The 57,671-nt window shown below is 36.3% G+C and carries 48 protein-coding genes and 2 pseudogenes; 29 read left to right on the top strand and 21 right to left on the bottom strand.

Annotated elements, in window-relative coordinates; translation table 11 throughout:
• The first annotated feature begins 62 nt into the window (after positions 1-62).
• Positions 63-407, top strand: coding sequence for a shikimate dehydrogenase (locus VB715_RS19550; protein ID WP_323302877.1), 345 nt, complete (start codon positions 63-65; stop codon positions 405-407).
• Between the two features lie 93 nt (positions 408-500).
• A complete protein-coding gene (locus VB715_RS19545; protein WP_323302876.1) occupies positions 501-1,457 on the top strand; it encodes a tyrosine-type recombinase/integrase in 957 nt (318 codons plus the stop codon).
• A gap of 134 nt (positions 1,458-1,591) precedes the next feature.
• Here VB715_RS19545 and VB715_RS19540 read toward each other — a convergent pair whose 3' ends face one another.
• From VB715_RS19540 to VB715_RS19510, 7 genes are all read right to left on the bottom strand, one after another.
• Positions 1,592-4,651, bottom strand: a complete 3,060-nt coding sequence (locus VB715_RS19540) for a DEAD/DEAH box helicase family protein (protein ID WP_323302875.1) — start codon at positions 4,649-4,651, stop codon at positions 1,592-1,594.
• Positions 4,652-4,735: 84 nt separating this feature from the next.
• Positions 4,736-4,990, bottom strand: coding sequence for a type II toxin-antitoxin system HicB family antitoxin (locus tag VB715_RS19535; RefSeq protein ID WP_323302874.1), 255 nt, complete (start codon positions 4,988-4,990; stop codon positions 4,736-4,738).
• Position 4,991: 1 nt separating this feature from the next.
• Entirely contained in the window at positions 4,992-5,231 is a 240-nt protein-coding gene (locus tag VB715_RS19530) for a type II toxin-antitoxin system HicA family toxin (protein ID WP_323302873.1), read from the bottom strand.
• Positions 5,232-5,326: 95 nt separating this feature from the next.
• Positions 5,327-7,408, bottom strand: coding sequence for a site-specific DNA-methyltransferase (locus VB715_RS19525; protein WP_323302872.1), 2,082 nt, complete (start codon positions 7,406-7,408; stop codon positions 5,327-5,329).
• Positions 7,409-7,424: 16 nt separating this feature from the next.
• Positions 7,425-7,829, bottom strand: coding sequence for a type II toxin-antitoxin system VapC family toxin (locus VB715_RS19520; RefSeq protein WP_323302871.1), 405 nt, complete (start codon positions 7,827-7,829; stop codon positions 7,425-7,427).
• Positions 7,826-8,056 carry a DUF2281 domain-containing protein gene (locus tag VB715_RS19515; protein ID WP_323302870.1) on the bottom strand — a complete coding sequence of 77 codons (231 nt, stop codon included), beginning with the start codon at positions 8,054-8,056 and terminating at the stop codon, positions 7,826-7,828. The genes VB715_RS19520 and VB715_RS19515 overlap by 4 nt, the downstream gene beginning before the upstream one ends.
• A 38-nt stretch (positions 8,057-8,094) precedes the next feature.
• On the bottom strand, positions 8,095-10,989 hold the full coding sequence (locus tag VB715_RS19510) for an SNF2-related protein (protein WP_323302869.1): 2,895 nt from the start codon (positions 10,987-10,989) through the stop codon (positions 8,095-8,097).
• 823 nt (positions 10,990-11,812) lie between these two features.
• On the opposite strand from VB715_RS19510, the gene VB715_RS19505 reads away from it, so the two are divergent.
• From VB715_RS19505 to VB715_RS19495, 3 genes are all read left to right on the top strand, one after another.
• A complete protein-coding gene (locus VB715_RS19505) occupies positions 11,813-13,609 on the top strand; it encodes a hypothetical protein (RefSeq protein ID WP_323302868.1) in 1,797 nt (598 codons plus the stop codon).
• Between the two features lie 211 nt (positions 13,610-13,820).
• On the top strand, positions 13,821-14,450 hold the full coding sequence (locus VB715_RS19500; RefSeq protein ID WP_323302867.1) for a hypothetical protein: 630 nt from the start codon (positions 13,821-13,823) through the stop codon (positions 14,448-14,450).
• On the top strand, positions 14,377-14,643 hold the full coding sequence (locus VB715_RS19495) for a hypothetical protein (protein ID WP_323293665.1): 267 nt from the start codon (positions 14,377-14,379) through the stop codon (positions 14,641-14,643). Before VB715_RS19500 ends, VB715_RS19495 begins: the two co-directional genes overlap by 74 nt.
• A 45-nt stretch (positions 14,644-14,688) precedes the next feature.
• Here VB715_RS19495 and VB715_RS19490 read toward each other — a convergent pair whose 3' ends face one another.
• On the bottom strand, positions 14,689-14,961 hold the full coding sequence (locus VB715_RS19490) for a hypothetical protein (RefSeq protein ID WP_323293666.1): 273 nt from the start codon (positions 14,959-14,961) through the stop codon (positions 14,689-14,691).
• Between the two features lie 35 nt (positions 14,962-14,996).
• On the opposite strand from VB715_RS19490, the gene VB715_RS19485 reads away from it, so the two are divergent.
• From VB715_RS19485 to VB715_RS19440, 10 genes are all read left to right on the top strand, one after another.
• Positions 14,997-15,422, top strand: a complete 426-nt coding sequence (locus tag VB715_RS19485) for a DUF4007 family protein (protein WP_323302866.1) — start codon at positions 14,997-14,999, stop codon at positions 15,420-15,422.
• Positions 15,423-15,985: 563 nt separating this feature from the next.
• Entirely contained in the window at positions 15,986-18,187 is a 2,202-nt protein-coding gene (dpdA, locus tag VB715_RS19480) for a tRNA-guanine transglycosylase DpdA (RefSeq protein WP_323302865.1), read from the top strand.
• Between the two features lie 268 nt (positions 18,188-18,455).
• Positions 18,456-19,325 carry a hypothetical protein gene (locus VB715_RS19475; RefSeq protein WP_323302864.1) on the top strand — a complete coding sequence of 290 codons (870 nt, stop codon included), beginning with the start codon at positions 18,456-18,458 and terminating at the stop codon, positions 19,323-19,325.
• A gap of 48 nt (positions 19,326-19,373) precedes the next feature.
• Positions 19,374-22,820 (top strand): protein DpdE, encoded by a 3,447-nt coding sequence (dpdE, locus tag VB715_RS19470; RefSeq protein WP_323302863.1) that lies wholly within the window; start codon positions 19,374-19,376, stop codon positions 22,818-22,820.
• 441 nt (positions 22,821-23,261) lie between these two features.
• Positions 23,262-26,021 carry a protein DpdF gene (gene dpdF / locus VB715_RS19465; protein ID WP_323293674.1) on the top strand — a complete coding sequence of 920 codons (2,760 nt, stop codon included), beginning with the start codon at positions 23,262-23,264 and terminating at the stop codon, positions 26,019-26,021.
• A 294-nt stretch (positions 26,022-26,315) separates the two neighbouring features.
• Positions 26,316-27,242 (top strand): protein DpdG, encoded by a 927-nt coding sequence (gene dpdG / locus VB715_RS19460; RefSeq protein WP_323293675.1) that lies wholly within the window; start codon positions 26,316-26,318, stop codon positions 27,240-27,242.
• A gap of 189 nt (positions 27,243-27,431) precedes the next feature.
• Positions 27,432-30,545 (top strand): protein DpdH, encoded by a 3,114-nt coding sequence (gene dpdH, locus VB715_RS19455; protein ID WP_323302862.1) that lies wholly within the window; start codon positions 27,432-27,434, stop codon positions 30,543-30,545.
• Positions 30,546-30,813: 268 nt separating this feature from the next.
• A complete protein-coding gene (locus VB715_RS19450) occupies positions 30,814-31,521 on the top strand; it encodes a hypothetical protein (RefSeq protein WP_323293677.1) in 708 nt (235 codons plus the stop codon).
• A gap of 11 nt (positions 31,522-31,532) precedes the next feature.
• On the top strand, positions 31,533-31,967 hold the full coding sequence (locus tag VB715_RS19445; protein WP_323293678.1) for a hypothetical protein: 435 nt from the start codon (positions 31,533-31,535) through the stop codon (positions 31,965-31,967).
• Positions 31,968-32,137: 170 nt separating this feature from the next.
• Entirely contained in the window at positions 32,138-32,563 is a 426-nt protein-coding gene (locus tag VB715_RS19440; RefSeq protein WP_323293679.1) for an HNH endonuclease, read from the top strand.
• Positions 32,564-32,960: 397 nt separating this feature from the next.
• Here the strand turns inward: VB715_RS19440 and VB715_RS19435 are convergent, their stop codons facing one another.
• Entirely contained in the window at positions 32,961-34,049 is a 1,089-nt protein-coding gene (locus VB715_RS19435; protein ID WP_323293680.1) for a DNA sulfur modification protein DndB, read from the bottom strand.
• A gap of 212 nt (positions 34,050-34,261) precedes the next feature.
• Here VB715_RS19435 and VB715_RS19430 point away from each other — a divergent pair, with 212 nt between their 5' ends.
• The 4 genes from VB715_RS19430 to VB715_RS19415 are packed head-to-tail and all read left to right on the top strand — an operon-like array spanning position 34,262 to position 41,911.
• Complete coding sequence (locus VB715_RS19430; RefSeq protein WP_323302861.1) at positions 34,262-34,420, top strand: hypothetical protein; 159 nt, start codon at positions 34,262-34,264, stop codon at positions 34,418-34,420.
• Entirely contained in the window at positions 34,420-36,630 is a 2,211-nt protein-coding gene (locus tag VB715_RS19425; RefSeq protein ID WP_323293682.1) for an ATP-dependent helicase, read from the top strand. Before VB715_RS19430 ends, VB715_RS19425 begins: the two co-directional genes overlap by 1 nt.
• Positions 36,631-36,641: 11 nt before the next feature.
• Complete coding sequence (locus VB715_RS19420; protein ID WP_323302860.1) at positions 36,642-37,661, top strand: PD-(D/E)XK nuclease family protein; 1,020 nt, start codon at positions 36,642-36,644, stop codon at positions 37,659-37,661.
• Positions 37,662-37,714: 53 nt separating this feature from the next.
• Complete coding sequence (locus tag VB715_RS19415) at positions 37,715-41,911, top strand: DEAD/DEAH box helicase (RefSeq protein WP_323302859.1); 4,197 nt, start codon at positions 37,715-37,717, stop codon at positions 41,909-41,911.
• Between the two features lie 480 nt (positions 41,912-42,391).
• Here the strand turns inward: VB715_RS19415 and VB715_RS19410 are convergent.
• The 4 genes and pseudogenes from VB715_RS19410 to VB715_RS19395 all read right to left on the bottom strand — a co-directional run.
• Positions 42,392-43,444, bottom strand: a pseudogene (locus VB715_RS19410) (ISNCY family transposase); the annotation flags it as partial.
• A gap of 160 nt (positions 43,445-43,604) precedes the next feature.
• Positions 43,605-43,889, bottom strand: a pseudogene (locus tag VB715_RS19405) (ISNCY family transposase); the annotation flags it as partial.
• Between the two features lie 327 nt (positions 43,890-44,216).
• Positions 44,217-44,594, bottom strand: coding sequence for a hypothetical protein (locus VB715_RS19400; RefSeq protein ID WP_323293644.1), 378 nt, complete (start codon positions 44,592-44,594; stop codon positions 44,217-44,219).
• A 76-nt stretch (positions 44,595-44,670) separates the two neighbouring features.
• A complete protein-coding gene (locus tag VB715_RS19395; RefSeq protein ID WP_323293645.1) occupies positions 44,671-45,099 on the bottom strand; it encodes a restriction endonuclease fold toxin-2 domain-containing protein in 429 nt (142 codons plus the stop codon).
• A gap of 224 nt (positions 45,100-45,323) precedes the next feature.
• On the opposite strand from VB715_RS19395, the gene VB715_RS19390 reads away from it, so the two are divergent.
• Positions 45,324-45,773 (top strand): hypothetical protein, encoded by a 450-nt coding sequence (locus VB715_RS19390; protein WP_323293646.1) that lies wholly within the window; start codon positions 45,324-45,326, stop codon positions 45,771-45,773.
• Positions 45,774-45,878: 105 nt separating this feature from the next.
• On the opposite strand, the gene VB715_RS19385 is transcribed toward VB715_RS19390, so the two are convergent.
• Complete coding sequence (locus tag VB715_RS19385) at positions 45,879-46,823, bottom strand: tyrosine-type recombinase/integrase (RefSeq protein ID WP_323293647.1); 945 nt, start codon at positions 46,821-46,823, stop codon at positions 45,879-45,881.
• 296 nt (positions 46,824-47,119) lie between these two features.
• Here VB715_RS19385 and VB715_RS19380 point away from each other — a divergent pair, with 296 nt between their 5' ends.
• On the top strand, positions 47,120-48,187 hold the full coding sequence (locus VB715_RS19380; protein ID WP_323293648.1) for a hypothetical protein: 1,068 nt from the start codon (positions 47,120-47,122) through the stop codon (positions 48,185-48,187).
• A gap of 177 nt (positions 48,188-48,364) precedes the next feature.
• Entirely contained in the window at positions 48,365-48,526 is a 162-nt protein-coding gene (locus VB715_RS19375; RefSeq protein WP_323293649.1) for a hypothetical protein, read from the top strand.
• 379 nt (positions 48,527-48,905) lie between these two features.
• Here the strand turns inward: VB715_RS19375 and VB715_RS19370 are convergent, their stop codons facing one another.
• Together VB715_RS19370 and VB715_RS19365 are read right to left on the bottom strand one after the other, a co-directional pair.
• Positions 48,906-49,067: a PCP reductase family protein gene (locus tag VB715_RS19370; RefSeq protein ID WP_323293650.1), complete on the bottom strand. Its 162-nt coding sequence runs from the start codon at positions 49,065-49,067 to the stop codon at positions 48,906-48,908.
• A gap of 93 nt (positions 49,068-49,160) precedes the next feature.
• The gene (locus tag VB715_RS19365) at positions 49,161-49,358 is read right to left on the bottom strand and encodes a hypothetical protein (RefSeq protein WP_323293651.1); all 198 of its coding nucleotides are present in this window, start codon (positions 49,356-49,358) and stop codon (positions 49,161-49,163) included.
• A gap of 267 nt (positions 49,359-49,625) precedes the next feature.
• Between VB715_RS19365 and psb34 the strand changes: the two genes are divergently transcribed.
• Positions 49,626-49,799 (top strand): photosystem II assembly protein Psb34, encoded by a 174-nt coding sequence (psb34, locus tag VB715_RS19360; RefSeq protein ID WP_323293652.1) that lies wholly within the window; start codon positions 49,626-49,628, stop codon positions 49,797-49,799.
• 348 nt (positions 49,800-50,147) lie between these two features.
• Here psb34 and VB715_RS19355 read toward each other — a convergent pair whose 3' ends face one another.
• Together VB715_RS19355 and VB715_RS19350 are read right to left on the bottom strand one after the other, a co-directional pair.
• The gene (locus VB715_RS19355) at positions 50,148-50,462 is read right to left on the bottom strand and encodes a hypothetical protein (protein ID WP_323293653.1); all 315 of its coding nucleotides are present in this window, start codon (positions 50,460-50,462) and stop codon (positions 50,148-50,150) included.
• Positions 50,455-51,099: an AAA family ATPase gene (locus VB715_RS19350; protein ID WP_323293654.1), complete on the bottom strand. Its 645-nt coding sequence runs from the start codon at positions 51,097-51,099 to the stop codon at positions 50,455-50,457. The genes VB715_RS19355 and VB715_RS19350 overlap by 8 nt, the downstream gene beginning before the upstream one ends.
• 131 nt (positions 51,100-51,230) lie before the next feature.
• Between VB715_RS19350 and VB715_RS19345 the strand changes: the two genes are divergently transcribed.
• A complete protein-coding gene (locus VB715_RS19345) occupies positions 51,231-51,521 on the top strand; it encodes an HNH endonuclease (protein WP_323293655.1) in 291 nt (96 codons plus the stop codon).
• Between the two features lie 132 nt (positions 51,522-51,653).
• On the opposite strand, the gene VB715_RS19340 is transcribed toward VB715_RS19345, so the two are convergent.
• On the bottom strand, positions 51,654-52,121 hold the full coding sequence (locus tag VB715_RS19340) for a type II toxin-antitoxin system VapC family toxin (protein WP_323293656.1): 468 nt from the start codon (positions 52,119-52,121) through the stop codon (positions 51,654-51,656).
• Between the two features lie 3 nt (positions 52,122-52,124).
• Positions 52,125-52,343, bottom strand: coding sequence for a hypothetical protein (locus VB715_RS19335; protein WP_323293657.1), 219 nt, complete (start codon positions 52,341-52,343; stop codon positions 52,125-52,127).
• Positions 52,344-52,562: 219 nt separating this feature from the next.
• On the opposite strand from VB715_RS19335, the gene VB715_RS19330 reads away from it, so the two are divergent.
• From VB715_RS19330 to VB715_RS19320, 3 genes are all read left to right on the top strand, one after another.
• Positions 52,563-52,799: a hypothetical protein gene (locus VB715_RS19330; RefSeq protein WP_323293658.1), complete on the top strand. Its 237-nt coding sequence runs from the start codon at positions 52,563-52,565 to the stop codon at positions 52,797-52,799.
• Between the two features lie 127 nt (positions 52,800-52,926).
• The gene (locus VB715_RS19325) at positions 52,927-53,403 is read left to right on the top strand and encodes a hypothetical protein (protein ID WP_323293659.1); all 477 of its coding nucleotides are present in this window, start codon (positions 52,927-52,929) and stop codon (positions 53,401-53,403) included.
• 361 nt (positions 53,404-53,764) lie between these two features.
• A complete protein-coding gene (locus VB715_RS19320) occupies positions 53,765-53,965 on the top strand; it encodes a hypothetical protein (protein ID WP_323302858.1) in 201 nt (66 codons plus the stop codon).
• A 51-nt stretch (positions 53,966-54,016) separates the two neighbouring features.
• Here VB715_RS19320 and VB715_RS19315 read toward each other — a convergent pair whose 3' ends face one another.
• Positions 54,017-54,214 carry a hypothetical protein gene (locus VB715_RS19315; protein ID WP_323293660.1) on the bottom strand — a complete coding sequence of 66 codons (198 nt, stop codon included), beginning with the start codon at positions 54,212-54,214 and terminating at the stop codon, positions 54,017-54,019.
• Positions 54,215-54,235: 21 nt separating this feature from the next.
• Here VB715_RS19315 and VB715_RS19310 point away from each other — a divergent pair, with 21 nt between their 5' ends.
• Positions 54,236-55,876, top strand: coding sequence for a helix-turn-helix transcriptional regulator (locus tag VB715_RS19310; RefSeq protein WP_323293661.1), 1,641 nt, complete (start codon positions 54,236-54,238; stop codon positions 55,874-55,876).
• A gap of 801 nt (positions 55,877-56,677) precedes the next feature.
• Positions 56,678-57,671, top strand: a 994-nt coding sequence (locus tag VB715_RS19305) for a PriCT-2 domain-containing protein (RefSeq protein ID WP_323302857.1), incomplete at its 3' end; no start/stop codon positions are given.

The raw sequence follows: 57,671 nt of genomic DNA, 5'->3' as shown, positions 1-57,671 counted from the left end.
CAGTCCCCTGGCGGCAACCAAGGGGACATCAGAAAAAAACTAATCTATTAGGAGTTTAACTCATGAATGAACCCGTTACCGTTACTTATTCCCTAGAAGATGTCCTGAAGCGCATTGAGGACAAGCTAGACAGCAACCAAAAGGAGCTATCCCAAAAGATTGATAAACAATCAGAAGAAATAGGGGACATCAAGGTTAAATTGACGGCGGTTGAAACAGAACTAAAAGGAATGAATAAACGGTTAGAGAGGGTAGAAAACACCCAGGACACCCTAGTTAAAGAAGTATCTGACCTCAAAGGTTTTCGTTCTCTGATCCTCCCCATCATTGTTGGTGGCATTAGTGCCGTAATCGGGGCGATCGTCACGGTAGTGGCTAGATTGGCTTTCTTTACCAATAATCCTTAACCATTTTTAGGGTGGCCCGGCCACCCCCGATCAAGTATTGATAATGAATGTTTTCACTACTTCACCAATACATAACAACTGAAATGAGTACAAATGAGTAATTTAGTACCCTTAAATCCCAACCTAACCCATCTAACCCCCCTAACCAGCAAGACTGATTGGGATGTAGTTCTAAACGACTGGTTATCAACCAAGCGATCGCCACATACTCAACGGGTGTACCGGAAAGATATAGACAACTTCTTAACCGATGTCGGTATGAGTTTAGGAAAGTTTCTATCCGGTGACAGGTTTCAAGGTCATGAACTCGTTACCCGTTATAAGGGACAGATGATGACCAATAACTTAACCCCATCGACCATCAACCGACGGCTGGCCGCTATCAAAAGTTTAGTGTCCCATGCTTACCAATGTGGCCATACAGAGTTTACCCTAGAAACGGTTAAGAGTGAGAAAATGACCCAATACAGAGACACTTCAGGGATTGACATTGATCGGTTTAAGGATGTCCTCAATGGAATTGAAAGGTCTAATATCATTGGGGTGAGGGATTATGCTTTGTTGGTTCTACTTTGGTCGAATGCCCTAAGACGTTCGGAAGTGGCTAAGGCTAACGTCCGTGACTTTGACCCCGATGGCATGACCTTAAGGATATTTGGTAAAGGTCGAGGGACTGAGGCTGAGACGGTTTCTTTGGGTAAGGGGACGGCGATCGCCATAACTTCTTACCTTGAGATGAGGGGAGATGTTAAGCCCAATGACCCGTTATTCATTGCCCATAAACCTGGATACATTGGCCATCGTCTTCATACCAACTCCATATATAAGGTAGTCCAGAAACGATGTGAAGCTGCGGGCATTAAGAAGGTTATGAGTCCCCATCGGATCAGACATTCGGCTATTACTACGGCATTGGATAAGACTGATGGGGATGTTCGGAAAGTTCAGAAGTTAAGCCGTCATGCTAATCTCAACACTCTGATGATTTATGACGATAACCGTTTAAATGCCCAAAAAGATATGACTGAGTTGTTAGATAGCTTAATCTAACCATAAAAAACCATAATAAGGGTAAGGTACTGTATTAATTATCATTTACTCTTCCATAATTTTTATAACTCTGAGTGGCTTGACTTTTATATGAAACATCATCCTTAACTAAGCCCTTGTTATCCTATCTTAAGTTAGGTTTTAATAGATTTTGATAATACCTCTTGAATATTGGTTGCTACCTTATAATCAACGCCAAGTGCATCAAAATGGACTTTTCCACAATCACTTTTTAAGTTTTCGTCATTTCGACGTTTATCCCGATCTTGGGTACTTTTAGTTTCTCGCACAAGATAAAGTTTTTCATCATCTTCTAAGACAATCGCCCAATCAGGATTATAATCACCCAAAGGGGTAGGAACAACAAACCAACGGGGCAATTTACAAAAGAATTTAACGTTTTCGTTGGTGTCTAGCTTCTGGGCGATGTCTTTCTCGACTGAATACTGAAATGGGACGTAATCATAAGGAGTACGGTTATCTTGGCTTTGAACCTCATATAAATTCGATAAGTAACTCTGAATTTCTTGCTGTTCAAAAAGTCTCATTTCATACACTTGTCCTTGAAGTTGTTCATATTTGATACCGTCAACAACCATTTCTCGTAAGGCTCGATTAATGAGTTTAGCGGTTTCTGTCATAAAAACTTGAGGGTTTTGGGTAAATTCTTTAAGGCGTTTTGATTGTTTTAGAATTTCAACAAGGGTCGAACGAGTTAATTCGGTTTCTTGTTGCAGAGATTCTAAGATATCAGGTAAAGCATTAAAAGGTCGGACAGTTCTTGATTGAGTTGCTAAAGTTTCCCCTTTTTCTACACCTGCTTCTCTAATATGCACTTTACTTTTTTCACTGGTAATTTGTATGGCTTCAATCGTTGCCATTTTACTGATCTTTTCTACTGCTCTTTTAATCAGTTCTTCTGTTTTAAATTCAACAGAATAACGGGTTTTTTGTTTTATTTTATCCCAGAGGGTTTTAAAGTCTTCATTCAGTTCAATGCGTTTATTATAAGTTAGAGTTCTTCTTTCTCTGGCGTTAACCACACGATTCTTAAAGAGATAACGTTGAATTTTATCAGTAATAGCCCCTTGCATGGGTTCTAGTTCTGGGGGTAATTCAAGTTTAAATCCTGTTTCTTCAGGGTTAAATTTATCGGTTACATTGCCTTCATTATCAAGATAATCATAACTCACTAAGGTTTGCCATATTTCTTGTGATTTTTCTTGTCCAATTACATTGTCAGTATTTTCATCAATTAATCCGGCAAAAGCTATCTTATCAATTTGTCCAAATTTGAAGCCATCGCCTAATGCTTGTTCAATATCTGCTTGTAAACCTTCAGCATAGTCTTCAAAAGATTCATTTGCTATTACTGTTAATTTATTAATATTCTCATCATAGATTCTAACACCTTCTTGATTAACAGGAAGTCTTAAACCCCGTCCTAATGTTTGGCGACGTTCTCTCTCTGTGCCAATTTCTCTGAGGGTACAAATTTGAAAAACGTTGGGGTTATCCCATCCTTCTTTGAGGGCAGAATGGCTAAAAATAAAGCGTAAGGGTTCATCTATTGATAATAACCGTTCTTTATCCCTCATAATTAATTCGTAGGTTTCTTCATCTGGTTTAGTATTGCCTTTCGTATCTTTTAAACTAACAATTTTTCCTTGTTTCTTATCAACGGAAAAGTAACCATCATGAAGTTGTTCAACGGGATAAGAAATTAATCCTTTATAAAGTGGTTTTTGAATTAATTCTTGATAGGATTCTTCAAACCATTGGGCTAATTTACCTTTTTGGGGATTACCTTCATCATCATAATAACGATAATTGGCAACGGTATCAATAAAAAATAGGGAGAGAACTTTAATTCCTTGACTTTTAAATCGCTTCTCTTTCTTTAAATGTTCTTGTATCGTTTGATAAATTTGGGTTTTTAGGATTTCTTCTCCCATTCCTCCTATTTCTTGCTTTAGTTCGAGAAATTTTCCATTACTAAATTCTATATATTCAGCCCCTTTATCTGCACAAATATTACTAACAATATAGCCATCATAACCGCTTCGATTTGTATTTTGACTAATATCTATTCCTTGTTTTACTTTAATTTTTTTCTCTTTCGGTTTCCCTCTATTATCATCATGAATCGTAATAGTTGCTTGAGGGGTTTTAGAGTTTTTAGGATAACTAATAGCGTCTAAACGAATAAATCCTTGATTAAAGTTTGTTTCTGATTGAATAGAACTGACTTCAATTTGTTTGACCAATTTTAGGTCATAAGCTCGAATGGGGTCAAGTTTATAAAGTAAACGATAGGGATTAATATGAGTTGCAGAATATCGTAAACAAAATAGAGGATTAAGGTTACTAATGGCTCGTTTTGATTTAGAGGTATTATCTACACTTTGAGGCTCATCGATAATAACAATAGGACGGGATGCTTGAATAAACTCAATGGGTCTTCTTCCCGACATTTTATCCTGTTCTTGGTGAATAACATTTAGTTTTTTGCGGTCTTCTTCACTCAGTTGGTTATAATCTTCAATATCTCCTTTATCTTTTTGAAAGGCTTGGATATTAATAATCATAATCTGAATTTGATTATTAACAGCAAATTGGCGCACTTTAGAGAGGTCTTTAGAATTATATACAAAGTGGTCAAAGGGAACGTTATCATAGAGTCCATTAAAGTGTTCTCTCATAAGCTTAATAGACGATAAAACCCCTTCTCGAATAGCAACAGAAGGAACAACAATAATAAACTTTTTTAACCCATATTTTCGATTAAGTTCAAAAATTGTTCTTAAATACACATAAGTTTTGCCTGTTCCTGTTTCCATTTCAACGGAAAAATTAGGAAAGAAATAACCGTCATCAGGTTCAATAATGAAGTTAGATTTTTTGATAAAGTTTTCTTCTTGAATTTTGTGAAGATTGGTTAATAGTTGTTCGCGGTTATTCCAATCAAGAAATGATGGATTACTAATAACTAGGTCTTTTAATTCTTCTAAATTAAAAGAAAGTTGTTTCGTTTTGGGTTGAGCTTCTGGGATATCAAGGGTTAATTGTTCCGCATTATTAAAGATATCAAAACCATTTTGCTTTGAAAGTTGTGGAAAGCCTTCAAATAAGTCAATGACGGCATTTATAGCATCTCGTTGATAGTCTAGGTTTGATTCAAATTGGAGTTTCATCGGTGATGAGGATTCCTTTATTATTTTGTCATTGTAAACGATGGTGAAGCAATCTTAAAGGGATTAAGATGGTTACTATTCCATTTATAATTCAGTGTGACTTGGTAAGGGAATTTGATCTCCTTCATCATAAGCGGTTTCTAACCATAATGCTTTAGCTTCATTAATATTGTTAATGGTTTCTTCTAAGGTTTCACCTTGGGTTAGACATCCCTGTAAATCTTTAATTTCTGCAACATATCCCCCTTCGGATGCGGGATATAGGGTAATGGGATAGGGTAAATTGAGATAATAATCCAAAGATTGACTGTTAACTGATGAGTTGGTTATGGGTGTCATTTTAACTATTCTCTAAGTTTAATAAATCAAGAATTTTTTGGACATAAATGCCTTTGACTTTTTGGCCTCCCTTGAGAGGAATGGTAATTTGTCTTTTGTCAGGATGTCGAAAAATATGATGACTTCCTTTTACTCGTTTTTCTTCAAACCCAAAGGCTTCTAGTAAATAGCGTACCTCATCAAATTTGACTTCGGGAGGTTTTCTAAGGAATAATTCAATTAATTTTTCGAGCTTACCCATTGTAATATTATTATTATGTCATTGCGAGCCTTTTTTATTCTGTCATTGCGAACGATAATTAAGCAATCTTAGATAGCTTTGTACCTCGCAATGACTTAAACAGTACGGAATAGAATTTGTTGATGGGTATCTTTGCCTTGGTTATGTGCATTAAAGGTTTGCACTGCATTGGCTTTTAGTTGGTCATTTCTTTGAAATCCCTGGTCAAGACAGATAAATTGTAAGGGTTCTTTTTGGGCGATCGCATCAATTAAGTTACGGGTAATTTCATCTTCTAAGCAAATAAGTAATGCACCGTCTGAGATGGAATAAACGGTTTTATTAGCAAGGGTTAGGGTTTCTACTTTTTCGGTAGGCATAAAGCCAGATTTAAGCAATAATTCATATAAAATATCTTCTTGGGTAGCGGTAGGTTTAATATAGTCTATATGTAATTCGAGTTGTTTAATGAGTTCTCCTTCTTCAATTTCTGGGTCATTTCCTTGCCAAGTATTGAAGTTAGAGGCGTTGAGTTTGAGGACTTTAAACCCTAAGTCTAGTTGCGGTATTTCGTCTCTTAATTCAGGGATTTTACTTTGATTTTCTTGTTCTTTTTGGTCAAGTTCGCTTTGAATTTTTTGGATGACTCTACGGATTCTTTCTTTGCCAATATCGGCAATGGTATCATAACCTGCTTTTTTTGCTTCTGAGGTTTCTTCACAGGGTTCGGGAAGTTGTACCATAATAAATTTACGGTTGCCTCCGTCTTCTTTATTGAGGTCTAAAACGGCGTGTGCAGTGCTACATGAACCTGAGAAGAAGTCTAAAATAATATCTTGACTGTTACAAACAAGAGAAATTAATTCTATTAAAATTTCCTTATTTTTAGGAAAGCTAAAAACTCCTTTCCCTACCAAACTTTCAACTTCAAGTGTTGCTGAACGGCCATCTGCATAAAATACTGAAGAAAATGGCTCAAAACTTGTTTCATCTAAATAAACTTTACGATTAGGGATGGTCGTTTCATCAACTCCAAAATGAATTCTTGGCGGATTTTGCTCTAACGCCCATTTAGTTTTTTCTTCATCCCATCTCCATCCAGTTGAAGGTTTTTTGCAAGATTTTCCAGTGACGGGATGAAAAATATCATATCTTGGTCGGTTTTTTCTACCATCATCTGGCCCTGCAAAATCGGCTGCAAAGTATAATCCTCTATCATCTGAAAAATTATAGTGTTTGTGTGTGTTTCTAGGATCATTTTCGTTTAGATTAGAATACCAGTCTCTCATATATTTTCTAATGGTTTCATGTTCATTATTGAATTTGTTTTTAAGATTTTTATAATAAGATAGAACTTGATCTACACCTTCTTTCCGTTTCCTCCAGACACCTTTTTCTAATACTGATTGATAATTTTTAACATAAACTAAAATATATTCATGTATATTCGCTATTAATTTTGCATCTCCCTTTTTTGAACGTTGCCAAATAATTTGAGATACAAAGTTTTCTTCCCCAAATACTTGATTTAATAATAATTTTAACGATGAGACTTCAGCCTCGTTAATACTAATAAAAATAACCCCATCTTCCCGTAATAAATTCCTTGCTAAATAAAGGCGAGGATACATCATATTGAGCCATTTCGTATGAAAGCGTCCCTCATTTGCGGTATTCGTTGAAAACTTTTTCCCCTCATCATCAATTAACCCTGCATAAGCCAAATAATTCTCTAAACTATCCTTATAATCATCTGGATAAATAAACTCCTTCCCCGTATTATAAGGAGGGTCAATATAAATCATTTTCACCTTGCCATAATAGGACTTTTGTAGAAGTTTTAAAACCTCTAAATTATCCCCTTCAATAAATAAATTCTCTGTAGAATCAAAATTAACCGACTCATCCCGACAAGGTTTTAAAGTGGCATAACTAGGCTGTTGAATTAACCGTAAAGCCTCCTTTTTCCCCGGCCATTCCATGCCATAACGTTCTTTCCGACTCTCAAAAATATCACTAAACGTTCCTAATTCTGCCTTTAACTTTTCAAAATCAATAGACTCAATTAACTCCTCATTTTTATTATAAGTTTCTGTAAAAACAGAAGGAAATAATGCCTTTAACTTAGCACGATTAGCTTCCGCCATATCCATACTCGATAAATCGAATGCTTCAGGGGTTTTCGGGTTAGTTGTCATAGATGTTTCTCTTAGTTTACCAAATCACTTGAATATTAGATAAAGCCTGGATTTTTAAATCACGAGTAATCAAGGGTAACTGTAAATATAAAGCAGTAGCAGCAATAATTCTATCAGGCATTTCAGGGACAATAATTCTATCGATTTCTTGAAGGGTTAGAGCAATATTTTTATCCAAAGGAACAAGAAAAAGATTGCTCTTAGAACTTTCAATCGCTTTCAACACTCTAGTTAACACTTCATCAGCAATCCTTCCTTTTTCTACTAGATAAATAATCTCAATTAAAGAAATAGCAGAAAGATACATCAACTCATTATTATTAACAGCATTATCTAACCGAGTTAAAGCCTTATCCGATAGCCGATTTATGTCAAATACATACCAAATCAAAACATGGGTATCAATGACAATACCTGTCATGATAATAACTCCTCTCTCGGAAAATTAGACCACATTTCCTGTCGAGTTTCCTGTATTTCTTCTTCAGTAATATCAACTTTTAAGTCAGCACAAAGTCCCCTAATACTGGTTAAAGTAGGTTGACCTCTTGATTTTTCCGATAAAAAGTCAGCAAAATCTAATAATTCTTGTTGTTTATCTATTGGCAATTGCTTTAGTTTATCTAATAGTAATTGTTCTAGGGTCATCCTGTCACCTCTGATAAAAATTATATACAGTTATTGTGTCAAATTAGCCTCCAACGGATAGTAAAAAGTAGTTCTTCCTCAATTTTCTGCTCTAAACGACCTTCTACCTCCTCAATTAGCCTGTCCTTTTGCCGTTCTACCTCACGGGATGCCTCATCATATTCTCGCCATGCCTCATCCCGTTTTTTATCTAAATTACGGATTTTCTTCTGAATCCCTAACTTTTCAGGTAAATTAGGCGCGATTCGGGCTTGTTTTTTGAGAATAGCAATCTCATCATCATAATCTTTCAGGGTACTTTTTAGGGTTTTACGCCTGTCTTCTGCCCAACGATTGAGCTTTTCCATCTCCTCCTCAAAGAAAATGGCATTTCGCTCGGAAATATCAGCTAAGATAGCTTTTTTCTGCCGTTCTAAAGCAATCTCTACCCCCTCCTTTAAAATTTCATCTGTGGGTATCACCTCTGCCGAAAGATTAAATAATCGCCTAGCTTGTTCAGGCTCTAATTCTTGTCCATTTTGAGTGATTGCAGCCACAATTAAATGATCTTCAGCGTCCATTGACTCAATCGAAAAACGACTGGCCATGAGGGTTCCTGATTGACCAACCAATGGCTCAAGAACAGCAATATTACCCCGATAACTAGAATAATCAAAAACCAGTTCTGCCGGAGGTAAACTTTTGTTTCGGGACTGTGCTAGTACCCACTGAGCCAAAGGATGCTGGAGACGATAGTGATGTCCTGTGTCTGCCTGACGATTAAGGGTATAAAGTCCCGTTGAAATCTGCGTATTAGGAGAATTATGGAGATAAAAACTCAGATTTTCTAGATTAAATTCGGCTCTTTCTGCCAAAATGTGACAAGTGGTATCCCATAATAACGCTTCATAGCGATTAAGAGATTTAGTAGCTTCTAGTTTATAGACATTGAGTTTTTCTGCTACCTCTGCATCAAAATTTTCAAAGAGTTTTTGACGGGTTTTTTGTAATTTTTCGTCAATTTCCCCACTGAGTTCGGCTTGTAATTCATCAAAAGATTGTTGAATCTCCTCTGGAGTCCGACAGGTTTGGTAAATATCAACAATACGCTTCTCAAAATCTACCCCAGACTCAATTGTGCCTAAAACCTCATCACTTACCCCGAAAACTCCATTAAATAGCTTAAATTTTTCTGATAATAACTCATATACCCGTTGGTCGGCTGCATTATTGCGGTTAAGAAAGTTCACCACCACTACATCATGCTGTTGGCCGTAACGATGACATCGCCCAATCCGTTGTTCTATCCGTTGAGGATTCCAGGGTAAGTCATAATTAACTACTAATGAGCAGAATTGAAGGTTTATCCCCTCTGCTGCTGCTTCAGTAGCAATCATAATTTTAGCCTTATCTCGAAAATAGTCAACAATAGCAGCACGAGTATCTGCCGTTTGTGAACCTGTTACCCTATCTGTATTGGCATAGTGGCTTTTCCAATCACTATAAATTTGACGTGATTTTGGGTCATTATTCGAGCCATTAAACAACACAATCTCATCCTCATAACTAGCTTCTGTGAGTAAATTCAAAAGATAATTCTGAGTGCGTCGAGATTCCGTAAAAATAATCGCTTTTTCTGCCCCTCCTAATTCTGTCGCCATGAGAAAACCATATTCTAATGCTTGTAATAATGCTTTTCCCTTGGCATTTTCTGTGATACTCATCGCCAGTTCATAGAAACAGCGTAATTCACTGATTTCTGCTTCAATGGCTTTTCTCTCCTCTGGTGTAAGGGGTTCAGTATCTTCTTCCTCATCAACCTCTAATTCATCGGCTAATTCACTGTAATGCTCAAAATCTTCCTCAATTTCAAGGTCATTCCCCTCTGTTTTTAACTTATCATCTTCTCTTAGTCGTTTTTCTAGTTTATTCGCCAAGGCTTCCAATGCCCCTGCAATGGCAAAGGTTGATGAAGCCAGCAATTTTCGTAATACTAAGGTCATCAAAGAACGCTGACTTGAAGGTAAGGCTTCGAGATTAGGCTTTCTTAAATAGTCAGAAACCAACTCATAAAGAGTATCTTCTTCCTCTGACGGGGTAAATTCCTGAGTATGGGCTTTTCTCTGGGTGTAGCGAATATATTCTAAAACTTGTCGCCGTAACGTTCGCTTACAAATTGGTTGTAATCGCTGTTTTAAGTCTTCAAAACTATCATCAGAGGTTAAACGGGCAAATTGAGAGCGAAAACTTTTTAAATCGCCAAAAGTATGCTCATCAATAAAACTGACTAAACCATACAATTCTAAGAGAGAATTTTGTAACGGTGTGGCAGTTAAAAGCAATTTGGGAACATCTGCTAGGATTTCCTTAAGTTTTAGGGCGATTTTATTGCCACTCTTGTAAACATTTCTTAAGCGATGGGCTTCATCAATTACAACTAAATCCCATTTTACCGCTTGCACATATTTCGCTTTATTTCGCGCAAAATAATAGGAACAGATAACAATTTCATTCTGTTCAAAAGGATTTTGTTTACCCTGCTTAATTGCCTGATTAAAGCTACGAGATTCAATAATTTGCGACGGGAGATAAAACTTATCCTGTAACTCTTGATGCCACTGTTTTCTGAGACTAGAGGGCAAAATAAGCAAGATTTTCCGCTTTCGTTCTGCCCATTTCTGAGAAAGAACGATTCCTGCTTCAACCGTCTTCCCTAACCCGACTTCATCAGCTAAAATTGCCCCTTTCGATAAAGGAGAACGAAAAGCAAATAAGGCCGCATCAATCTGGTGAGGGTTCAAATCAACCTTAGAATCGAGTAAGGCCACTGTAAAACGTTCTATATTGTCGGAAGGATAGCGTTTTAATAGTTCATGAGCATACAACTTAGCATGAAAATCAGAAAGACTGACTTTCCCGACTTCAATCGTAGGGGGACTTTGTAAGTTAACCATTCTTAGCGGTTAGATATTCTAAGATTAGGTTGCCCAGTTTGATTGTCTAAGTAACACCCCAATCCTCCCTAATCATTGACTTATATCTATAATAAGTATTGAAAAAAAACCTTAGAAGTTTTTTTGAGTCTCGTTGGTCTAATTTGGGGTTAAGCATTGAATAAAATCTATATGTAGATTGATTATTGTCTATCAAAGACGATGTGATAGTTTTGTCTATTCATACCCGTAACGGCTAGAGTTTGATAGCATTTTAACCATAAAAAGATAAGGATTAAAATTAATTACTTGGCTGATTATAGGCTTCAAAAATCCTGATAGTAGGGGTTCTTAGAGAATTTGAGTATTATTAAACTAATAGTAAAAAAACAAAAATACTTATTATAAAAGTAAAAGGACGATCTAGGAAATTTGTTGACGAAAGATTTACATACTGCTACTTGTGTCCACAAATCTAGTGGATAACTGCTTCACAATCTTCAAGTTTTAGGACTTAAATATTTCTACCCGCGATCGCATCTCATCAAAATTATGCTAAATTAATCTATAGAAAAATAAAAAACGTTTTTGCCTTTTGGAGCAAAGTTTTTTATCTAGGGCTAAAGACGCAGGAATGTTTATTCATTCCAGACTGTCTCAATACCAATTACACTTCACTTGCCGAAAGACGAAAAACGTCAAAACACATATATTTTATTATCTGAAGTGTAACCGACTTGCTCGACAGTTAGCAAGAGTTAACAAGAGTTAGCAATATCTTAAAGCTCTAGATAAAAAATCTCTCATAAAACGGCAAAAACCTCCTAAAGAGAAGGTTAAAACCGTGAATCATTCAAATTCCAATGCTTTCCGAGGGCATTACTCCAATTCTAGCCTAGATTCCCTAAATCATCAAGCCACTTCCCCATATCCCCCTGCTTTTAATGGCAACAGGAACGTTACACAATCAGGGATAGGAAGAAATGCCCCCTTAGAAGAGAGATTCCTGCATTGGTTTAACCACCCTTTTGAGTCAATCTACAAAAAAGGTGATAACCCTTGGCTGACTTCAAAATTCCCACTATCTAATCCCAGAGAGATTTTTAAGCTGTGGCGGTGCGGCAGCACTCGCGGAGCGAGATCGCCCAAACAAGTAATAGGCTTAAGATTTGGCTCGGAAACCAATTACGGCTTGATAGACGTTGATAGAGAGAGTCCTTACAGTTCTGAGGAAGGGATAAAGAGAATTAAGCACGCTTTGGAGGAAATCGGGATTAATAACACGATTTTGGTTCAATCCTCTTGGAGTGAAGGCTATCATCTCTATTACTTTCTTCCTGAGAAAGTCAAAAGTTTCCAGTTAGCGACGGCTGTAAGTATTGCCTTGATAGAAGCTGGACTTAAGATCAAAGATGGGATATTAGAGATATTCCCTAATCAGAAATCTTGGCAAAAAGACCGCTTTACTTCTTATAAAGGGCATAGGCTACCATTACAGCCCGATTCAGGCAGTTTTATCCTTGATCAAGATTTTGCGCCATACAGTGAAGATCTTGGTCACTTCCTCAATTTAGCTGATGATTGTGCTGAAAGTGTTGATCTTGAAATCTTAGAGGAAGCCTTAGAAACGGCTAAAGAAAGGTTCAAGCAGCTTAATAAGGTTGTCCCGTTGAAAAGAAGGACTAGGGGAGGCTTATCTGAAGTTGCAGCAGCTTGGCAGTCCAACTTGGAGAAAATCATATCAACGGGGTGGACTGGGTGTAGCCAAACAAACGACTTACTTAAAGAACTTGTTACTTACGGGATAGTCTTCAAAGGTTTGTCAGGTCAAGAACTAGAAGATTACGTTCTGACCACTGCGATCGCCGCCCCTGGTTACAGCCAATTTTGTAGGCATCAAAGAGATATCAAAAAACGAGTACACGACCGATGCTATTACACTGAGAGAAATGGCTACTACACGCCTTATTGTGGTTGGCCTGAGAGAATGGGGGGTAAAGGTGATAAAACGTCTCAGGGACAAAATAAAGGGCTAACCAACGAAGAAAGGAGACGGGAGTGCATGATCAGAATAATTGAGTGCATGGAAGATTTGATTATTGGCGACCGCCTCCCAAAGAAAGTTGGTGAGAGAAGAAAATTAATTTCAATGCTGTGCCATTGCTCGGAACGTACCCTAGCTAAACCTGAGTATCTACCCCTATGGCATCCTATGCACTACAAGCCACTTATAGAGAGGGTTTCAGAGGATAACAAAATTCTTGATCACACCCCCCTATTAAGAGTGGTTCCTTATCCTCCTATCAACTCCGAAGAAAAAAAATTAAATTCCTCTTCTACAGAATTGATTGAAAGCTTAAAAGGGGAGGAGGAGGAGGGTGTACTATCCCCGGCGACCGATTCGCAAAGAGAAATGGCTATATTCCTTATTCTACAAGGCTTAGAGGGCTGTGAAGTGGGGGAAAATAAGAGAGAAGATGTACTACTTGACCCTGAGATCTTGAGTACACAAGGCTTTGACGAGCATAGGGGGGATTTCGGTCAAGAAAGTCTGCCCAAGCGTCAAACCTGTGATCATCGAGGCAGCAATTTAGTACCATTTCCGAAGAAAAGCAGTGAGGATAATTTTTCTTCGGGGTAGTGTTTCTGTTTTTCAGAAGTTTTGAACTGACCATCTCTGAGACAACGGCGATGCTTTCGCACTCGCGCTCCGCGAGACAGCCCTCTTCATCAGACCTCTTAACAAAACTGAAAAAGTAAAGTCACTTTACATTTGCCTTTTATCTAGATGTCTCAAAAAAAAACTAAAATTTAGTTAGTCAGAAAAAAAAATCCTCAAACGAACTATACAAATGGCATCAAGACTAGATCTATTAAGGGATACACTCGAAAAAAAAGAACGGCAACGGCAAGAAAAACAATTTATTGACAAGGCTAAATCTTGTCGAATGAAGACCGATGGCCAGGGCTTAACCCCTTCAAAAATGGCATCTATAGCCATATCTCAAGTATTTGACAGTGAAGACCGGATTTCCCTAGCACAATCCCTCAAACAACAATTAGATGAACAACTTGAGGCGATTAATAACGGTGACTTATCCAGTGTTGAGGAAATATTGACAAGTCAGTTAAATGTTCTCAATGTTATGTTTATGGACTATTCCATCAAATTGAACGCCTTAATTCAAGATGGGTTCTTAGTACAAGAAAGTACCTCAGATCAGGTGGAGAAGTTAAGCCAGTTAGTCATCAAACTGCAAAACCAGTCAACGAAAGCGGCTAGAACTTTAACCGATCTTAAAAAACCCCGTCAAACCACGTTCATCAAAAAATATGTCAATCAGCAATTAAACCAACTGGTGACGGACGGCAAGATCCCCTCATCTCAATCGTTAGGAGAAGCGAAAAATGCCTCGATGGACAAAATCAGCAAGAAAACGCCAAAGCCAGTTAATCAAACAGTGGAAACCTTGGAATCATAGTACCGGCCCCCGTACCTCAGAAGGAAAACATATTTCTTCTCAAAATGCACGGAAATGCCCAGAAGAAATTCAGGTTATGCTTAATTATGCCAAACAAACAAAGACTACCCTCAAGAAATTAAACGAGGAATTAGTTGAGAAAATGATAGAGTCAATGCAACTAACCGACGATGATGATGGTTTTTTTAGTTGATATCGAGGTTCTATTTATCTTTGGCAAAATTCTCTGATGATTTCGTTAGCTTGCTCGGTCTTGAATTAAAGGATCAGATGTTTCTAAGAGTGTTTCATCAGTTTCATTTAATGTTTCATCGATTTCGTTTAATGTTTTATTAGGTTTGTTGAACTTTTCGTTGGCTATGTTTAATGAAATGGGTTCTAACTGGTTAGGCCTGAGCGTAGTCGAGGTGTTAGTGGGTAGCTGATTCTGAAATTTTTCTTTTTTAGAATGTGCGATCGCCATTTTCAAAAGTGAAGCCGCTTTGTCATGAAATGCCAAATCGTTTGGCATTCTTCTACCTACAGATATTTCTAATTGGAGAATCAATGACCACAACTCAACTGAATCTGATTGAAACGTCTCTTCCTAATGTTAATCCCGTTTTTGCACGTCATGAAACGTTTCACCCACGCTATGGATGGCTGAAAAAAGGTTTTGACCTCGCTACTCAATACCCAGGAATTTTTACCGATGATTATGCTCCTGTGCGTTTAGGAGTAGGAAAAAACATGGTCAAAGCGATTCGTTACTGGTGTAATGCCTTTAAAGTCCTAGAAAATGATCAACCATCAAACTTTGGGCAACAACTTCTCACTGATGAGGGTTATGATCCATTTCTAGAAAATCCGGCTTCATTGTGGTTACTCCATTGGCATTTGCTGAAACCAACTTGTGAGGCTGCGGCCTGGTACTACACTTTTAATGAATTTCGGGCGGTGGAATTCTATGGGGCGTTTGAGGAGTATCTGTGACAAAAGTGCCGTTAAGGGATCGGCTATCACTGTACCAGTTGAACCTTTCTGAAATAACAAGGCTGAAACCCTTGATTTACCGTACTAATTTACTGTACCAAATAGGCCTTAGTTTAACTGGTACAGTGATTTCAGGAGTAAGTATAAAGAAAAGTTTAGTTTTGAAAGGCTTACCCTGAAAGCGTTTTGGGGTTAACGGCATTTTTCGCACGGTTGCTACTCAAACGCCATGATGTCCTGGTAACGATTCGCCAAATCTCGAATCTCCGAAGCGATCGCTGACTTGTTCGCTCAAAATTTACATCAGACTTGATTTGTCAATAGATCTTAACAAAAATTAAATGCGATTGCCCTGCGATAATGATTGATGTGACCTATTTTTTTTTAGTTGGCAACGACTGAATAAAAAAGAGTTAGGGTTTTGGAAACCAGCGATGCTCTCGCACACGCGCTGCGCCCTGCCCAAAAGTTACAAAAAGAGCATTGTCGGACAAAGTTTCTTCATCCTCGATGTCCTTGTCAATTAACCATAAGTGTAATTTTTTAGTTGAGAGTCAAGATTTATGTCAATACCGCGAATTTTAGTGGTGACAAACTGTACAGGAGAAAAGCGGTTTAAGCAGGGAAATCAGCTAACCCTCTCAGATTTTAAGGATTCTAGTTTATTAATGTCTCGTTCAAAGCAGTTAAATGAATTTGCTTGCAGTGCAGGGGAAATGTATACAGGAGTGCAACATTTGCGCTTAATGGAAGGGGTAAATTTGTTGCGTCAAGCAGGAGGGATAAATGGTAATGAGAGAGTTCTTACCGTAGATGTGGCGATTATTTCGGCAGGATATGGCTTAATTAATGAGCATAAAATGATTGTCCCTTATGAAGTTACTTTTAACACAATGAAGGGACAAGAAGTAGATGAATGGGCGCATTTCTTAGGCATTCATGACGCTTTTGAGCAGCTAATTTCTGATTATAATTTGATTTTTATCTTGTTAGGCGAAAATTATTTACGCGCTCTTAATTTACCTGTCAAAACTAACTCTAACCAGACTTTTATATTTTTAGCCAGTTGGGGAAGTAGTGCTTATATTAAAGTCAATTTAGGTAAGACTTTTGTTTTTCCTTTGTCTAATGCAGAAGCCAAATATTATGGTTACGGATTAGTTGGTTTAAAGGGGTTTTTGTTTAAACAATTTGCCCAACTGGTGCATCGAGATGGTCAATTAATTTCTAAACTTTTCAAAAATCCTGAATTTTTTAAAGAAGTAATTGATAGGTTATTTGAACAAGAAAAAAGTTGTTCAGTGCAATTAACTTTACCCTTGCTTGGTGCGGATAATCTCCGAGGAACCCTCGGAGATTATCCGCTTATTGATAGTAAGAATAAGCTAAAAACACAACGCTCGGAGATATCTGAGGTCATTCCTCTACCTTTAATTTCTCCTGCTCCTAATTATCATCATGGAATGAAGTATTTTATTCCAGAATGGGACGATTATGTTGACCCAACTTTTGATTTTATTCAAGATAAATTTACGTCTAATAGAGTTCCTCATAAAGATGATATTTATGCTCATCAACTGTTTGAATCTCCTAATTATGATGGGATTTTAGTGTCTAAAGTCGTTTTTGATAAAAGTCAGAAAAAGCAACAAGAAATACTTGATAAAGGAATTCATGATTATATTCGTTACTCTGGGAAAATTATGGGAGATTGTGGGGCATTTGGATATATTCAAAAAGAAGTTCCTCCTTATACGACTGAGGAAATTTTAGACTATTATCAATCCTGTGGTTTTAATTATGGGGTTAGTATTGACCATTTAGTGGTGGGGAAATTTGCTGAACCTGGAATTAGAGAAAAACGCTATAATTTAACTATTAAAAATGCTGAAGAGTTCTTGACAAAGCATTCAGAATATGGGTGTCAATTTATACCAGTGGGAGCCATTCAAGGTTGGAATCCTCAGACTTATGCGGAAGCAGTGAAAGCTTATATAAAAATGGGCTATACTTATTTAGCATTGGGAGGATTAGCGAGGGAAAAAGTAGAGAAAATAATTGAGATTTTACTGGCGATTTATCCTTATTTGCAACCAGATATAAGACTACATTTATTTGGGGTAGGAAGACTCAATGCAGTTCCTATTTTTCGACATTTGGGTGTCACTAGCTTTGATTCTGCTAGTCCTTTAAGAAAAGCTTGGTTAGATCCAGAAGCTAATTATCATGGGGTTAATCATAATATTTATGCAGCTATTAGAATTCCTCAAGCTAATCATAAGAATAAGAAGATTAAAGAATTAATTAAGTTTGATTTGAAAAATTATCTAACCAGTTCTATGATTTATCTTTTAATTATCACCAGTTTCTGGAAATGGGAGATGATTCAGTTTCTCGAACAGGGAGCTTTAAAAGTGTTAAGAGATTTTGATGATAATCAAGCTTATATTGATGTTACTTTAGAAACGGTTTTAACTTATAATCATTTATTTTTAAAGGATAGATTATTACCTAAATATAGATTAATGTATCAAACTTTGTTAGAAGATAAACCTTGGAAAGACTGTGATTGTGTAATTTGTCAAAGTTTAGGCGTTGAAACCTTAATTTTTCGAGGAAATGACCGTAACCGTCGTAGAGGTTTTCATAATACTTATATGTTTTATAAACGTTTTCAAGCTTTGCTTGAAGAAATGGACTTAAGTAAATCTAATCATAAACAAATTAGTAATAAGAGTAACGAAGAAATAATAAAAATAGCTTGATTATTTTATAAAGTTTAATCTCGAAAAAGGAGTGAAAAATAGTATTAGTTTATTGAGAGCTTTTTGTTCTCTATTTCTTTATGTTCGTAATTTTATCTCACCAATTAGCTCAAACTACTATATAATCATAAAAATCAGGAAAATATACCAATATAAAATCACTAAAGGTTTGCCCAAAATAATAGGTAGAGATGTTTCATGAAACATCTCTACATAAAGTTTAGTTTGGTAGCATTTTTTCTATTTGATAGGATGATTTTAAATTAATATGAATAACAATTTTCTCCCTGTCTTTTCTGTAGATTGTCCTAAACGTTTAGAAAAATTCAAGATTATTCAGGGAAGTTATGGAATACTTGCTCCTTTTTCTTGTTATGATAAACTTCTGCACAAAATTCGGCTTTTTGATAAACCTTTTTTGATAGATAGTGGAGTTTTTGAGAATAAACAGCAAGCTTGGTATTATCAAATTCATTGTGAGTTTAAAAATGCTCGATGGATACGAGAGCTACATTTAGCTAATGAAAAAAAGCTACGAAAGACGATTCAAGACTATCTAAAGCGATGTGACTATTTTTCTCCTGATTATGTTTTTGCTCCTGATATTATCGGAGAACCTTTAATTTCTCTCTATTTAGCAAGACTAAGTTTGGAGGAATATTGGAAGCAACCTAGAAGTTATCAATTAATTGGTGTAGTTCAAGTTGGCGAGATACTTTATAACTGGACAGAAAAATCAGTTCCCTCTCAAGATTCTTTCTTACCTTATTACAACTCACCTAAAAGTTTTCTGTCATCTTTGATCAGTGAATATCGAAATATGGGTTATAAATATGTTGCTTTAGGTGGATTACTCAAACCAGATAAAACAAGAAGAACTGGCTTAAAATTTGGTTTATCAATTCAAGAATTTGATGACTTATTAACTTGGAGTAGACCAGATTTTGTCTTAGGAGGATTAGCTTTAACTCGTTTAGATATTTTGAAGAAGCATAAAGTATGGGCTGATTCTACGGGTTGGCTTTGGTGGAATGCTTGTTATGATGAAAAATTCAAAGATCGTAACCCATTACAGGAAGTCATCAATTTTGCTTCTGAGTCGTCTGGAATGGAAACAAGAGATCACCCTGTTACTTAAAAGGGAAAAGTGGGAACCCTAAGTGTAACCCACAATTAAGAAATAAGCATGACTAATGGTTCCTTGGTGCGTTCTACGGATAATACTTTAGGAATTGGGAAATTGATAACAGTTGAACAACCATTCGCAACGGTTGAATATTTCTCAACCTTGGGACAACCCATTACCCAAACCCTTCCTATTTCTTCTCTGCGTCGTGTCAAACTGTCTCGTCAAACCCGATGTTATCTCTATGAAGAAGAAACCGAAACTTGGCAAATGGGGCGTATTTATGCTTGGGATGAAGAAAGACAACAATATCAACTAGATTTACCCCATAGTCACACCATTTTCGCCTCAGAAAAGCAAATTTATGTGCGCTGTAATCAACCCATTGAAGATCCCATCCACATCTTAGCCATCAAAGGACAGGAAACCCCCTATTTTCATACCTTACGCACTCCTTTACTCAAAACAATTATCGAACAACGGGCGATTAGTCGGGGCATGACAGGGTTATTATCTGCCAATATTGAGTTATTCCCCCATCAAGTCGAAGTCATCCGTCGGGTATTAGAAGATCCCATACAACGCTATTTACTCGCTGATGAGGTGGGTTTAGGCAAAACTATCGAAGCAGGGGCAATTTTACGGCAATTTCTTCTGGATGAACCCACAGAGAAAGCATTAGTCATAGTTCCTCCTTCTCTCTATTATCAATGGCAACAAGAGTTAGAATCAAAGTTTTATTTATCGCATTTTGGGGCTAGAGTTAGGCTTATTTCGACAGAAAACAGTAAAAACTTAGATATTTTATCTGATAACTATCATTTTCTTATCATAGATGAAGCGCACCATATCGCCGCTATGGCCACTTCTGAGGATCTAGTCAAACGTTCCTATTTTGAAATCTGCCGAAAATTAGCCCATCAAGCTGAAAAATTGCTGCTTTTGTCTGCTACTCCTGTTTTACACCATGAACAGGATTTTTTAGCTATGTTACACCTCTTAGATCCCACTAGCTATCAATTAGACGATATTGACGGTTTTCGAGAACGAATAGAGAAGCGACAGGAAATAGGACGAGTTTTATTGTCGTTTAAGGAAGGAATAGGGGGTTTTCCTCTGAAAAAGACGGTTAATAAGCTGAAAACCCTGTTTAGGGAGGATAAAACCCTTTTAACTTTGATAGATGGGTTACAAACTTCTATGCAAGTTAAGGATGAGAATATACAAGTTAAGGATGAAGAAGCAATAAATCAACAAATTCGGGTAATTCGGACTTATATTAGTGATACTTATCGATTACATCGACGGATGTTGCGTAACCGTCGTGCTACAGTTGAAGATGTCATTTTTGACCGTAATGCTCTCCCTAAACTAGAATATGATTTAGATGAGCGTATGTATGCTATTCATGAATTGTTAGATGAATGGCGTATTATTGCACCCCATGATGTTAATTATCAGCGTATTTTTTCTTTACTGTTTTGTAGTAGTAATACTTGGTTAGGGGTTTTAAAACAAGTTGTTGAAACTCGTTTAAAAGGAATTTTAAATACTTCATTAATTGATGATTGTTCAATGATAATGAGCAGTGAATCTTTGGATAAGACTGAATCTAATCAAAGTGATGACATTATTCATTCTTTAATTAAAGATATAGGAGAAAAAGAGTATAAAATCTTATTAGCAACTCCTAGTTTTGAAGGAGAAATAAACATTCTCAAGTCCATACTAGAAATATTAAATAGTCCCTCAGAAGACGGAGATAGATTAGAATTATTAAACCTTATTATTTTCTATAATTTAGCTGATATTCTTGATTTACAATCTTTTAAAAGTAACTTAGAAAAATTAGAATACAGAGTTAAACAAAGAATCAATCGACCTTTTTCTGAAGATAAATTTCCTAAATTAATTATTTTTACCAGTTTTACATTAACCTGTACAGCTATTGTTAATTATCTAGTAGAGAAGTTTGGTAAAGATACTGTGGTTAGTCATCAGGTAGGAGATAGTAAAGAAACCATTGAAACTAACTTAACTAAGTTTAAAAATGAGCCTCGATGTTTTATTTTAGTAGCTGATAAATCAGGAGAAGAAGGCAAAAACTTACAATTTGTTGACGGAGTTATTCATTTTGACTTACCCTTTTCCCCTAACCAACTAGAACAAAGATTAGGAAGAATAGATAGAATAGGGGGAAAAATGAAAGTAAATAGTTGGTTATTAGCAGGTATTGATACTTCTAATAGTTTATCTGATGCTTGGTATCAACTCCTAAATGAAGGGTTTAATATTTTTAATCAATCTATTGCTAGTTTACAGTTTTATATTGATGTAAAGTTATCCAAAATAGAAGAAATTTTGTTTAAAGTAGGTACTGATGGTATCAAAAAAAGTATTAGTCTAATTAAAGAAGAAATAGAACAAGAAACGATTAAAATAAGTGAACAAAATGCCCTTGATGAAATAGATAATCGTTCTCAAACTGCCCTCAATTATTTTAACATTCTAGAAAGTTATGATGACCAACATCAAACCATAGAAAAGGTAGTAGAAGGTTGGTTATGTAAAGCCTTGAGATTTAAACAGGTTTATGATACCAACTTATATGATGTGAGAACCTATAAACCCACTGAAAAAACCTTAGTTTCTGCTACAGAGTTAAAAACTTATTTTGCGGGAAAGACACAGTTTAAAGGCGTTTACAACCGTCGTCTAGCTAATAAATATCAAGGGGTACACTTCTATCGAATTGGACAACCCTTAATGGACACATTAACTAATTATTTTAACTGGGATGATCGAGGAAAAGCATTTGCTATGTGGCGAAAAGATACGACATGGGATAGTAGTGAAGGAGGAGAATGGTTAGGGTTTCGTTTTGATTATTTAATCGAAATAAACTGGCAGGAAATAAACTCAGTTTTAAAAGAATTTACTCCCTCTCAAATCAATGAAAAATCATTAAAGTATCCTCATGTCAATGAAAAAGCCTTAAAACGTCAAGGAGATGCTTTATTTCCTCCCCAGGTTGAAACTATCTTTTTAGATCAATATTTTGAGCCTGTAGAAGATGATAAATTATTACGGATTTTACAACGTTCTTATTGTCGGAAAGGAGGAGAAAACCGTGACTATAACTTAGCTAAAAATAGGTTATCCCTATTGGATGAATTTATCGATTCTAGTCAATGGCCAAACTTTTGTCATCAGGCTAGAAAACAATCCGAAAATTTACTGAGAGAGTCTTCATATTTCGTTAAAATGTGTCAAAAGCAAACCATTTCTGCTAAAGTAAAATTAATGAATCGTTTACATCAATTACAGTCTCGTTACTCCCGTTTTCCTCAACCGAAATTATGGGATGAACTGCAACTAGAAACAGCATTAAATGAAGCATTTGTCAAGGCTATTTCTACTCCTAGTTTAAAATTAGACGCAGTGGGATTTATGATTGTTTCTGGACGTTCTCCAGTAAATTCTAATGATATAGAAAATGAAACTTGAGGAGTCGTTTAAGAATCAAATGTCAACACTATGCTACCTATTGAGGAGTTGTTTAAGAATCAAATGTCAACACTATGCTACCTATTGAGGAGTTGTTTAAGCATCAAATCTAAATACTATGCTACCTATTGAGGAGTTGTTTAAGAATCAAATGTCAACACTATGCTACCTATTGAGGAGTTGTTTAAGAATCAAATGTCAACACTATGCTACCTATTGAGGAGTTGTTTAAGCATCAAATCTAAATACTATGCTACCTATTGAGGAGTTGTTTAAGAATCAAATGTCAACACTATTCTACCTATTGAGGAGTTGTTTAAGAATCAAATATCAACACTATTCTACATAAAAAAAGACTTTTAAAAAGTCTAATAATGTAACTAAATTGTTCCCTAACCTTAACTTTTTTAATCATGATAAACTTCACTTATTACTCCAACCATGACGGATACTTTTGACCATCTAAAACAGTTAATTGAAGCAGGAAAATGGGGAAAAAGACTACCTAATAATTCTTCATTCAAAGAACCCTGTCATCAACGTTTATTTAACGCCTTAAAGACTGTAGAAACAGATAACGAACCCACTCCTTTAGAATTAGTCGGTTTAATACGTCATTTCCTCAGACGAGAAGACGAAGACATCAACGGAGGAACCCCCCAAACCCTGAAAGTTCCCCGTTATTATCCTTATCCCAATGATAAACCCATCTGGGAACGATGCGGAATGGGCATTTTACAGGAAAATGATGATAATTTCCTGATTTATGCTACTCCTTGGTATCCCAACTGGTTAAATTTCTCAGAATCACCCGAAAAAGACGCATTTGCTGAGGTAAAACGGCGAAATTATAGTTATAAGACTCCCGTATTGGGTGATATTTCTACGAGATCGCCCAAGCAACCAAATATTGACTCAGGGCAACATTTTCTGTCCTTGGTAGGATTAACCCATTATCGCAGTATTGGACAAGAAGAAGCCATCAAAGCGGTATTAACCGCCCCTGAGAAGGCGACAGTGGTAATAAACCTACCCACTGGGGCAGGAAAAAGCCTATGCGCCCAACTTCCGGCACTTTTAGCCTCAAAACAAGGAGGAGTCAGTGTTATTGTTGTCCCCACCACTGCCTTAGCGTTAGATCAGGAACGGGCTTTATCTGCCTATATTTCCCATCCTACCGCTTATTATGGGGATACTTCTGAAGCAGGAAAACAACGAAGCAGGGAGATAAGTCAACGAATTAGCAAAGGAACGCAGCGTATCGTGTTTACTTCCCCAGAAAGCCTCATTTCGTCTCTATCTTCTTGTTTATACGATGCTGCTAAACAGGGTTACTTACGCTATTTGGTCATTGATGAAGTCCACATGGTGGAACAGTGGGGAGAAGAGTTTCGCCCTGCTTTTCAGGAAATTCCAGGGTTAAGGCAAGATTTACTCCGTTATACTTCCTTTAAAACTGTTTTACTAACAGCAACTCTCACAGAATCTTGTTTAGACACCTTAGAAACCCTGTTTGGTGAACCAGGGGACTTTCAAACCCTTTCGGCGGTTCAACTGCGTCCCGAACCGTCTTACTGGTTTAGTCGCTGTAACAGTGAGAGAGAACGACAAAATCGACTGTTAGAGGCTATTTATCATCTGCCACGACCTATTATCATCTATGCTTCTAAACGAGAAGATGTTTATCGATGGGATGACTTATTAGCAAATGCAGGGTTTAGACGGTTTGCAGTGATGACAGGAGAAACCCCCACAACACAGCGATCGCAACTGATCCAACAGTGGAGAGATAAAAGTATTGACATAGTGGTGGCCACTTCTGCGTTTGGGTTGGGGGTGGATCAGCAAGATGTCCGTTCCGTGATCCACGTTTGTATTCCTGAAACCATCGATCGCTTTTACCAGGAAGTGGGGAGGGGGGGACGAGACGGGAAAGCGTCTATTTCTTTGACCCTTTATACCCAAAATAATAACTATCAATTTCAGGATGATTACAAGATCGCAGCATCTTTAAACGAAAAGCGGAGTATTACCTTAGATCGGGGACTGCAACGATGGGAAAGTATGTTTAATGCCAAAAAAAGGGAATCTGAGGGTTTATATCGAGTTAATCTCGATGTTCCTCCCTCAATGTCTGGGAAGGATATTGACATGAATAGTCAACAAAACCGCAACTGGAATAGTCGAACCCTTATCTTAATGAGTCAAGCAGGTTTAATTGAAATTGACTGGAGACAACCTCCACAGCGTCAGGACTACTCTTCAAAAGAAGCTTATCAAAAAGCCTCTGAAAATCATCAAAATTCCCGTATTATCCGCATAAAAAATGAATTTCACTTAAAACCTGAAACCTGGGACAATTATGTTGAACCCATTCGTAAACAACGTCAACGACAAAACACCCGTAACCTAAAGTTGATGAAAGAAGCGTTATGGGAACGTCCTAACCGTTGTTTATCAGCGATTTTTCAAGAAGCTTATACCATTCCAGGGAAAAATGAACCAAACCCAAGAAAAAACATTTCTGTTTCTCTTGCTTGTGGGGGGTGTCCTTGGTGTCGTCAACAGCATAAAACACCCTTTGCTTCCATTATGCCCCATCCTTCTCCTATTTGGAAAACCTGTGATTATTCTCTAGGAAATAAGTTAAGTAAAATTCTAAAAAATGAAAACTTACTATTAATTTTCTATGATAGTTATCAGATAAAAAACTTGACAAATAACAACTTTTATGAGGTTTATCACAGTCAAAAAATTGATAATGAAAACTTAAAAGATTTACAAAGCAAGTTTAAAACTAATAACTTCTATAACGTTACTCAAGGTCAAGATATTGACAACAAAGACTTAAAAGGTTTACCGAAAACGTTAGAACAATTAATACAATGGTTGATTCGTCAGGGAGTGAAGAACTTAATTTCTCCTATTCCTTTAAATCTCTCTTTTTCTCAGAATGAGATTGTCTTTTTTTATGATGAGTTTCAACCAATTAAAATGTATCCTCTTCCCACTGTAATTTATCATCCTCCTAACCGTACTCTTCCTAAAAAGTATCTCTATGCTAACAAATTCAATGTTCCTCATATTATTTTATTACCCAGTAATACGAAAGATCCGAATAGAAGCGATCGCTTTCTAATTAATGTGTTTAATGGACATAGTTTTAGCCTTGATGTTTTCTGTAAGGAGATTAATTTATGAAATATTTAAAACATTTTTTTAGTAACTTAAAAAAACTTATAGCATTTCTCACTTTTACTAGAGAAACTCTAATTTATTCTCTGTTGCCTATGGCTTATTGCCTAACACTAAAAAAAGTTATACCGTTTAGTTGATATTCACGGCGAAACCTCACCAGTAAAGGAACTGCTATATTGTTGAATTCGTAATTTTTTTAGGAGATTAACCCATGAGTTTTCTAAAGTATTATTTCATCACTTTCAATTAGTTATTTCTCAAGTCATCAATTTTTCTAATTAGCAAGGAAAACAATCTATGAGTGTCTTAAAACAACCTTTAGCAACCCCTAGTCGTTTTCGAGGTATTTATCGTTATTTATTAAATACCAAACAACAACAAGAAAAAAAAGAAGTATTTGGAAAAATGGTTTCTCCTGATGAATTAGTAAAAGATAAACCATCAGAAAGACCTATGTTTGAATATTCTTTAACGGAAGCAATTAAATGTGGTCTTCTAGTTGAAATAATAACCGAAGAAATAACCGAGATTGCTATCAATAGTAATTTACCGGAAAATGTTAGAAATAAAAAAACAGGAGATTTAAAATTACCCAATACATTAAGTGATCTTTTCTTTGCTTCAAATAATGAAGACGAGTATGATTTCGGGTTAGTTTGTGCTTGGTTTTTAGCCCAATATATTTATGATCCTCCTAATACTTGGGAAAAAGTAGAACAAGCTGTACATCAACAAAAAGTTGACCAAACTTTAGGATTAAAAATGACCAATAATACCCTTTATGGTCAAATGGATGATTGGATGTGTTATCTGGGTTTAGCGTGGGGTCATGGGTTAGATAAAAAGCGCATACTTGTTCCAGACCCAACGGTTTATCTTAAGCGAAATCTTAAATCTTTATTCAATGAAACAGGAGAAAAAGTATATTTAAGAGAATTTATTTCTCGTCTTGCTAAAAAATGTCCTCTCTTTGAAACGGGACATTTTAGAGACACCATTGAAGCGAATATTGGTCAACGAGAAACTAATTATTTATCCACTTCCACTGCATTTGCTTTATTTCGACTACAAGATGAAGGATATATTCAACTGATTCGAGAGTCGGATGGAGACTTAATGCTATTACCTAAAGCACAAAATAAAATTGATGATAGTAGTCGAGTTTCTCACATTATTTTTAATGGTTTAAATAAATTATTAATTCCATTGAGTAGTCGAACATAAATAAACAACACTATGTTAAGAAATGTCAAATCACTCAATTCCTCCTAACTCTTGTAGTCGTAGAGACGTTGCGGCTTTATGTCGATTACAACCTCTCTATGACTCCTCGTTTCACAGTTAACTTTACTTTTGTTCGACTACTTAACCCCATCTTATTCTCACACAACACTTAAAGAAGGAATCAATACCATGACTTTTCAAAATTATGTTTGCTGGAAAAGCGAGAATATTCAACGCATTCTTAATATAGAAGCAATTCAACCAGAAGACCATATTTTCTTAGCGACTCATCATCCTTTAAAGATGAAAAAAAGTGAATCAATTCAAGGAACTGATGAAATTAGTTATACAGAAGAAGACTGTTTAAGAGACTTTTTACAATCTGATGATTTTGCTTTTGTTCCCATTTTAGGTCAATCAGGAACAGGAAAATCCCATTTAATTCGTTGGTTAGATGCCAATATTGAATCAACCAAAAAACGCAAAGTCTTATTAATTCCAAAATTAGGAACCAACTTAAAAGACATTATTGGGATGATTTTAAATCTTCCTGAATTAGAAGGAGAAAAATTTGATGAATATCGTAAACGTTTAATTAAATCATCCAGTAGCTTAACCGAAACAGAAGCAAGAAAACAATTACTTAATCAATTAGCGGTAGCAGTAGGAGATAATGAAAGACGAGATCATAATAAATTAACAGAAGAAGAACAATATTTAGTAGAGAGTTTAGACTCTCTTTTATATGATCCCTATTTTCGTAAAGAGTATTGGTTAAAAGATGAAGGTATTATTCATCGTCTTGTTACCCATACTTTAGGTTATCAAAATACTATTGAAAATGTTGAAAAAAGACGAGAATTTACTTTAGAAGATCTTCCATTATCCATTGTTGGTTTACAAAAAGCAGGAGAACAAGCGACAGATTTCTATCGTTTTCTTATTGGTGATGAAGACGTTCAAAAAGACACGGTAAGCTGGTTAAATAAACATTTAGATGAAGCTATCACAAAGGTTTTGAACTTAGGGAAAGAAGACTTACAAATACTAATGCGAGAAGTGAGAGAAACTCTTGCTCACAAAGAAGTAGAATTAGTCTTATTAATTGAAGATTTTGCCAAATTACAGGGAATAGATAGGGAAGTTTTAGAAGCAGTTTTAGCTAGACCCCAACAAGCAGGAAGTCAACCCTTATGCGCTATTCGCACGGCCTTAGCTTGCACAACTGGTTATTTTAATGGTTTAATTCAAAGCTTTGATACCATTCAACAAAGAGTCACTTTTAAAGTTAGTTTAGACGTGGGAGAAATTAGTGATCACTCCTTAGTAACAGAAGCAGATATTCAACAAATGGTGGCCAGATATTTAAACGCTGTCCGTCATCAAAATAGTGATTTAAAACAATGGTTAGAAGACTACAAAAATGATGAAAATAATTCTCAACCTCCTAATTTTTGTGAAGACTGTCAACACCGTCAAGACTGTCATAAAGGGTTTGGTGATATTAATGGGATGGGACTTTATCCCTTTACTCCCATTGCGTTACAACAAATGAGAAAACGGGTTAACCCTGATCATTTTAATCCCCGTATTCTCTTAAAAGATGTTCTTAAATATACCCTGGAAAATTCAGTTGAGAACATTGAAAATGGTTCTTTTCCTTCTACTTCAATACGAGAACATTTCGGCAAAATGCGTTTAAGTGCTATTACTCAAAGTGATATTAAAAGTAAAGATACTAAACATTCCCAACGTCGTCAAACATTAATAGATTTATGGACAGATAGCGATAAAATATGTGACCTTTCTCCTGAAATTCATACTGCTTTTAATCTTCCTCCTTTGGGAGTTGAAGTCATTGAAACAAATATTACTCCTGTTGTCAAAGAAACTACAGGAACCTATGAAGTTTCTCCTAACACCTCTAATGACTCAAAAATTCCCGATAAATTAGCAGAAAAACTCAACATTTTAGATAATTGGAATAATCAAGCTATTCTCCCTCAAGACGTAGAAAAAGACATCCGTGAGTTTGTTTATCCTGCGGTTTGTGAACATATTGAATGGGATACAGAAATGCTAATTAAAGGTAATTTTGCCAGTAATAGTTCTGTATTTAAACAACGTAATGTCCAAGTTTATAGTCCCAGAATGAGAGGAGAAGGTGCTAATCATGCAGGAATTATTTTACAGCTTCCTCTTAAGCCAGATGATGAAAAGCCAGATGATGAAAAGCCAGATGATGAAAATGAATTTCGAGAAACAGCCATTGCTTTTCAAGGAATGCTACTTTATAGTTACTATAAACACTGGAACTTTGAAGACGGAGATCGCTATTTCCGAACCTACGCAAAACACTTAGATCGCTGGAGTAACTACATTCTAGAACAAATTCGTTGTCGTCCTCGTATTTCGGGGGAACTCTGGAACCCCGTTCCAGCAACCGTTGAACTACTGGAAATCGCTTCTCAAATGTCTGGACTTCCTAATACTTCCATTGAAGCGTCAATTAACTCTTTATTCCTGGAAATACCCGAACTTGATGATAATAACCGTAGTTCATCTTGGAAAGCATTGTATAAAGTTTTTCAAACTAATAAAAACAAATTACTTGATATTCTCAAAAGTTATATCGGTTGTACCAAAGGGAGTCGTTTTAATTTTCAAATAATTGATACAGTCCAAATAATTGAACCCCTCAAAACAGTTCGTAAAACAGGGAATCCTCAATGTGATGTTCCTGATGATTTAAACAAAGAATATGAAGTTATCCAAAAAGTACGAAATAAAGTCGATGAACTGTTAATGAAAGCTATAGAAGAAGAAACAGATCGCCAACTTTCTACTTATGAAAAGTTAGTAGCAGAATTTGGAGAAAATGTCAACAAAAAAGAGGTTGTTTACTCAATCAAAGAAGCCATAGATCAAGCGAGAGAAGCAGGAGTTTTTGGGCAAAAAAGTGCAGAAAAATTAGGTGAACTTGTGGTTAATTTCAATAAGACAAGATTAACTAATTATCTCGAACTTATGGAAAAAGTCAAAAACGAAAAAGAATTATCAACTACTTCCTCTAATAAATTACTTTCTTTATTAAGTGAGAACAATACCAAAATCATAACAGTTTCTAGTGAATTTCTTGAAGAAAGTAATAAGTTTTTAGATAGTTCTTTAAACTCTGTTCAAGATCACATTCATCAATTAACATCAGAAGAAAACGGAGAATCAATTGAAACCATTACCCAATCTATCGAAAAGAATTTACTTGAGTTACAAGATTTACTCATTGAAATTAAGGATTTTTAAGAATCAATTATTAATTCCTAGCTATTCTATAACACTACGCATTAAGGTTTAGACTTTTACTAAGTAGTGGGACATAAATAAAGTCAACTGGGTAAATAATTCTAAGCACAGAGTAACCCTAATCCTGTTCCATGTCTTTCTCAACTGTAACGTTGATTTTTGTCCAAGGTCTTATTGTTTTATTACCTTACATCAACTAAAATTAACCAAGCTAAACAACCCATTAGTTAACGCAAACCATCAATTATTAAACTGAGAGGTCAAAACCATGTTACTAGAAAAATCTAAACAACTAATTGAGTTATCTCAAAGAAAAATTGAACTACAAAAATATGCGAATAATCAACAAGGATTTAAGTCAAGACAGGAACAAATTACTGAATACTACCAACAAGTGATTAAAGTCCTTGAACCCTTACGTTTATTTCGTAGCAAAGGATTAATTTCAGTAGATTTTGCCCCACTGGTTGAGAATCTGTTGAACTTAGTTCAATTAACCGTAAAGCACTATCAAGAAAATCCTGAATGGATAATAGATAATCAAAACTTTAATCGTTCTAAATTTCAATCTAGTATTAACAAATTAACTTCTACCATTGAAACACAACTATTAGAAATTTGGAAAAACTATCTAAAACGAAAACTTCCTAGTACCAACTCTGAATTCTTGAATATTTTAGATCAAATTGATCAGTTTAAACCAACCATTCAAAGAATTCGGCAGTTAGAAATACAGATATCCTCAGAGGAATTTCCAAAATATCAAGAAAGATTTGACCACATTGAAAACTTAATTCAACAATTAAATGATACTTGGAATACATTAAATGCTGAAAATGTTCCTGATGAAGTCTTAAAGTTTCTTAAAGCAGCAGGAAGTAATACAGGAGCATCTTTCAACCTATTAACTCCCACTGTAGAAGCGTGGATCAAAGAGCATCGTCTTTCTCATACATTACGAATCCATTTGAGTTAAATTGATAAAATATGTTGACTACTAATAATTTACTTCCAATGAAAGATGCTTCTGTTACCCTGCAAATTCCTGACCCTCTCTATCAACGTTTGGTTAATACCGCGCAAGCAGTAGGACGTTCCCTAGAAGATATTATGGTTCATGCGTTAACCGTTGGTAGTCCCCCTGACTGGACAGATGCACCCGAAGAATTTCAAACGGATTTAGCCCGTTTAGATCGCTTAGATAATGATACCCTATGGCAGATAGCTCAAAGTCATCAATCTTCAGCAAATATGGAACGCTACAACCAACTTCTAGAGAAAAATCAAGAAGAAGAATTAACCCAAAATGAATATTTTGAACTGGAAAAATTACGCTATGAAGCAGACTTATTTATGTTAAAAAAAGCCCAAGCTACTGTGTTATTAAGATGGCGGGGTGAACGTTTCTCTATCAATTCTTAAAAAAAACCTTCATCTATTGAAAGCATCCCATTTGTATAAGAGCATAACCGAAAATTAAGATAGATAAGGTTTTCAACCATTCAAAAACAGTCAAAGTGCAAAATTTAGATGCTTCTAATCTATTCTTCTATTTTTGTTATTCTATTATGAGATAATTGCCCCATTAATTTATGACAACCTATTTGTCTGAAGCTTTACGAAAGAAAATTGAAACCACTGACAAACGGCGATGCTGTTATTGTTTAACCAGTGAAGCTAATAGTGGCATTCCCATGACAATAGACCACATTCTTCCTCGTTCAACTGGAGGAGATAACAGTTTTGAAAATGTGTGTTTAGCTTGTCGTACTTGTAATGAATATAAAGGGAAAAATACAACGGCAATAGACCCATTGACAGGAGAAAAGATCCCTTTATTTAACCCTCGTCAACAACAATGGAAAGACCACTTTTCCTGGAGTGCTGATGGGACAAAAGTAGAAGGTTTAACTGCTATTGGACGGGGAACAGTCGTTACTTTACGCATGAATCATGCTGTGATTGTCAGCGCGCGGAGACGTTGGGTAAGTAGTGGTTGGCATCCCCCTATTGATTAATTTTTAGTGGTTTCATTGAAAATTAATCATTTAATATTTAATGATTAAAATTTTAGGCAAAATAGCGTTTTATAACCCAAAAATATAACTTTTATGATTGGCTAATAATTCTAATTTTGATGTTCAATATAATACATATAAAAGTAGGTGTAAAAATAAGCCAAGACGCAATTTAACTGGGTATTCTCTAATTAGCTAAAAAAGCTGATAACCCTTACGGTTCCCTGTTCCCTTGTCTCCACAAATCAATTTAGATGCTTAACAGCTTAGGAATTTAGTATAAACTCTAATCTTGCACCTTGTTTTAAATTAGCTATTTTTGATAGGCAACAAGCAAGAGATAACAGGCAAAAGTAGTTTATTTTGACTCTAACTATTTAAGAATATTTTGTAAAAATTAGAATATTACCTCAGTGATTCCCATAAATTCTCGAAGGACTTTATGACAGGCTTTAACAGTAGTTTTTGTATTAGAAATAATCGGATCTTCCGTTGCTCCTATCTGTGTCACTCCTCGTTGTAACCAAAATTTATCATTTCTTCTCCAATCAATTTTTTTTAAGTTGTTTAACCACTTTTCTAAGTCTTCTGCTGCTACATTTTCTTGATACAAATCATGAGCTAACATTCCTAATGCTTGTAAAATAACCGCACTAACTAATAAGGTTTCTTGTCTTTGTTGACTTCGTTCTTCTTTACTCATGACTCGCCAAGGATTATCATCAAAAATATTAGCCGATGTTATCCAAAAACTTCTCGCCCAATTATTTTTGTCCTCTAATTTTTTCTGGGATTTTAGATTAGGAAACATATATTTAGTTGCTGTCACTAATGTAGAAAGGGTCATTAATTTAGGATTATGAATGCCTAACCCCGTTTCTACTACTTCAATATTGTCAATAAATTGGGGTACGGTTTCTAATAAATTCTTAGCAATTAAAACTGCCAGAGAACGTTTATCGAAATAGTGAGAGAGGGAAACACTAGGACGTTGAACTAATAAGTTTTGGTCACGAAATGCTTGACGTTCTTCTTCTAAGGGTAATCCTGCATACAAAAGTACCCCGATTTCTAATTGAGATAAAATTTTAAATTCTATTGAATCTTTTTGTTGAATCTCTTGTAAAGCTTGATGAATCCCAAAACAGCGATGTTGTCCATCGGTTAACCGTAAACTAACCGAATAATAAGGCAAGAAAAGTTTGCCTTCTTCATACTTCGGTTTGGGTTGAACGTTAACACAAATAGGCGGGAAAAATATGGTTCCTATTTGATAGTTTTCCAGAATATAAAGGGCAATTTGTTTGACCCGTGCTTTGTTAAGTTTACGTTGGGCAAAATCGGGTAAATCAGGCTGATTAGGAACATATAAACGGTTATCATCGATTAATCGGGCAATATCTCCGAAAAATAAGCTCCCAAGATAGCTTAAATGTTCATCTTGAGGACTACGACGCACGGAAACGGCATTAAGAACAAGTTCCATATTTAATGGTCAAAGTAATTGTTTAGTGAGGCAAGCTTGTCGTCATGTATACATGGTAGCAAGTATGAGGTCAAGAAGATTAAAATTGCTAATGTCTTCGATTAAATATTTTAATTTTGGCCTCTACCATTCGAGTTCCTACCGAGCTTTACCAAACTCTGCATGAAATCAAGCTTTCATTGGAGAGCCAGCATTTTTCGGCTGCACCGACGATGCAAGACTTAGTGAGCGTGGCTGTTAGACGTTTTATCCGAGATTGGCATAACCCTGATGAGCAGACGAAGCTTCTTGATGAGTTATTAAGAAATCGCCAAGATTCTCGTTCGAGAATGGGGAAACGGACAGGTGACAGTAGCGAGAATACAAGATAATGATAGATATTCAGACTTTTCATAGGTGTCTCGCTCAACCTACTGCACGAGGCTATGACTTAGACGATAAGCAAAAAGAAGCAGTAGAATATAGAGATGGTCAATTGTGGCTTTTAGCTGGCCCTGGCTCTGGTAAAAGCGAGGTATTGGTAACACGAACCTTAAAGTTACTTTGTGTAGATGGTATTAAGCCCAAATCAATTTTTCTAACAACTTTTACAGACAAAGCAGCAAGAAACCTTGAAGATCGTTTAGCAACATATCTCACAGCCTTACAAAACACAGATTCTAGCCTCAAAGATGTTGATATAGCGGATATTAGAATAGGAACACTACATAGCCTATGTAATGATATTCTCCAAGAATATCGCTATCCAAATTACCAAAATGTTCGTCTTTTAGATCAAGTTGAACAAGATTTATTTACTTATCGTTATGCTGATATTTCAGATATTTCAGATTTAGGTTTTTGGGAACATTTTGATTATGCTGTAAACGATTGGCGTAATCAAAACTACCCACCTAATAAATGGAAACGAGCTAAAGCAGGAATTACACTTTTTAATCACATAGTAGAAGATTATGTTGATATAGATAAAATGCTTAATGCAGGTGGACATTGGGCTACTTTAGCCGAATTGTATCAAAAATATTCTAAAGCATTAAAAGACAATTATCGTTGCGATTTTGCACATCTTCAGGCTTACTTTCTTGAGTTTCTTAATTCTACTGCTAGTCAACAATTCTTACAGGGAGATGACCAAAATCCTCCATTAAAATATGTATTGGTTGATGAATATCAAGATACTAACCCAATTCAAGAACGAATATATCTAGCTCTTGCAGGTCAATCACCACATAATATTACAGTTGTGGGAGATGATGATCAAGCTCTATATCGCTTTCGCGGTGGTAATGTAACTTGCATGGTTAATTTTGATAAAGCCTGTCAAGGGATATTTAATCAAACTCCTCATCAAATTCAGTTAGAAAACAACTACCGTTCTCATCCTGATATTGTTAACTTTTTCAATCAATATATTACTTCATTTCCAGAAATGAATGTTTCAGGAGTTCGTGCGCCGAACAAACAACCAGTTATTGCAGCTTCATCTATTTCTGGTAATTATCCTGCTGTTTCTTGGATTCAAACAAAAAAAGTAGGAGATTTAGCTAATGCTGTTGGTAACTTTATCAATAATCATTTGATAGCTGATGGAATTATCTCTGATCTTAGTCAATGTGTTTTATTATTACGAAGTGCCAAAGATTCACCTAATAATGCAGGTAAATATATTCAAGCATTTCAGAATTTAGGAATTCCTATTTATAATCCTCGTTCTAAGTCTTTTATGGACAGTGAAGAAGTTCAGTGTTTACTTGCCTCACTGGTTCAGGTGATTGACCAAAATCATAGTTTTGAATCAAGAAGAGATCCACAGGGAAGAACTTTATCTTGGGTTACACCTATTCAACAATGGTTTAGAAGTCTTGATAATGTCAGAAATAACCCTAGTATCTCGACTAATTCACTAGATAACTACTTAAATCATAGTAATACTAATCTACTGAGGCTTTGTCAAGAAAAATCAGGGAGCTTTCTAAAGCTGAATTTACTAGAAATTATCTATCGGATTCTTGCACAAGAACCTTTTTTGACATGGAGACAAGACCCTGTAAGAAATTTACGTCTTTCTAAAGTTACTCGTTTATTTGAAGGATATAACAGTTTTAACTTAGATTCTTTAATAGCTAGTAATGATGGGACTGGAATTGATTCAAGTTTTCTCAACCGTTTTTACAATATGTTTGTCAGCTATTTAATTGAAGCAGGAATTGATGATGATGAAGACGAGGAAGTTATTGTTCCTCAAGGTTCTTTGCCTATTATGACAATTCATCAATCAAAAGGTTTAGAGTTTCCTTTTGTGTTTGTTGTTACTAAGCTAGGTCAAGAAGGAAAGGTTGGATCAGCACAAATGCTAGAAGAAACTTTAGACCCATTTAGACAGAACCTTTATCAAAGAGTTACTAGAACTCCTAAAGAATTGGCTATAGAAGATGATATTCGCTTGCTTTATGTAGCTTATTCTCGCGCACAGTATGGTCTAATTTTAATTGGAACAAAGGAGCAAATTAAAGATCATATAGCTGTTCCTAATCGAGATCATTCAGAATTTAAACGAAATACAGAGGCTCTTATTACATAAAGGGGAAAATTATGGCCATAAATAAAAGAAAGCCTTTTCAAGCTGTTTCAATTCCTTCACTTAATACACCGAATATAAAACGGCGTTACAGTGTCACTCAAGATATCGTCTCATTTAGACGTTGCCCTCGTCAATACGGGACTTTTAATGTCCATAAATATGCACCTGCTTATCAGACTCAGGCTTATTTTGGTACAATTCTTCATCAAGTTTTAGATCGTTGTCATACTCATTTTCATGGTAAGATAGAGCCTTCAACAAAAGGCTCCTTACCAGATAATGGAAACATTATAAGTGATCAAGAAATTGAGGAATATTTTGATGATCTTAAACAAGCAGAAGGAGCAAAGACAACAACCCCAACACCTCCAAGTGAAATTATCCAGTATTTTATTGAAGTTGAAAATGGATTAAAAAGTCAAGGTATTAGGGCTATAACTCAAGATATGCGAGTAAAAGCAGTACGGCTACTTCAATATTTTAATGCTCTTGAAGGACTGACACTTTATCCAAGAGTTAAAGATACAGAACATAGATTACAAGCAGATCGTACTAATCATATCCTTCATGGAGTTGTAGATCTTCTTGTTGATTCAGAAAATCTACAAGCTAATCCTGCTGATTGCGAAATGTGGGATTACAAAGGCAGTAGTTTATTAGATGTTAATCCCAAAGACTTAGTAAATTATGAATTTCAAATGCGGGTTTATGCCAAACTTTATGAACTAAAACATGGTGTTTTACCGAAAAAAGCCATTTTATATTTTTTGAATGAACTTGATGGATTAACTTGTCCTTCTCAACGTCCAAAAAATGCTCTCCTAGAAGTTAGTATTACTCCTCATGAAATTGATGATGCTGTTAATGAATTTGCACAAACTGTATTACAAATTGAACAAGCACGTCTTAATGATCAATGGAATCCAGCTACTTCGGGAAATATTAGTGAAAAAGATTGTGATATTTGTGACCTCCGTTGGGATTGTAAAACTCCTAATAATGGCAAAGGTGTTCAGTTAAGATATCCCTAATCTAATTTCTCTAAAACTTAATTTTAGTTATTTATTAATTTTAAAAGCTCACAATGACTTGGGAATCTCTTAACACGCTACTCAACCAACTATTTACTGAATTAAACCAACAAAATTCAGTCCAGTCACCTCAAGAAATCTGGGATAATTATTCGGCTGATATACAACAAATTCTCTCAGAACATCCCGATGAATTTGTTAACCTATCCCCTAACTTATCCCTCCCTAAAGCCATAGAAACGGCTCGTATGCTCTCACAAATCAAGCAGCGATTTCAAGCGGATAAAGACGGACGAAACCTAATAGGAAGAATAAGGGCTGAAGTGTTACTGCGTCAACGACCCATTAGAAATATTAATGTCAACACTTTAACAGGAGAAACTCGTTCTATTGCCAATGTCGCCGCAAATTTACCAAAACCTATTAACAACTTTTCCCAATTTCAAATAGACGGATGGAGTCAAACTTTACAAGCGATTCATCATAAAAAAGGATTAGTTATTGTTGCGCCTACAGGGTCAGGTAAAACCGAAGTTTTCTTATTACCGCTTATCTATGAAATTGCTCGACAAATACAACTTAATCCAGAAATTGCCCCTCGTTTTATTTTACTTTATCCCCGTGTTGCCTTATTAAAAGACCAACTCTCAAGAATTTTTCGCTACGTTTATCAAGCTGAACAAAATCAATTAGCCAGTGGTCAATTAGAACTTTTAAGTCGTTCAAAAAAAGCAAATCAAAGGATTATTATTGGCTTTCAATTTTCAGGAATAGCCTCAGAAACTAAATACACCCTAGAAAATCAACAGATATTTGCAGATAAAACTCGCTTTAAAGTATTACAAGATGAATGCTGTCCTGTTTGTAACCAAGGGGATTTAATTTATCAGAAAAAACGAAACTCAGTTCCTAGTCTTCAATGTAATAATGATTTGTGTGGAGCTATTTTTAACGTCTCCCTTGCTAAAAATGACCATGCAAAATATCAACCCCATCTCTTAGTAACAACTGCCGAATCTCTTGATAGAATCTATCTCAATCCTAAACCAGATTTTGAGAAGTATTTAACCCGTTTAAGTGGAGTCCTATTTGATGAAGTTCACCTCTATCATTCCCTCTACGGCGCACATATTCACCACCTCATTCAACGCCTAGAAAACTTAAGCGGAAACCCCTTAACAAAAATCGCTGCTAGTGCCACAGTTGCCCACCCCGAACGGTTTGCTAGTAAATTCTTTTATGGGGAAGAAAATCACCCGATTCTCATTCATAGTGCATCCGGTTACGAGAGTGAAGCTTCCGGTTTAGAAGTTCTCTATTTCCTTCAATCTCCTGAAGAAGCAAACCGTGTGGGAGCAGCCCCTACTTTGATTCAAAGTGCAATGGCCATGGGACACGGATTATTTGTAGATCGCCCTCATGATCAAGGAGACAGAGGGATTATTTTCACCGAATCCCTTGATATTGCCAATCGTCTGTCGGCTCAAATTCAAGACGCTGAACAAAGGCTCAATTTATGGCAATTTCGTTCTATTTTAGATAATATCGAATTTCAAGAACAAAGTTGTCCCCAAACTAATCCCCTTAACTGTTTCAGTCACTATCTTGAAGGGGAATGTTGGCGAGGCATTTTAGGAGGGGCAAACTGTACCCAACCCATTCCAGGTTTTCGGGAAAATGCCCTGAATATCTCCTATGTTTCCTCCCAACAAAAAACCAGCTATTGGGAAGGGGATATTGTCGTTGCTACCCCATCTTTGGATGTGGGGGTAGATGATAACCGAATTATTGCCACTTTTCATTATCGTCCCCCTAGAAACGTCTTCTCTTTCATTCAACGACGGGGACGGGCCGGAAGGGCAGCTAATACGGTTGCTTATACCCTCCTCATTGTGGCTAATTCGGCCAGTGATCATTTTTATTTTTTCCGTCGTCATCGTTTGGTACATGGGAGTTATGAGTTACCCTTAAACCCTAAAAATCCCGTCCTGAAAGCCATGCACGAAAGGATTGCCTATGAACGGGCGAGAATGGGTTATCATGTGCAACGATGTGGGAAAATTCCGCCAGCTATTCTGGATTGGATTTGGGAAAAATTAGAAGAATCTCCCATTATTAAACAACATTATCATCAATGGTTACAAGAACATCGTCAAGATTCAAAACGAGAAGAGAAATTAAGAAAGTGGATTACTGAGCAAAAAGAACGGTTTGAAGCTTATTTAAACCTACGCTGGACATTACAAGAAATTGAAAACGAAGCCCCAGATACTTTAACCGAACCCGTTAAAGAAACATTTAAGTTAATTCAACAATATTTAGATGGTCAAACTAATATTAATTCAGAGAGTCAAAGTTTAACTAATTCAACTAATATTAATTCAGAGAGTCAAAGTTTAACTAATTCAACTAATATTAATTCAGAGAGTCAAAGTTTAACTAATTCAACTAATATTAATTCAGAGAGTCAAAGTTTAACTAATTCAACTAATATTAATTCAGAGCATCAAAGTTTAACTAATTCAACTAATTTAAGAGAAGAAATCAATAGAAAGTTAAGAAATATTTATCAAGAATTAGGGCTATTAGTATTTGATGAAGAAGATCGAGAAAGTCGTGAAGAATTATCAAGGCTGCAAAGAGATATTTTAGAACTTTGGAATCAATTACAAGAAAAAGTAGAATTTGGTATTTGTTTTGAACAAGCAGATGGACTCTACAATTTTTTCCATACCTTAGAAAGATTCCGTGAACCAAAAAACCGTCTCTGGATTCTCAAATCTGCCCCTGATGTCATTAAAACTGTGTTACAGGCTTTATTTTATCTGCGTTTATCTGATAATTTACATCAATCTAATAATTTATATGAATCTAATAATTTGCATCAATCTAATATTGATTTCTTCATTCCTGACGCTTATTTTAACGAAGTCAAACCCATTATCGTTGCAGTTAGAACCCGTAATAGAACCAATCTTAAACAAGAAGATACCACCAAACTTTCTACCTTATTAATTCCCTATCGTACCGCCTATCGCTACCATAGCCATCCCTATCTTTCTGTGATCGAAACGGAACATGACCCCCAATGGGCAAATGTACAATGGGGAGAAGGGGGCGTTGTGGGTGTAAAGTTATTAGGAGAAGGAGTCCATTTAACCGGAGAATCTTCGGAATTTCGCCCAGAAAAGCTTTATGTTAAGGCATTAAAAGGAGATAATCAGGGCAAACAAGTGGTTAAAATATGTCCTGAATGTTGTACCATTTACAGTGAAAGTCGTCGCCGTAGATGCCATGATGTTCCCTTGCGTGCAGTTCGTTTATATGCTGAAGCTAACCTGGAACGCACCTATCGTTATAAACCCGAATCAGTTCAAACCATTTCCCGTACTCTTAATTGGGTGTCTGAATTAGAAAGTCAAATTACCGTACATGGTTCGATTGCACGGGTAGAAAATAAATTCTATGATCAACAAAAAAATGAGTATTTCACCCCTAGAGGTAGTCAACCCTGGCAATTTGAAGCCCGATATGTGGATAGTCAAGGTCATCCTGAACCTGTGCGTTATGGACTCAAAACAACAGGAATTACTTGGAATTTAGCCGAAATTATTGATAATTTATTACAAGATGAGTCCTTAAAATCTCAAATTGAACGGGTGGAAATAGAGGAAACCCATAAAACCTTTGACCAACGATTGATTTTACATACGGCCTCCCATCTACTGCAAAAAGCAATCGCATCCATCAGTGGAGTTTCCGAAGAAGTCCTTGAATATTGTTTTGATGAAACCACAGCAGAAGTGATCGTCTGGGAACGCTATGAAGGAGGATCTGGCATTTCAGAGGTCTTTATTGACACCCTTCGCACTAACCCCAAAGAAGTTTATCGAGAACTCTTAGCATCGGTTCTCTGTCCCGTTAATTTAGCCGAACGCAGGGACTGGTCAACCCCTGATGAACTGAGAAACGAATTAATAACAACTTGGAATCTGCATGATGATGCTTCAGGTAGCTTTATTGATTTAATTGTTCGTGAAGCCAGTGCAGAACGAAATACAGCAAATCTTGCTCAGAACTCTCCCACTGAAGATTCAGAAGAAGTCCAAATTACTTTACAGTGTCAACGCTTAGATGGATGTCCCGCTTGTTTGCACACTAATAATTGTACCGAACGGTTTGAACAACCCTTAGTGGTTAGTCATCTGGTGGCTGAAGCTTTGATGAGTGGGTTAGGACACCTACTTTGACTTATCAATGGATAGTGCTGGAGTTTAGACTAACGACCCAAAATCATACCGTACAGTCTAGTCCAATCATGGTCGATGGTCTGGCCGTCTGGGCGTAAATATAGAGTTCGTGCAACCAGGGGCAATCAGTGGCTAAAATGCTTGCTATCCAACGGTTTCAGCGATTCTCATTTTCCGAGAAGAAACCCCTATTTTGACCGTGCAAGTATAAGTAGATTTTATCTATTAATTTCAGCAATTCTCATTTTGAAGAATAGAAGAACAAGGTTATCTACTTCAACAAGAGAACTAACTGAAAATCTCCCTTTTTCCTTTGTTCTTTTTCTTCTGGATTTTTACACTACACACATACTACATAAAAACGAACATAGCCGACCATTCCTGATTCGTTTACTTAATCTTGATTAAGTAAATTTTTGATTATTTTTCAGTTAATTTATTCACCTTTCTTCCCCAATCTTCTCAAATTTATAAGGCTTATTAGCTTGTATTAATACACTTCTTTTGCTCACCTTCTGATATTATATAGACAAATAATTCTGACCAATCTTCAAACCATTCATATTTGACTAAAGCCCTAATATCATTAAAAAACGTTTTTCTTTTTTCTGATTTTTGTCGGGCTTTTTGATAGAGTTTATTGACTAATTCTAAGACGTTATGAAAGAGGAAGCTAAGTAAATTTAAAGCCAGCAGCATTTCCGATAAATTATCTTGTCCATGTCCAAAATTATGCTCTAAATTTGGCCCTTGATTTTTGAGGAGGTTATTTCCTTCATTTTCTACCTTCCATCTCGTCCGTCCACTGGTTATTATCTTTTCCATTTTTTCATCATTTAATTGATGATTGGTTATAAAACTATTGCGATAAATTACTTTCTTTTTGGCTTGATCATAGATTTCCACTTCATACCAATTGACCATTAAAGAAGGCTCAGTTTCTCTCAATGGTACATTGTTTACATACTTGTACTTATAATATAGTAGCTTATTCTTTTGATATTTTTTGACTTGCCCTTTGATGACTTCTCCATTATTTTCTAAAAAGTCCAGCCATTCATATAAACTTTTATGAGACGACGCTAGAGCCACAAAAATAAAATTATAACCCTGTTTAATAGCTAACTCACATATAGGTTGTCGAGAATAAAGATCATCTCCTAATAAAGTGATTTCTTGATTTTTTTCTGATGCCGGATTTCGTAATAACCATCTTTTGACGGCTACATTCTCACAGTCTTGCTTAGTTTTCCCATCTTGTTTTCTAATAAATTCTGGTTCTAAATTTATGACTTGTTTCTTGTCAGGAGCAACGAGAACTGGGGTAATTACTTGATGGTAATAAGTTGTTGTTCCATTTCTATGATGGCGACAATTACAATGAGGACAATTAATCTTTTTTGATGAATAATACTCAGTTCCATCTAAAGCTAATAAAAGTTGGTCATCTAAATACTTAAAATGATTAAGTATTTTATTTTCCCTTAACCATTCCCATACTGTCTTGAAGGTTTCAAAGACCGTTATCAATGGACAATGGACAATTGACAATTGACAATTGGTTAATTTGGTTTAAAACCTCCTCTTTTAAGGGGAGAAATTAAAAAAATTTTCCTTATTTTCAATCCTCTACCTTTTAGGTAGAGGTAATTGTCAATTGTCAATTGTCCATTGTCAATTGTCAATTGTTGAAGGCTGGAATCGGCTCTAATAAAGTTCGTATCTGATTATCACAAGGAATTTTTTTCAATCCAAATAAACTGAAAGCATTATCTTTTCCCCTGTTCTTTTTCATTAAATTTTGATGCTCTAAAAAAGAAGGACATTGTGTAAAAAATACGGAAAACGCAGCTATCACCAGATCTCGCATTTCATACCTTGTATTTAACCCTTTTCTTTTATCTGGTAAATCATTCAATTGAACAAAAAGAAATTTAATTAACTCTGATGGCGATATAGTAACAGGCAATATTTCCATGTAATTCTACAGTTTTAGACCATTAGCTCTCTCTCAAACTGATTGTAGTATAATTCGATTCTCTAATCCGATTTCTCTCTATTTTTACCGTAAGTATTTGTGCTTAATCTATTGGGTTTTCCTGTTAGTTCTCTAACCAGAATAGAGAACTAATGTTCTAAATTTTGCCAAAATGAGAATTGCTGGAAAAAATAACGGAAGTCACCCTCGACAAATAACGTCAATTAATTGAATAGCGAGAAGTTATCTCTCTTATGGTCAAAGTTTTAGGATCTTGAAATCATCAGGGTTTCCCCAGACTGACAAAAGAGAGATAATAAAGTTTAGTTAAACCAAGGACAAAAATGGCTCTACAATCTCTAATTCTGTTGTGTTTTCCTGTAACTCAATGTGAGAATTATAACCTTGGTCGTAAAACACTAACTGTTGTGAAGGAGACACTAAAGAGCGAAACCAAACGGCAAAAGCCGCACAGTCTTTAATATACCCATCTAAACTGATTCCCTGTAGATCTCGATGTAATGCTCCATCGAGTCTTTGTCCGGTTTCTGGGATTATAATTACCCATTCTAAGCAATAGTAATCATCAGGATTACTGATGGTTTTAATCTTAATTTTTGACCAAGATTTCTCTAAATTTTTAGTCAATTCATTCTCATTAATTTGCCAATCTGTTGTTTCTGGGGGAGTGATGAGATATTCCATGTTTTGCTTCTCCTAACTAACTAATTAAGACATCAATATAAGGCAAGTGCATTCAACAAAACCTATGACCATCTACTTACTGAATAACAACACGACCAGGTAAATTAAACTGTTGAAGTAAACCGTCAAAAAAAGGAACTGCTTCTTTAATATTAACAATTACCCGTAATGCGATGACAGGAGTATTGGGGTCATTAATAACCGCAGCATACCGCCGAAACTCGTTTTCCACATCCCCAACCGCTTTGATACGAATGAAAGGGGGAATTGTTGACCCACTGATATAGGGACTATTGTTAGGTTTTTCGATATATTTAGCTTCTAATAGTTCTCCTGTTTTTAAATCAATCCCATCAGCCCAAATTTCTTCATTTCCATCCCTGACGCGGATTTCTACGTTACCACAATGTTTGATCTGAAATAAGTGGCGTTGACTATAGGTTGGGGTTGCCTTTTTAGGAAAATTACTGGCCCATTCTTCTACCGCATTAGTGGAGTCACTCAAAATCGCCGTCCTTGTTCAATAATTGCCCAAATACATAGGTTATCAGATAATGCGTAAGCAATAACTATTTGTTCTATTTTTAGTAAGGAGTTAACTTAGAATTTTAATTTATATTCCATCCCAGGAATTGAATATTGAGAAGTCATTTGAAGAAATTCTCCCCTATGTTTTGTAAAAAAGCCAGCATTTTAAATCTGATTCTCAAAAATCTAGGACGATTATTTATGGACAAAATTCAGCAAATCATCTCTAAATCGGCTCCGTTGATTTTAATTATTTTTCCCTTAATAGTAATCACGATTTATTATTTATTTAGCAATCAAAAAGAACAAGGAATTTTAGCAATCATTATCGCATTTTCCTCTTTTGCTCTTGGAGGCTTAATCGGGTTCTTATTTGGAATTCCAAGATATTTTAACGAGAAAAAATCCTATAACTCTAGTTCTCAGTCCTCTGAAAATAGTCAGAGTCGTTCAAATCAAATTAATTATAGGTCTAATACAAATCTTGAGCAAATTTCGGATTGGCTAACTAAAATATTAGTAGGAGTTGGATTAACTCAACTACCTGCACTTCATCAAAATATTCAGGAAATTGTCAAATATTTGGTCGAAAATCTTGCTAGTGGTCAAAGCATTATCTTTGGAATAATGACTTATTATACTGTGGATTGATAATAATCGATGGTATCAACTTGAAAATTCTTCTGCTTAATTCTTAGAATTATACACTTGTAAGGTGTGTAGGCTCCCCAGCATCAGTTTAAACCGTCAAAGAAACTAAAACCCCAAATTCTGCACCGCCCGTCGTTTAACCGCCTCACCCCTCCTATCATATTTAGCAGTAGTAACAGGACTAGCATGGCCAGCCAACTTCTGCACCGTCACAATATCAACACCAGCATCTAAGAGATCACTGCAAAACGTCCGACGAAAATCATGGGGGCTAAAGCTTTCAACCCCCGCCTGTAACGCCCTCTTCTGAACTATCAATAACACGGACTGGGAACTCATTGACCTAATCACTATCCGGCCACCCTTTTGAATAGGACAAAGTAACGCCCCAGGAGTGAACCCCCTAACCTCAAGCCAACGGTTGACGATAGCGATCGCACTCTCAGGAAGATAAACCAACCGATCCTTATCCCCCTTACCCCCAATAATCTGTAAAGATCCGGCCTCTTGGTTAAAATCTTTTAATTGCAGCTTCACCGCCTCAGCCCGACGAAGACCCGCCCCGCGCAGAATGGCAATTAAGGCCGCGTCTCTTAACCCTTGGGTGGTCGTATCGTTTTCACAAACCGCCATTAAAGCCTTAATCTCAGCTTGATTTAACGCCCTACCCCTCAGTTTCTTGCAGTTATTTTTTATACTCGGTAAATCAATGGCCGCCTGATAATCATCCCCACTCATCAATCCCAACCGTTTAGCCTCCTTTAACGTTCTCCTTAACGCACACATCATTTTGGCTGCCGTCGCCGGGGCTTGCCTTTCTAACAAAGCAGCTTGAACGGCTGAAGTATGCTGATATCTTAAGTTTGCCCAATTTAAACTGAGGTGATCACATTCCCCATTGGTCAACAGGGAGGCGATCGCCTTGAGACTTCCCTGCATAGTTAGACGAGAACGCGGAGCCAGCGAGCGCAAATAAACGGCTGCCGGATGTCCCGTCAACGGAAGGGGAGAGGTTAGTTTTAGGGAAGTGGTAACTTCAACCGTTAACATAATTAGTTATCAGAAGTGGAATTCTAACAAGTAATTTTACCGTATGTTAAATATCCCTGGCGGTCGCCGGAGGCGCGCCCTTGGCGAACGCCAATAGATAATGTCTATATTGACGTAGAGTATTTTAAGAACCATCGCCTTAAAAAAACTTGAACAAGCTCGCTCTCAATTGCAGGGCAATCGCATTGAATTTTTGTTAACTTGTATTGACAAATTAAAGAGAATGTGAATTAACGATAGCCAACGGCTGAATGTTCCCTTAATTATCAACCTATTAAAGAGATTTTGAAATAGAAATGATGAAACGATATCAAAGCTTTTTCTTATTATTAACAATAGCTGTGTTCACTGGATTTATCACCCTTTTTTCTTCGGGTTTATCTGCTTCTGAATCCTGTGTTTATCATGAATCGGCTTATCAAGGATTAAATTTATCTAGTTTATCAGTTGAATTAGAAAATACAGGTTTATTAGGAGAAATTCATGGCGCAGTTACTGGGGAGCAATTATATGTTTTATCTGTTCGTGAACCTGATAACTTTTTTGAATTTCGTCACTTCTCTTTAATTTCAGCTAATCAAAAGACTCAAGAAATTTTAGGAAAAGTGAAACGGCATGATCAAGTTTGTCTTAAAGGAAAATTAATAGATAATCCCAGTCCTCAACCCCATATCTTAGTGGAATCTGCTACGATTAGGGAATCCTGGTCAGGTTTAGAGGGTCATGAAAAATATAAATATGAGGCAACGATTCCCGAAGAATTAAAAGATAAAACCCACTTAGTTGTCAAAGTTCATGCAATTAATAATCAAGGAAAAATATTAGTAGTAGAATACAAAGATAGGGTGATTCCAATTTTTGTTGAAACCCCAGAGTTAACCAAGGACTTATATCGAGGTGATTTGATTGATATTAGTTATCAAATACAACCATTACCTGAAAAACCAACCCATTTAAACTTAAACCTAGCTGTTAAAAATCCTCTTAAAATTGTAGATCAATTAGTTTCTAGACAAGGAAAAGAAGAAACCTTAATAGGAAAGTTAGTTAAGTTTCCCAAAAGTCCTCAACTGAAGTTTGATGTTTATGGAATAGAAGTCATTACCCAAGAAATTCCCCGCTATTTTACTTTAGTTAATTTTGAAGATATTCAAGAATTTGAGAATATTAGGTTGAAACTAGCTCAAATTTGGAATAATAACTTAAACACGGTCAAACCTGCTCGGAACTTCTTAATTAATCCTAACGTAACCATTGAGGTACAAGGAAAAATAAATATTATTTCTCCTCAACAAGCTAATCCCCAAATTCTGTTAGAAAATGCCAGTCAGATACAAGTCTTGTCTTCATTTCAACAAAATTGACAACACATTCGAGACTATTTAAAACATTGGACAAGTTTTAGCGGACATTATTTTCCTAAAGAAGAAGATAGAAAAAGCTTACTTAAACAATTAGATAAAGCTCAATCAATTAAAGACTTTCACCAAGTTATTGAGCAATTATTAAAGGTGGGAATTGACCCATTTTAAAGGATATTTATGACTAACTCCGACATCCGAATCAAACGCGATACTTACGACGAACTAATCAAACATCTTGAAGTACACGCCCCCACCGATGAATGGGCAAGAACCTTACTTGAACGACTACAAACCGAAGCTAAACCTTCTTATCTACTTGATAGTGGGGCTTATTTGTAGATAGTAAGAACGGGGCTGAATATCGTGTTAATTAGTCTTTTTCTTTATGCAACGAGGGGGATTGAAAATGATTTTAACAAAACCAGAAATTAAACAAGTAAGAGAAAATTGAGAAAAGCACGCCCTGACGGGAAGGTAAAAAGCAAAAAGAAAAAGGCAAAAAGATAAAATGTTTAGCTAGTTTTAGAAATAAATAATTTAAAATCAAAAATATACTTTTGCCTTTTGCCTTCTACCTTTTACCTTTGCGTAGCGCGTGCTTTCCTACTTACTCACACACACCACATAATACCGAATTGGTATTCATTTACAATAAGCCTAAAGTCATCACTTTTGACATTCAAGATATAACAGACACTTTGATAATTGTCACACTTTTCTATTTACTGCCAAACTTGGCCTTAGCTTGCTCATAAATTTCTACAGTAATTTCATTATGTCCTGCTACGCTCGCAAACTTCTCAATCTTCTTGCGGGCTGCGGGGCGTACAAAAAAGGGAATTTCTTTAAGTCTTGCTTCTGCTTCGGGTGTCCAGTTCATTCGTGGTATTGGGTTTAACGATTTAACTATAATAAAAAATCCCCACCAAAAAGGCAGGGAAAGAACAAGAGAAAAGGGTCGAACCCATAGAGTTTAACGACCAAGCTTTTGAGAGTAGGCAACCATTCCAGCACTGACAACCTGTCCATAAGTATCGAGGCGGTTTTGTTGTCCAGCGCGGGTAGGAGCGAGAAATGTATCGGTTAAGCCCATTGAGGCGAACATGATAGTAGCAGCGAGAATAATGTAGTTACGGACGATGACGGTGTTGTTGGTGGTGGTGGTAGACATTTGTTTAACCTCGTTTCCTCTTGTTACCTTCATATTACGGGGGGTCAAGGGGTGATGTCAGTCCCAAAACTTATGTATATTCAGGGTTTTCGTCCTTTCCCTTTTCGCGTGAGAAGTGGAATTAAGTAGAAATCTTTCCCTAACCCCTGTCTAAGATAAGCTCTCCCTATAGATACCATTAAAATAAATTTGTCAAGCACTCTTTACAGATTGTTACATTTGTTGTTATATTAGTTTACATAAGGACCAAAACAGAGGCAACAAGCGATGTACACCACCACTCAACTAGATAACGGACTACTCAACAACTACGCCGTTGAACCCAAGCCTTATTACGCCCAATATCCTGCGCCCTTTCAACAACGCCGCTACTTAGTTCAAGGGGCTATGGCTGCTTTATTCGTAACCAGCTTAATCATCGTTTCTGCTGTTATTAGCTAATAATTTCATCTTCTACTTGACCCTTCGGCTTCGCTCAGGGTCAATGCTGAGCGGAGTCGAAGCATTGAAAAATCGGATTTCTCCCATTGACCTCGGTGTTGCTGAGGTTTTTTGCTGTTTATGGTTAGATTTGTCTTAAAGCCCAAATGGTACAGGTTATGCAACAGCCAAGGCGGATAGGACATTTTTCAAACCTCAAACCTAATCGCGGTAAGCTTTTAACCCCCTGTCTTCTGCCTCCTGCTATACATGGCATGGAATAGGATGATACTATATTGTATGCAACAGTATGGTATGGTACCATTACTACCTAAGCCATACTTAACCTTGTTACACCGTATGGTTTGATTACTGTTCTTCTCCTAACAGCTTTTCAATTTCCTTATCCAACGCCGGACATAATACTTCTCTAATAAGGCGTTGCTGACTTTTGTTAGTCTTCTCTGAGAGAAACTGTAACTTTAAAATATAAGGTTCCGACAACCTTAAATTAATCGACTTAATCACATCATCTCTAACATTATCTTCTTCCCAGGGTAGGGGTTCTGATGATCTAACTTCTTCAACAGAAGGTGGTGACTGTAATGGTTTTTCTGCTGCTTCAATAAAATCCTGTTCAGACTGCGTTGGGGGTTTAGCACTCAAGCGGGGTTTTTTATTCATGGAATACCTCTTTATATAAGCTGGTCATTTCTTTAGCTGCCTTCAGGTCTTTGGGTTGAAGTTCTACGACAGACAGCCCACTTTTGGCCGCCTTACGGTAAGCAATGCGGTCATGAATCACGGTTTTTAATAACACCAAATTTTCAAAATCTTCCAAAACTTCTTTAGCTTCTGCTGTCTCACTAACCGAGGGGTTCGTCGAAGCACGATTAACAACTACGAAAGTTTTTAACCCTTCATTAAACGCGATCGCTTGGTTGACTAAATCACTCATCGCTCCCAACGTCCAGACATCAAATTGAGAAGCTTGAATAGGAATAATCAACTTTTCAACCACCGTCATGGCCGCCCGAAGTTCAATACTATCTCTCCCCCCTGCATCAATAATGATGTCCTGGTAACGATTCGCCAAATCTCGAATCTCCGAAGCGATCGCCGAACCAAATTTTTGAATAGAAGGAACACGATGTAATTCTTCATTTCCTTCTCTAGTGGCCGCCCAATAACTAGCACTCCCTTGTTTATCAGTATCAATCACTAGCACATCACCCTCTTGGTTACGACGCATCGCTGCGAGGTTAGTAACCAGTGTGGTCTTGCCAGTTCCCCCTTTTTCCCCACCGACAAGGATAATCATTGATTTTTTCCCCCATCAGGTTAGATGATACGATACGGTATGATACCATACCATGTAACACAGAACCAAACTATACAGTACCATAGAAAAGAGCCAAAACCCCTAACTATTGTTCCCTTTACCTTCACTTTATGAACCGATATCCCCAAGACTGGAAAACTATAGCCACCACCGTTAAGGAAGCTGCTCGGTGGCGTTGTGCCAAATGTGGAACTCAGTGTATTAAACCAGGGGAGGATATCTCAAAGCTTACGGTATCTGAAAGAAGCGCAAGAACCTTACAAGTTCATCATGCCGACTTTACACCAGAGAATAATGAAGCCTCTAACCTCATTCCCGTTTGTACGGCCTGTCATCTCAGTTATCATCAGGGGAAGCGGGGAAATGTTAGTCCTGGGCAATTATCATTATTTTCTATTTGACCCCCTGAAAAACCCGTTTAATGCTTCTCTTTTGTTAATTTTTGCAAAAAATTTTCTCAAAACTAAAACCTTTAAATGATTTAGCTATATTGTGTCTATTAACTCTGAAATACTAACTCTTAATTATGCCAACTATAAATTAATTTCTTCCCAATTTAAAGCTTCTGTAAACTCCCCTAAATGTTTAACATTTGTCGTAGCAATGACAATATAGCGACTAGGGTATTTACTTTTGAGTAAACGCCAATGAGAAATAATAATCATATCGACATCAAAGCTCGCATCGTCAGCCGTTTTTCTTCCTTTTTGACGAGCTTCAACCCAAGTTTGAGATGCTGAAAACATCACTTCAGTTTCTACTTTCAGAAAGTCAATGATGTCTCTTAATTCATCTAAATTATCAACACTATCAAGACCAGGGTTTTTGACTTTTTCTAAAAGAAGACTTCTTCTTACTTCATAATCACAAACATCAGAACTAACCACATAAACCCCTTTGGCTAACAAAGAATAAAGCCAATTTTCACACAGTAAGGGTTTACCTTCCTTGTTAGGGTTTGTTAATAATCCTAAGACCCCTGAATCAAGAAAAACAATCATTGTCTAATCTTCAGAATATAGTTTAGAACCTTGGGGACGAAATTGATCAATTAACTGTTTAAACTTTTCAAAACCTTCTTGTCTTTCTTCCGCTTCTTCCTCAGTTATCTGTAAAGTTTTTTGTCGTCTTTCTTCTAATTTCTTTAAAGCCACCTGATTCCGTTTTATTTGTTCTTCTCTATCCCAATCAGGATAATCTTTCAGTTTGACTTGTAAGCTCATAATTATCTCCTCGCCATGACAGTTATTATCATTATAACTTAAACTTTAACCATGAAGACTTTATAATTAATAAAGAATAAACTCTCTCTCCACCGCCAAGGAACGGTTCTATCAACTAATGACTATTAACCATCAATTAATATGTTAGTTTTTCTGACTATTGGGGAATTCTAGAATTATATACTCGCCTATTGACAAATGGTCACTTAACACTTACCTATGATGACTCCCACCCATATCGCTTTTAGTGTTAGTTTAACCAGCATTGTCCTGGGAACCGCTAACTTAGAACTTTTGGGGGTAGCTGCGATCGCCATCATCTCTATCAATATTAACAGTGCAGGGGGCATCATCAGAAGCTTTAACCAAACCTTGGGCATCCCATCAGGAGCAATTGAGACGGTAAAAGCCGAATCTTCCCTATATTTACTCAATATTAAGGTTAAAGGCGGTTAACCTCTGGGAGTCCTATGGAAGTGATGAGATTATTAGGGGATTATTCTGTGTCAGGAAGTTTAATTGTCAGGACAATTAACGCCAAATAAAACTACAATAAAACTAATCATTATGGAGATGTAACGTTATGATTTTTCACTTATCAATTGCGGTTGATAATCCCAAGCACGTTGCTTCTGTTCTAGCAGAAATCTTCAAAGGAGAATTCACGGAATTTCCGCCCCATCCCGGCAGTTATATGAGTTTTGCTTTTGATAAATATGGGACAGCCATTGAAGTTTATCCCAAAGGCACAGAATTAAACCCTGGTACTAACCAAGACGAATTAAAGTTTAAACACAATGATTCCAGTTCCCAATTTACCGCTACTCATGCAGCGATTTCTGTGCCATTAAGTCAAGAAGAAATTGAAGAAATTGGACAAAGAGAAGGATGGCGAGTCGTTCATTGTAGTCGAGAAGGATTGTTTGAAGTGATGGAATTTTGGCTTGAAAACACTGTCATGTTAGAACTCTTAACCCCAGAAATGGCACAGCAGTATCAACAAACGATGAACCCGGAAAAGTTGCATCAATTATTCGCTCAAATGAAAAACATTTCCTAACTTAATTAATTTTCAATGCTTCGACTCCCTTCGACAAAGCTCCCTTCGACAAAGCTCAGGGCAAGCCGCTAAGCATTGACCCTGAGCGAAGCCGAAGGGTCAATTAGCCCTTGAACAAGGAAAACTTATCTCCCAGATAAAATCAGAAATTTTCTGCTGTTTATGACTAATTTTAGGAGAAATATCGATCCAAGAGACAAAAAATTCCTCAGTCGTCTAATACATATACCGAATATGTATGTAGGGAAATAAGGCGATCCCATCATCTTGGCTGTCAAATACATATACCGAATATGTAGGCAATGACCCTATCTCAGTTTTTTGGCTATAATTATATACATATACCGAATATGTATTAGACATGAGAACCCCCCAACAACGATGGAACGAGCAAAACCCCGAAGTTATTGCTAAAGCTACCCAGAAGTGGAAGTCAAAAAAAGTACGAATTGAATTCTTTTTAGAGCTAGGAGAAGCTGAACCGCTTCTCAAAATGGCTGGAAGTCGATCTGGTAATGCCAAGCGGTTATTACTAGAGGCTTTGAAGAGAGTAGAAAATTAGGGTTTGATATCGAAACCCCTCAAAAGTTAATTTTTATCTTAATAATGACTCTTATCTGTCATCAGAAGTGTAACCTAAAAACTCACCACTCTCTCGCATTGCTCGATAAGAAGCCCAGTTCAGTATGGGAGTTTGTTCAGTTGACTTCAATCTTTTTTCTGCTTGACTTTGTTCTATTGAACAAGAATTCTGTAAAAATTCTCGTAAGGTATGATCAACTTGAGAGATCCCTGTTAAATATTTATTCATAATTTTTTTTGACATAATCAAATGGATAATATTAATCTCCCTCTAGACTCGTTAACCTCAATTTTAGATCAAATTCAGATAGATGGTGACGATTTTAGTAACTGCGCCAATCGTGATGAATTTATAGAAGCATTTAAAACTCAAATCATTACTCAATTAGAAGCATCTAATTATAAAGAAATTCTTAAAACTTATTTTAAACAACAGATAAATGACACTACCAATCATACTCTATCACCAAGTTTATTAGAAGAATCCGCATGGGAAGCAGCTAGAAATCAGTATAAAAATTTGCTTGAGTTTATCAAACAGATGGAGATTCCTAAACTGATAATACAAGCATGGGAAGAAGAAAGAATACTGAACCAACATCAAACTGAACCAATTACTGCTACCCGATTATTTCAAAATTCTCCCTATGCTCCAATTGCGTCTTGTATGCCTGTAGTATCAGGGTTAGAAGCTATTACAAAAAATTATCTTTGGCAAGACAATGGAGAGCTTCCTGCCTTTTTTAAAAAAGGATGCAAAAGTAACTCAAGTAACTATATTGTACATTACATCACTAGCCCTGGAGATATCACCTTATTACCATTTAGGGAAGCTCAAGAAATTATCAATAAATTTAGTCTAGATGCTGGCAAGCTTCACTTATTATTTTCTGCTTATTGTATGAAAACAACAGAACCTTGGCGTTCTGAATTTACTCTTAAAGCTAGTGATATATTGAAAATATTTAATGAAAACCGTAAAGATTTTAATAAATTACAGAAATTAAAAGAGATAGCTTCTACCGCTTTTATGTTAGATTCTTTATTAGTTAAAGCTGAATGGGAAGAAGGAAAAAAAAATGGAAAAGTAATGGTAAGCGTAGCTATTTCTCGGATGTGGAACATCAGCTTTAACTATCAAGGACACAAAAACCTTTTTGGAGAAATCGAAACACCTGAAGAAATTTATATCACTATACAACCAGGATTATGGACTAAAGAATTTTTAAATAAAGCAGGACAAAAAGCCAGGAAAGCATTATATCAATTTGGATATATTTCAGAAGAACTTTTTAAACTTAATGCTTATCGAGATGAATTTATCTTACGGGGTTTAATGTACTTAACTCTGGCTAGTAGATTTCATCCTCATGGCAACTATAAAGTTTTAACCTTACTTAAAGAGTGTATTTGTATTAACCCAGATGAGAAAATAGCTAAAGCTAAAAGCGATCGCCATAGCCGTTTGAAGCTGACAAATCGTTGGGATAATTTCTTAATGACTTTAAGCAAAATGGGCTGGAATATTACCTATGATCCAGTAACTTATCCTGAAATGCTACAGCCAAACAGTGAAAAGAAAAAGCCAAGAGGTTACTTTGAAAAATGGCTAGAAGCACGACTGACCATATTACCACCCTTAGACATTCCACCCTATACTCGTACCCTGTCAACCCAAAAATCATCTGGGACACGAAAAGCCAAAAAAGATAAGAGTATAACCGCGAGCGAAATTAAAGCAGCAAGATTAAAAAAAGGTTGGAGTCAAAGACAACTAGCAGGAAAAGCAGGGATATCAGCTAGTTTCATCTGTTTAATCGAAAAAGGAACAAGAAATCCTGATACAAAATTAATGACTCATCTGTGTCAACTTCTAGACCTTGAAGTCTAATCCTCCCCATAAATATAAGTAAGTTTTCATGACCAAATTTGGGATCAGACTATATACTTCACCATTCAGTATCAGGTTGCGTGTGCTTATAAATAACGTTACTCATTTCGGGTTATCTATTCACAGCTTTCTCAAAAAAACCAGCTTAAAATCGCCCTTAAATACAGATTGGGTAAAGGTTTGAATCTGTTTACAACAACGTTACCCCTATCGGGTTATGTGTTTACAGCTTTGTCAACAAACAAAAAAGTTCAAAAATCGCCCTCAAATGCAGATTCTGTAAGGGTTTAACAATGTTTACAAAAATGCCCGAATCGGGTAACGTTTATGCCCGAATCGGGTAACGTTTACACCCGAATCCGGTAACGTTCTATTTTTAAAAGTTAGTCCTAGTCAGACTTTGAGGGTCATATCTTTTTTCCGATCAGACTGATAAGTCTGATCAACTGAAAACCCTTGATAAAAAAAACCTGACATAATTAAGGACACCCAACTATCTGAGGCTGAACCCGTTATGAATTGATCTTGTTGACTGCAACATACCTAGACACTTACAGGCAACAACACCACCTCGTAGCTATAAAATATAAAAAAAGAAACTAAGACGGAGATTTCCATCATAGTTTCTTGAATTTGATAAAAGTTATGAATTACGCACTGTCACGAAAAAATCATTTTTTGAATCATCTGAATTGGCGGTGCTGCCGCACTCGCGGAGCGAGATCGCTTTGTTTAGGGCGCAATCCAGGTTTCAGACGTTGAGTGCGTAACTCAAAACATAACCACCTCAATGATACCATCATGAAAACTTTTGAACTCACAGCTGACTACGAACAAACCAACACCGAACTTGACTACGATCAAGCCCTATACATCGTTGAGAACAATTTAGTAGATCCTTGTTGCAGTCGAGAAGATTGGGTCAAACTAGGAACGGCCATGAAATCCGCCGGCCTTGACTTTGAACACTTTGACCGATGGAGTCAAGGAAGTCCGGATCAGTATAACGCCAAAAACTGTCAATCTACTTGGAACAGTCTCAAAGAGAACAGAAGTGGTATTGCTTATCTTGTCAAAGAAGCCAAGTATCAGAGTAATTTTGATGCAAGTGCCTGGACTAAAGAATGGTATCGGCAACATGGCAACAACAATGGCTATAACAGCAGGAATGACTATGGTTTAGTCAATGGCAATGACTATAACAACGGGAATAAAAACGATTTAGCCGATAACAATGGCTATAGTTTAACCAATGGCAATGACTATAACAACGGGAATGGCTATGGTTTAACCAATGGCAATGACTATAACAACGGGAATAAAAACGATTTAGCCAATGGTAATGGCCATGGGAATAGTTTAGCCAATGGCAATGGAAGTTATCGGGCTTCTCGTACCCGTGCTATTCAACCCAAGCCTAAACGTTCCCCTCAGCCCAACATAAAGCCCCCTATCAGGCTCGAAAATCCTATTACCTTAGCAAACCCCATTCAAGTTACTGAACCCGTTAAAATAACCCGTTCTTATGGCTATGACCTCGAATATAAGTATTGGTACTCAGATAACCAATTGGTTAAACGGGTTGAATATTACAACAACGAGGGTAAACGCATTACTCCCAAGGGTAAAAAGAAGGATAAGGCAGTGATGCCCTATGTGGTTATTGACGGTCAAGAAAAAATAGGAAAAGGCGATCCGGCTTCGCAAGTGGGACAGCACCGCTTGTGGCCAGCATACCGACTCACGGAGGCGATCGCATCAAAATCCAAATACATCTTCACTGTAGAGGGTGAAC

It is taken from the genome of Crocosphaera sp. UHCC 0190, assembly GCF_034932065.1.
Taxonomy (GTDB): Bacteria; Cyanobacteriota; Cyanobacteriia; order Cyanobacteriales; family Microcystaceae; genus UHCC-0190.
Note: the sequence above shows the minus strand (reverse complement) of the source record. Positions and strands in the feature narration are given on the sequence as shown.

Excerpts from the sequence above, each read along its gene's own strand:
- VB715_RS19550 (WP_323302877.1), top strand. The coding sequence starts at position 63 with ATGAATGAACCCGTTACCGTTACTTATTCCCTAGAAGATGTCCTGAAG.
- VB715_RS19545 (WP_323302876.1), top strand. The coding sequence starts at position 501 with ATGAGTAATTTAGTACCCTTAAATCCCAACCTAACCCATCTAACCCCC.
- VB715_RS19540 (WP_323302875.1), bottom strand. The coding sequence starts at position 4,651 with ATGAAACTCCAATTTGAATCAAACCTAGACTATCAACGAGATGCTATA.
- VB715_RS19535 (WP_323302874.1), bottom strand. The coding sequence starts at position 4,990 with ATGACACCCATAACCAACTCATCAGTTAACAGTCAATCTTTGGATTAT.
- VB715_RS19530 (WP_323302873.1), bottom strand. The coding sequence starts at position 5,231 with ATGGGTAAGCTCGAAAAATTAATTGAATTATTCCTTAGAAAACCTCCC.
- VB715_RS19525 (WP_323302872.1), bottom strand. The coding sequence starts at position 7,408 with ATGACAACTAACCCGAAAACCCCTGAAGCATTCGATTTATCGAGTATG.
- VB715_RS19520 (WP_323302871.1), bottom strand. The coding sequence starts at position 7,829 with ATGACAGGTATTGTCATTGATACCCATGTTTTGATTTGGTATGTATTT.
- VB715_RS19515 (WP_323302870.1), bottom strand. The coding sequence starts at position 8,056 with ATGACCCTAGAACAATTACTATTAGATAAACTAAAGCAATTGCCAATA.
- VB715_RS19510 (WP_323302869.1), bottom strand. The coding sequence starts at position 10,989 with ATGGTTAACTTACAAAGTCCCCCTACGATTGAAGTCGGGAAAGTCAGT.
- VB715_RS19500 (WP_323302867.1), top strand. The coding sequence starts at position 13,821 with ATGGCATCAAGACTAGATCTATTAAGGGATACACTCGAAAAAAAAGAA.
- VB715_RS19495 (WP_323293665.1), top strand. The coding sequence starts at position 14,377 with ATGCCTCGATGGACAAAATCAGCAAGAAAACGCCAAAGCCAGTTAATC.
- VB715_RS19490 (WP_323293666.1), bottom strand. The coding sequence starts at position 14,961 with ATGCCAAACGATTTGGCATTTCATGACAAAGCGGCTTCACTTTTGAAA.
- VB715_RS19485 (WP_323302866.1), top strand. The coding sequence starts at position 14,997 with ATGACCACAACTCAACTGAATCTGATTGAAACGTCTCTTCCTAATGTT.
- dpdA (WP_323302865.1), top strand. The coding sequence starts at position 15,986 with ATGTCAATACCGCGAATTTTAGTGGTGACAAACTGTACAGGAGAAAAG.
- VB715_RS19475 (WP_323302864.1), top strand. The coding sequence starts at position 18,456 with ATGAATAACAATTTTCTCCCTGTCTTTTCTGTAGATTGTCCTAAACGT.
- dpdE (WP_323302863.1), top strand. The coding sequence starts at position 19,374 with ATGACTAATGGTTCCTTGGTGCGTTCTACGGATAATACTTTAGGAATT.
- dpdF (WP_323293674.1), top strand. The coding sequence starts at position 23,262 with ATGACGGATACTTTTGACCATCTAAAACAGTTAATTGAAGCAGGAAAA.
- dpdG (WP_323293675.1), top strand. The coding sequence starts at position 26,316 with ATGAGTGTCTTAAAACAACCTTTAGCAACCCCTAGTCGTTTTCGAGGT.
- dpdH (WP_323302862.1), top strand. The coding sequence starts at position 27,432 with ATGACTTTTCAAAATTATGTTTGCTGGAAAAGCGAGAATATTCAACGC.
- VB715_RS19450 (WP_323293677.1), top strand. The coding sequence starts at position 30,814 with ATGTTACTAGAAAAATCTAAACAACTAATTGAGTTATCTCAAAGAAAA.
- VB715_RS19445 (WP_323293678.1), top strand. The coding sequence starts at position 31,533 with ATGTTGACTACTAATAATTTACTTCCAATGAAAGATGCTTCTGTTACC.
- VB715_RS19440 (WP_323293679.1), top strand. The coding sequence starts at position 32,138 with ATGACAACCTATTTGTCTGAAGCTTTACGAAAGAAAATTGAAACCACT.
- VB715_RS19435 (WP_323293680.1), bottom strand. The coding sequence starts at position 34,049 with ATGGAACTTGTTCTTAATGCCGTTTCCGTGCGTCGTAGTCCTCAAGAT.
- VB715_RS19430 (WP_323302861.1), top strand. The coding sequence starts at position 34,262 with ATGCAAGACTTAGTGAGCGTGGCTGTTAGACGTTTTATCCGAGATTGG.
- VB715_RS19425 (WP_323293682.1), top strand. The coding sequence starts at position 34,420 with ATGATAGATATTCAGACTTTTCATAGGTGTCTCGCTCAACCTACTGCA.
- VB715_RS19420 (WP_323302860.1), top strand. The coding sequence starts at position 36,642 with ATGGCCATAAATAAAAGAAAGCCTTTTCAAGCTGTTTCAATTCCTTCA.
- VB715_RS19415 (WP_323302859.1), top strand. The coding sequence starts at position 37,715 with ATGACTTGGGAATCTCTTAACACGCTACTCAACCAACTATTTACTGAA.
- VB715_RS19400 (WP_323293644.1), bottom strand. The coding sequence starts at position 44,594 with ATGGAATATCTCATCACTCCCCCAGAAACAACAGATTGGCAAATTAAT.
- VB715_RS19390 (WP_323293646.1), top strand. The coding sequence starts at position 45,324 with ATGGACAAAATTCAGCAAATCATCTCTAAATCGGCTCCGTTGATTTTA.
- VB715_RS19385 (WP_323293647.1), bottom strand. The coding sequence starts at position 46,823 with ATGTTAACGGTTGAAGTTACCACTTCCCTAAAACTAACCTCTCCCCTT.
- VB715_RS19380 (WP_323293648.1), top strand. The coding sequence starts at position 47,120 with ATGATGAAACGATATCAAAGCTTTTTCTTATTATTAACAATAGCTGTG.
- VB715_RS19375 (WP_323293649.1), top strand. The coding sequence starts at position 48,365 with ATGACTAACTCCGACATCCGAATCAAACGCGATACTTACGACGAACTA.
- VB715_RS19370 (WP_323293650.1), bottom strand. The coding sequence starts at position 49,067 with ATGAACTGGACACCCGAAGCAGAAGCAAGACTTAAAGAAATTCCCTTT.
- VB715_RS19365 (WP_323293651.1), bottom strand. The coding sequence starts at position 49,358 with ATGTCTACCACCACCACCAACAACACCGTCATCGTCCGTAACTACATT.
- psb34 (WP_323293652.1), top strand. The coding sequence starts at position 49,626 with ATGTACACCACCACTCAACTAGATAACGGACTACTCAACAACTACGCC.
- VB715_RS19355 (WP_323293653.1), bottom strand. The coding sequence starts at position 50,462 with ATGAATAAAAAACCCCGCTTGAGTGCTAAACCCCCAACGCAGTCTGAA.
- VB715_RS19350 (WP_323293654.1), bottom strand. The coding sequence starts at position 51,099 with ATGATTATCCTTGTCGGTGGGGAAAAAGGGGGAACTGGCAAGACCACA.
- VB715_RS19345 (WP_323293655.1), top strand. The coding sequence starts at position 51,231 with ATGAACCGATATCCCCAAGACTGGAAAACTATAGCCACCACCGTTAAG.
- VB715_RS19340 (WP_323293656.1), bottom strand. The coding sequence starts at position 52,121 with ATGATTGTTTTTCTTGATTCAGGGGTCTTAGGATTATTAACAAACCCT.
- VB715_RS19335 (WP_323293657.1), bottom strand. The coding sequence starts at position 52,343 with ATGAGCTTACAAGTCAAACTGAAAGATTATCCTGATTGGGATAGAGAA.
- VB715_RS19330 (WP_323293658.1), top strand. The coding sequence starts at position 52,563 with ATGATGACTCCCACCCATATCGCTTTTAGTGTTAGTTTAACCAGCATT.
- VB715_RS19325 (WP_323293659.1), top strand. The coding sequence starts at position 52,927 with ATGATTTTTCACTTATCAATTGCGGTTGATAATCCCAAGCACGTTGCT.
- VB715_RS19320 (WP_323302858.1), top strand. The coding sequence starts at position 53,765 with ATGAGAACCCCCCAACAACGATGGAACGAGCAAAACCCCGAAGTTATT.
- VB715_RS19315 (WP_323293660.1), bottom strand. The coding sequence starts at position 54,214 with ATGAATAAATATTTAACAGGGATCTCTCAAGTTGATCATACCTTACGA.
- VB715_RS19310 (WP_323293661.1), top strand. The coding sequence starts at position 54,236 with ATGGATAATATTAATCTCCCTCTAGACTCGTTAACCTCAATTTTAGAT.